The organism is Flavobacterium branchiophilum FL-15, assembly GCF_000253275.1.
GTDB lineage: Bacteria > Bacteroidota > Bacteroidia > Flavobacteriales > Flavobacteriaceae > Flavobacterium > Flavobacterium branchiophilum.
The window spans coordinates 749,727-807,397 of record NC_016001.1; the positions used below are offsets into that span (position 1 = coordinate 749,727).

General features: G+C 32.6%; 53 protein-coding genes and 3 pseudogenes (2 of these 56 cut by a window edge). 38 read left to right on the forward strand and 18 right to left on the reverse strand.

What is annotated here, in order from left to right; translation table 11 throughout:
* Both rplU and rpmA read left to right on the forward strand, forming a co-directional pair.
* On the forward strand, positions 1-465 hold the 3' portion of the coding sequence (gene rplU, locus FBFL15_RS03225; protein ID WP_014083230.1) for a 50S ribosomal protein L21. The gene continues 147 nt to the left of window position 1, outside the view; the window shows 465 of its 612 coding nt (coding positions 148-612); its start codon lies off the left edge, out of view; the stop codon is at positions 463-465.
* Between the two features lie 32 nt (positions 466-497).
* Positions 498-758, forward strand: a complete 261-nt coding sequence (rpmA, locus tag FBFL15_RS03230) for a 50S ribosomal protein L27 (RefSeq protein ID WP_014083231.1) — start codon at positions 498-500, stop codon at positions 756-758.
* Between the two features lie 176 nt (positions 759-934).
* Here rpmA and FBFL15_RS03235 read toward each other — a convergent pair whose 3' ends face one another.
* On the reverse strand, positions 935-2,125 hold the full coding sequence (locus tag FBFL15_RS03235) for a pyridoxal phosphate-dependent aminotransferase (protein WP_014083232.1): 1,191 nt from the start codon (positions 2,123-2,125) through the stop codon (positions 935-937).
* Positions 2,126-2,147: 22 nt separating this feature from the next.
* Entirely contained in the window at positions 2,148-3,242 is a 1,095-nt protein-coding gene (locus FBFL15_RS03240) for a fatty acid desaturase family protein (RefSeq protein ID WP_014083233.1), read from the reverse strand.
* A 110-nt stretch (positions 3,243-3,352) separates the two neighbouring features.
* Between FBFL15_RS03240 and rsmG the strand changes: the two genes are divergently transcribed.
* The gene (rsmG, locus tag FBFL15_RS03245) at positions 3,353-3,982 is read left to right on the forward strand and encodes a 16S rRNA (guanine(527)-N(7))-methyltransferase RsmG (RefSeq protein ID WP_014083234.1); all 630 of its coding nucleotides are present in this window, start codon (positions 3,353-3,355) and stop codon (positions 3,980-3,982) included.
* Positions 3,983-4,405: 423 nt separating this feature from the next.
* Positions 4,406-5,557: an IS110 family RNA-guided transposase gene (locus FBFL15_RS03250; protein ID WP_014082870.1), complete on the forward strand. Its 1,152-nt coding sequence runs from the start codon at positions 4,406-4,408 to the stop codon at positions 5,555-5,557.
* Between the two features lie 521 nt (positions 5,558-6,078).
* Here FBFL15_RS03250 and FBFL15_RS03260 read toward each other — a convergent pair.
* The 6 genes from FBFL15_RS03260 to FBFL15_RS03285 all read right to left on the reverse strand — a co-directional run bounded on the left by FBFL15_RS03260 (position 6,079) and on the right by FBFL15_RS03285 (position 12,419).
* On the reverse strand, positions 6,079-6,477 hold the full coding sequence (locus FBFL15_RS03260; RefSeq protein WP_014083235.1) for a heavy-metal-associated domain-containing protein: 399 nt from the start codon (positions 6,475-6,477) through the stop codon (positions 6,079-6,081).
* Positions 6,478-6,528: 51 nt separating this feature from the next.
* Positions 6,529-7,545 (reverse strand): NAD-dependent epimerase/dehydratase family protein, encoded by a 1,017-nt coding sequence (locus FBFL15_RS03265; RefSeq protein WP_014083236.1) that lies wholly within the window; start codon positions 7,543-7,545, stop codon positions 6,529-6,531.
* Between the two features lie 317 nt (positions 7,546-7,862).
* The gene (gene metK / locus FBFL15_RS03270) at positions 7,863-9,113 is read right to left on the reverse strand and encodes a methionine adenosyltransferase (protein WP_014083237.1); all 1,251 of its coding nucleotides are present in this window, start codon (positions 9,111-9,113) and stop codon (positions 7,863-7,865) included.
* Between the two features lie 186 nt (positions 9,114-9,299).
* Positions 9,300-10,355, reverse strand: coding sequence for an HTTM domain-containing protein (locus tag FBFL15_RS03275; protein WP_148267889.1), 1,056 nt, complete (start codon positions 10,353-10,355; stop codon positions 9,300-9,302).
* A 403-nt stretch (positions 10,356-10,758) separates the two neighbouring features.
* The gene (locus tag FBFL15_RS03280; RefSeq protein WP_014083239.1) at positions 10,759-11,448 is read right to left on the reverse strand and encodes a Bax inhibitor-1/YccA family protein; all 690 of its coding nucleotides are present in this window, start codon (positions 11,446-11,448) and stop codon (positions 10,759-10,761) included.
* 104 nt (positions 11,449-11,552) lie between these two features.
* Entirely contained in the window at positions 11,553-12,419 is an 867-nt protein-coding gene (locus tag FBFL15_RS03285) for a DMT family transporter (protein ID WP_014083240.1), read from the reverse strand.
* Positions 12,420-12,579: 160 nt separating this feature from the next.
* Here FBFL15_RS03285 and kynU point away from each other — a divergent pair, with 160 nt between their 5' ends.
* The 4 genes from kynU (at position 12,580) to FBFL15_RS03305 (ending at position 15,994) form a co-directional block, all read left to right on the forward strand.
* Entirely contained in the window at positions 12,580-13,860 is a 1,281-nt protein-coding gene (gene kynU / locus FBFL15_RS03290) for a kynureninase (RefSeq protein WP_014083241.1), read from the forward strand.
* A 271-nt stretch (positions 13,861-14,131) separates the two neighbouring features.
* A complete protein-coding gene (locus FBFL15_RS03295) occupies positions 14,132-14,914 on the forward strand; it encodes an enoyl-CoA hydratase/isomerase family protein (protein WP_014083242.1) in 783 nt (260 codons plus the stop codon).
* A 112-nt stretch (positions 14,915-15,026) separates the two neighbouring features.
* Positions 15,027-15,440, forward strand: a complete 414-nt coding sequence (locus FBFL15_RS03300; RefSeq protein WP_014083243.1) for a BrxA/BrxB family bacilliredoxin — start codon at positions 15,027-15,029, stop codon at positions 15,438-15,440.
* Between the two features lie 86 nt (positions 15,441-15,526).
* Entirely contained in the window at positions 15,527-15,994 is a 468-nt protein-coding gene (locus FBFL15_RS03305; protein ID WP_014083244.1) for a methylated-DNA--[protein]-cysteine S-methyltransferase, read from the forward strand.
* On the opposite strand, the gene FBFL15_RS03310 is transcribed toward FBFL15_RS03305, so the two are convergent.
* The 3 genes from FBFL15_RS03310 to FBFL15_RS03320 all read right to left on the reverse strand — a co-directional run bounded on the left by FBFL15_RS03310 (position 15,991) and on the right by FBFL15_RS03320 (position 19,317).
* A complete protein-coding gene (locus FBFL15_RS03310; protein WP_014083245.1) occupies positions 15,991-17,463 on the reverse strand; it encodes an ATP-binding protein in 1,473 nt (490 codons plus the stop codon). The two genes, FBFL15_RS03305 and FBFL15_RS03310, sit on opposite strands and share 4 nt — an antisense overlap.
* Positions 17,456-17,995 (reverse strand): CopD family protein, encoded by a 540-nt coding sequence (locus tag FBFL15_RS03315; protein ID WP_014083246.1) that lies wholly within the window; start codon positions 17,993-17,995, stop codon positions 17,456-17,458. Before FBFL15_RS03315 ends, FBFL15_RS03310 begins: the two co-directional genes overlap by 8 nt.
* An 86-nt stretch (positions 17,996-18,081) precedes the next feature.
* Positions 18,082-19,317: an exo-beta-N-acetylmuramidase NamZ family protein gene (locus FBFL15_RS03320; RefSeq protein WP_014083247.1), complete on the reverse strand. Its 1,236-nt coding sequence runs from the start codon at positions 19,315-19,317 to the stop codon at positions 18,082-18,084.
* 79 nt (positions 19,318-19,396) lie between these two features.
* Between FBFL15_RS03320 and FBFL15_RS03325 the strand changes: the two genes are divergently transcribed.
* From FBFL15_RS03325 to FBFL15_RS03340, 5 genes and pseudogenes are all read left to right on the forward strand, one after another.
* Positions 19,397-20,632 (forward strand): ABC transporter permease, encoded by a 1,236-nt coding sequence (locus FBFL15_RS03325; protein ID WP_014083248.1) that lies wholly within the window; start codon positions 19,397-19,399, stop codon positions 20,630-20,632.
* A gap of 307 nt (positions 20,633-20,939) precedes the next feature.
* Positions 20,940-21,083 carry a helix-turn-helix domain-containing protein gene (locus FBFL15_RS16750; protein ID WP_262493584.1) on the forward strand — a complete coding sequence of 48 codons (144 nt, stop codon included), beginning with the start codon at positions 20,940-20,942 and terminating at the stop codon, positions 21,081-21,083.
* 78 nt (positions 21,084-21,161) lie between these two features.
* A complete protein-coding gene (locus tag FBFL15_RS03330; RefSeq protein ID WP_014083249.1) occupies positions 21,162-22,085 on the forward strand; it encodes a hypothetical protein in 924 nt (307 codons plus the stop codon).
* A gap of 68 nt (positions 22,086-22,153) precedes the next feature.
* Positions 22,154-22,579, forward strand: a complete 426-nt coding sequence (locus FBFL15_RS03335; RefSeq protein ID WP_014083250.1) for a DM13 domain-containing protein — start codon at positions 22,154-22,156, stop codon at positions 22,577-22,579.
* A 391-nt stretch (positions 22,580-22,970) separates the two neighbouring features.
* Positions 22,971-24,108, forward strand: a pseudogene (locus FBFL15_RS03340) (acyl-CoA dehydrogenase).
* 97 nt (positions 24,109-24,205) lie between these two features.
* Here the strand turns inward: FBFL15_RS03340 and FBFL15_RS15675 are convergent.
* Positions 24,206-25,237: a T9SS type A sorting domain-containing protein gene (locus tag FBFL15_RS15675; RefSeq protein WP_014083251.1), complete on the reverse strand. Its 1,032-nt coding sequence runs from the start codon at positions 25,235-25,237 to the stop codon at positions 24,206-24,208.
* Positions 25,238-25,462: 225 nt separating this feature from the next.
* Here FBFL15_RS15675 and FBFL15_RS03350 point away from each other — a divergent pair, with 225 nt between their 5' ends.
* The 13 genes and pseudogenes from FBFL15_RS03350 (at position 25,463) to FBFL15_RS03400 (ending at position 35,881) form a co-directional block, all read left to right on the forward strand.
* On the forward strand, positions 25,463-25,792 hold the full coding sequence (locus tag FBFL15_RS03350) for a HesB/IscA family protein (protein WP_014083252.1): 330 nt from the start codon (positions 25,463-25,465) through the stop codon (positions 25,790-25,792).
* 66 nt (positions 25,793-25,858) lie between these two features.
* Positions 25,859-26,263, forward strand: coding sequence for a four helix bundle protein (locus tag FBFL15_RS03355; protein ID WP_014083253.1), 405 nt, complete (start codon positions 25,859-25,861; stop codon positions 26,261-26,263).
* 126 nt (positions 26,264-26,389) lie between these two features.
* On the forward strand, positions 26,390-27,838 hold the full coding sequence (sufB, locus tag FBFL15_RS03360; RefSeq protein ID WP_014083254.1) for a Fe-S cluster assembly protein SufB: 1,449 nt from the start codon (positions 26,390-26,392) through the stop codon (positions 27,836-27,838).
* A 126-nt stretch (positions 27,839-27,964) separates the two neighbouring features.
* On the forward strand, positions 27,965-28,168 hold the full coding sequence (locus tag FBFL15_RS03365) for a DUF2683 family protein (RefSeq protein WP_014083255.1): 204 nt from the start codon (positions 27,965-27,967) through the stop codon (positions 28,166-28,168).
* Positions 28,159-28,299 (forward strand): hypothetical protein, encoded by a 141-nt coding sequence (locus FBFL15_RS17130; RefSeq protein WP_338030126.1) that lies wholly within the window; start codon positions 28,159-28,161, stop codon positions 28,297-28,299. Before FBFL15_RS03365 ends, FBFL15_RS17130 begins: the two co-directional genes overlap by 10 nt.
* A 12-nt stretch (positions 28,300-28,311) precedes the next feature.
* Positions 28,312-28,389: pseudogene (locus tag FBFL15_RS17135) on the forward strand (type II toxin-antitoxin system YoeB family toxin); the annotation flags it as partial.
* Positions 28,390-28,449: 60 nt separating this feature from the next.
* Positions 28,450-28,539 (forward strand): annotated as a pseudogene (gene sufC, locus FBFL15_RS16300) (Fe-S cluster assembly ATPase SufC); the annotation flags it as partial.
* Between the two features lie 75 nt (positions 28,540-28,614).
* Positions 28,615-28,809, forward strand: coding sequence for a DUF2683 family protein (locus tag FBFL15_RS03375; protein ID WP_014083256.1), 195 nt, complete (start codon positions 28,615-28,617; stop codon positions 28,807-28,809).
* The gene (locus FBFL15_RS03380) at positions 28,800-29,072 is read left to right on the forward strand and encodes a Txe/YoeB family addiction module toxin (protein WP_014083257.1); all 273 of its coding nucleotides are present in this window, start codon (positions 28,800-28,802) and stop codon (positions 29,070-29,072) included. The genes FBFL15_RS03375 and FBFL15_RS03380 overlap by 10 nt, the downstream gene beginning before the upstream one ends.
* Positions 29,073-29,085: 13 nt before the next feature.
* Positions 29,086-29,835, forward strand: coding sequence for a Fe-S cluster assembly ATPase SufC (sufC, locus tag FBFL15_RS03385; protein ID WP_014083258.1), 750 nt, complete (start codon positions 29,086-29,088; stop codon positions 29,833-29,835).
* Positions 29,836-29,909: 74 nt separating this feature from the next.
* A complete protein-coding gene (locus FBFL15_RS03390) occupies positions 29,910-30,299 on the forward strand; it encodes a four helix bundle protein (RefSeq protein ID WP_014083259.1) in 390 nt (129 codons plus the stop codon).
* A 36-nt stretch (positions 30,300-30,335) separates the two neighbouring features.
* The gene (gene sufD / locus FBFL15_RS03395) at positions 30,336-31,652 is read left to right on the forward strand and encodes a Fe-S cluster assembly protein SufD (protein WP_014083260.1); all 1,317 of its coding nucleotides are present in this window, start codon (positions 30,336-30,338) and stop codon (positions 31,650-31,652) included.
* Positions 31,653-32,014: 362 nt separating this feature from the next.
* Positions 32,015-35,881, forward strand: a complete 3,867-nt coding sequence (locus tag FBFL15_RS03400) for a DUF7149 domain-containing protein (protein ID WP_014083261.1) — start codon at positions 32,015-32,017, stop codon at positions 35,879-35,881.
* A 588-nt stretch (positions 35,882-36,469) separates the two neighbouring features.
* On the opposite strand, the gene FBFL15_RS03405 is transcribed toward FBFL15_RS03400, so the two are convergent.
* Genes FBFL15_RS03405 through FBFL15_RS03415 form a run of 3 tightly spaced genes read right to left on the reverse strand, consistent with a single transcriptional unit; the run spans position 36,470 to position 38,946 of the window.
* Complete coding sequence (locus FBFL15_RS03405) at positions 36,470-36,817, reverse strand: DUF4296 domain-containing protein (protein WP_014083262.1); 348 nt, start codon at positions 36,815-36,817, stop codon at positions 36,470-36,472.
* 50 nt (positions 36,818-36,867) lie between these two features.
* Entirely contained in the window at positions 36,868-38,211 is a 1,344-nt protein-coding gene (locus FBFL15_RS03410; RefSeq protein WP_014083263.1) for a dihydroorotase, read from the reverse strand.
* Positions 38,212-38,220: 9 nt separating this feature from the next.
* Positions 38,221-38,946 (reverse strand): polyprenol monophosphomannose synthase, encoded by a 726-nt coding sequence (locus FBFL15_RS03415; protein ID WP_014083264.1) that lies wholly within the window; start codon positions 38,944-38,946, stop codon positions 38,221-38,223.
* 104 nt (positions 38,947-39,050) lie between these two features.
* Here FBFL15_RS03415 and FBFL15_RS03420 point away from each other — a divergent pair, with 104 nt between their 5' ends.
* The 10 genes from FBFL15_RS03420 (at position 39,051) to FBFL15_RS03465 (ending at position 50,724) form a co-directional block, all read left to right on the forward strand.
* The gene (locus tag FBFL15_RS03420; protein WP_014083265.1) at positions 39,051-39,716 is read left to right on the forward strand and encodes a DUF4271 domain-containing protein; all 666 of its coding nucleotides are present in this window, start codon (positions 39,051-39,053) and stop codon (positions 39,714-39,716) included.
* Positions 39,717-39,815: 99 nt separating this feature from the next.
* Positions 39,816-40,559, forward strand: coding sequence for a uroporphyrinogen-III synthase (locus FBFL15_RS03425; protein ID WP_014083266.1), 744 nt, complete (start codon positions 39,816-39,818; stop codon positions 40,557-40,559).
* A 131-nt stretch (positions 40,560-40,690) separates the two neighbouring features.
* Positions 40,691-41,992: an AAA family ATPase gene (locus FBFL15_RS03430; protein ID WP_014083267.1), complete on the forward strand. Its 1,302-nt coding sequence runs from the start codon at positions 40,691-40,693 to the stop codon at positions 41,990-41,992.
* A complete protein-coding gene (locus FBFL15_RS03435) occupies positions 41,979-42,470 on the forward strand; it encodes a hypothetical protein (protein WP_014083268.1) in 492 nt (163 codons plus the stop codon). The genes FBFL15_RS03430 and FBFL15_RS03435 overlap by 14 nt, the downstream gene beginning before the upstream one ends.
* Positions 42,471-42,474: 4 nt before the next feature.
* Entirely contained in the window at positions 42,475-43,245 is a 771-nt protein-coding gene (locus FBFL15_RS03440; RefSeq protein WP_014083269.1) for a class I SAM-dependent methyltransferase, read from the forward strand.
* A gap of 15 nt (positions 43,246-43,260) precedes the next feature.
* Complete coding sequence (locus tag FBFL15_RS03445; protein WP_014083270.1) at positions 43,261-46,149, forward strand: DEAD/DEAH box helicase; 2,889 nt, start codon at positions 43,261-43,263, stop codon at positions 46,147-46,149.
* A 116-nt stretch (positions 46,150-46,265) separates the two neighbouring features.
* Positions 46,266-47,513 (forward strand): type IX secretion system plug protein, encoded by a 1,248-nt coding sequence (locus tag FBFL15_RS03450; protein ID WP_014083271.1) that lies wholly within the window; start codon positions 46,266-46,268, stop codon positions 47,511-47,513.
* A 200-nt stretch (positions 47,514-47,713) separates the two neighbouring features.
* The gene (gene apaG / locus FBFL15_RS03455; protein WP_014083272.1) at positions 47,714-48,100 is read left to right on the forward strand and encodes a Co2+/Mg2+ efflux protein ApaG; all 387 of its coding nucleotides are present in this window, start codon (positions 47,714-47,716) and stop codon (positions 48,098-48,100) included.
* 109 nt (positions 48,101-48,209) lie between these two features.
* Entirely contained in the window at positions 48,210-49,613 is a 1,404-nt protein-coding gene (locus FBFL15_RS03460) for an APC family permease (RefSeq protein ID WP_014083273.1), read from the forward strand.
* Between the two features lie 403 nt (positions 49,614-50,016).
* Positions 50,017-50,724, forward strand: a complete 708-nt coding sequence (locus tag FBFL15_RS03465) for a hypothetical protein (RefSeq protein WP_044032132.1) — start codon at positions 50,017-50,019, stop codon at positions 50,722-50,724.
* Positions 50,725-50,758: 34 nt separating this feature from the next.
* On the opposite strand, the gene FBFL15_RS03470 is transcribed toward FBFL15_RS03465, so the two are convergent.
* Positions 50,759-53,170, reverse strand: coding sequence for a DUF5916 domain-containing protein (locus FBFL15_RS03470; protein ID WP_014083275.1), 2,412 nt, complete (start codon positions 53,168-53,170; stop codon positions 50,759-50,761).
* 182 nt (positions 53,171-53,352) lie between these two features.
* Between FBFL15_RS03470 and FBFL15_RS03475 the strand changes: the two genes are divergently transcribed.
* Together FBFL15_RS03475 and FBFL15_RS03480 are read left to right on the forward strand one after the other, a co-directional pair.
* The gene (locus FBFL15_RS03475; RefSeq protein ID WP_014083276.1) at positions 53,353-53,739 is read left to right on the forward strand and encodes an ISAon1 family transposase N-terminal region protein; all 387 of its coding nucleotides are present in this window, start codon (positions 53,353-53,355) and stop codon (positions 53,737-53,739) included.
* A 34-nt stretch (positions 53,740-53,773) separates the two neighbouring features.
* Positions 53,774-54,688: an ISAon1 family transposase gene (locus FBFL15_RS03480; protein WP_014083277.1), complete on the forward strand. Its 915-nt coding sequence runs from the start codon at positions 53,774-53,776 to the stop codon at positions 54,686-54,688.
* A 330-nt stretch (positions 54,689-55,018) separates the two neighbouring features.
* On the opposite strand, the gene FBFL15_RS03485 is transcribed toward FBFL15_RS03480, so the two are convergent.
* Together FBFL15_RS03485 and FBFL15_RS03490 are read right to left on the reverse strand one after the other, a co-directional pair.
* Positions 55,019-57,106 carry a glycoside hydrolase family 9 protein gene (locus tag FBFL15_RS03485; protein WP_014083278.1) on the reverse strand — a complete coding sequence of 696 codons (2,088 nt, stop codon included), beginning with the start codon at positions 57,104-57,106 and terminating at the stop codon, positions 55,019-55,021.
* Positions 57,107-57,168: 62 nt separating this feature from the next.
* Positions 57,169-57,671: the 3' portion of a hypothetical protein gene (locus FBFL15_RS03490; protein WP_014083279.1), read on the reverse strand. It continues 388 nt past the right edge of the window; 503 of the gene's 891 nt are visible here — the last part of the coding sequence; its start codon lies off the right edge, out of view; the stop codon is at positions 57,169-57,171.

Genomic DNA, 57,671 nt, shown 5'->3' on the forward strand with positions numbered 1-57,671 from the left:
GGCGCCCCAGCTATAGAAGGTGCTTCAGTAGAAGCTAAAGTGTTACAACACTTAAAAGGAGATAAAGTAATCGTTTTCAAAAAGAAAAGAAGAAAAGGTTACAAAAAAAGAAATGGTCATAGACAGTATCTTACTCAAATTGTAATTGAAAACATTACAGCTAGTGGTGCAAAGGCAGCGGCTCCAAAAGCAGCAAAAGCTACTAAAAAAGGTGATGATTTAAAATTAATTGAAGGTATTGGACCAAAAGCTGCTGAGGCATTGGTTTTAGCGGGTATTGATACTTTTGCTAAATTAGCTACCACTTCTGCTGAAGATGTAAAAGCTATTTTGGATGCTTCAACTTCAAAATTATCACATTTAGATCCAACCACTTGGGCACAACAATCTCAATTGGCTGCTGATGGAAAAATGGATGAATTAAAAAAATTACAAGATGAATTAAACGGCGGAAAAGCAGTTTAATTTAAGTATTAACAATCTAAAATCATAACATCATGGCTCACAAGAAAGGTGTCGGTAGTTCCAAGAATGGTAGAGAATCAGAATCGAAACGTTTAGGCGTAAAGATTTTTGGTGGACAAGCTGCAATTGCTGGAAACATCATCGTTAGACAAAGAGGCTCAAAACACAATCCAGGCGAAAACGTTTATATGGGTAAAGATCATACTTTGCACGCTAAAGTTGCTGGAATTGTTAAGTTTCAGAAAAAAAGCGACAACAAATCGTTTGTATCTATACTTCCATTTGAAGCATAATACAAGCGTATGTTTTTCATAAAAAAAGCCAGCATCATTTGATGTTGGCTTTTTTTAGTGCTCAAAAAAAACCGTTTCAATGTCATTTGAAACGGTTTTATATTTTGCTATATTTTGATTTTAAAAACAATAAAATCAAACTATTTTGAGGATTATTTATTGCAATATCAAAAAGGTTACAAAGCCAAGGCTTCTTTTATTCTTCGCAAGGCTTCTGTCAATAAGGCTTCGCTTGTTGCGTAAGAAAAACGGATGCAATTCGGATTACCAAAAGCATCGCCTGTTACAGTTGCTACATTTGCCTCGGCTAACAAATACATAGACAAATCATTTGCATCGTTGATTAATGTACCTTTCAATGTTTTACCAAAAAACGAAGACACATCAGGAAATACATAAAATGCCCCTTCTGGAACATTGATTTTTACTCCAGGAATTTCCTTTAGCAAGCCAACAACCAAATCTCTTCGGCTATGAAATGCACGAACCATGTCGTTCAATACTGCTGGGTCTGCATCTACCGCCGTAATAGTGGCACGTTGTGCTATACTGTTGGAGCCACTGGTAACTTGTCCTTGAATTTTTGTACAAGCTTTTGCAATAAATTCTGGAGCTCCAATGTATCCAATTCTCCAACCCGTCATGGCAAAGGCTTTTGCAACCCCATTTACCGTGATGGTTTTATCAAACATTCCAGGAATAGAGGCAATGCTACAAAATGTACCCGAAAAATTGATGTGCTCATATATTTCGTCTGCTACAACATATATGTTTGGGTAGTTTTCTAATACTTTTGCTAGCGCTGTCAATTCTGCTCTGTTATATACAGAGCCACTTGGATTACACGGTGAACTAAACCAAATCATTTTTGTTTTTGGTGTTATGGCTGCCGCTAATTGTTCTGGAGTAATTTTAAAATCAGTATCTACAGATGTAGGCACTTCTACAGGTACACCACCCGATAATTTAACTATTTCAAAATAACTTACCCAATATGGAGCTGGCAAAATTACCTCGTCTCCATCGTTTAACATCACTTGTGCAATGTTGTATAAAGATTGTTTGGCTCCCGTAGAAACTACAATTTGCGAAGGTTTGTAATCTAAATCATTGTCTCTTTTGAATTTTCTGCAAATGGCTTCTTTCAATTCTAAATACCCTTCTACTGGCGAATAAGTGCTGTAATTTTCATCAATAGCTTTTTTGGCAGCTTCTTTTATAAAATCAGGTGTATTAAAATCAGGTTCTCCAAGACTCAAACTAATGATGTCTTTGCCTTGTTGCTTTAACTCTCTTGCTAATGCAGCCATTGCCAATGTTTGCGATGTGGCCAAATTGTTGATTCTGTCCGAAAGAATGTTGTTCATTTTTTAATGTAGTTATGATTATTTAAATTGATATTTCTGGTTGTTGTCCTAAAATTTTTAAGTGCTTAAGGTGTGCTACAACAGCACTTCTCATGCTGTGATATTCAAAATAGGGTAAGTTGCATTCTTCTGCTGTTTGTTTTACAAATTCTGCAATTTTTGTATAATGAACATGACAAATGTTTGGATACAAATGGTGTTCTATTTGATGATTTAAACCTCCCGTATAATAATTGAGTATCCAATTTTTTGGAGCAAAATTAGTAGTTGTATAAAGTTGATGAATAGCCCACGTGTTTTCCATCTCGTTGTTTGCATTTGGAACAGGATTTTCTGTTTCTTCAACAACGTGTGCCAATTGAAAAATCAAACTCAATATCATACCAGCAGTATAGTGCATTACAAAAAAACCAAGTAAAACTTTCCACCACACCATATACATCATGGGTATTACAATCCAAAATGAAAAATAAACAATTTTTGAAATTACCAAACCAAGCCACAAATTTCTTGGGTTTGGAGCTTCGCCATAAGACAAATTTCTTTTCAAATAGCCTCCCATTTGTTTAAAATCTGTTGTCAAACACCAGTTGATTGTTAGTAAACCATACAAAAAAACAGAGTAATATTGTTGGTATTTGTGATAATTACTCCATGGTGCTAGTTTCGAAAATCGAATTATTCTTCCTGCATCTAAATCTTCGTCGTGCCCTACAATGTTAGTATATGTATGATGCAAAACGTTGTGTTGCACTTGCCAATTGTAAACATTTCCAGCCAAAATATAAATACTGCCTCCCATTATATTATTGATCCATTTTTTGTCAGAAAAAGAACCGTGATTACCATCGTGCATCACATTCATCCCAACGCCTGCCATCCCAACTCCCATTACAACACTCAAAAGTAGCCGTACCCAAAAAGGCATTTCGATAAAATAAAATAAAAAATAAGGCACAAACAACAACGAAAACATAATAATTGCCTTTAAATGCAACTGCCAATTGCCAGTTTTTTGTAAGTTGTTTTCTTTAAAATAATGATTTACCCTGCTGTTTAAAGTTCTAAAAAATTTCAACTGATCTTGCTTGGCAAATGTTGGTCCTGTTGGAGTCATATATTGGAATTAAAAATAATTCGTAAAGATATAATTTATTAATTTTGCAATAAAATAAAAAGTCATAAAAATATCAACAGCTTGTTGTATTTTTGTTAAAAATTAAAATTATGGATGAAATCATCAAACATTTTCCAAATTTGAGTTCCAAGCAAATCGAACAATTTCAAAAATTAGAGGCTTTGTACCAAGATTGGAATGCCAAAATAAATGTAATTTCAAGAAAAGACATCAATGAATTGTACACCAAACACGTGCTACATTCGCTTGCCATTGCCAAAATTCAGCCCTTCGAGCCTGGCACATTGATATTAGATGTGGGTACAGGTGGCGGTTTTCCTGGGATTCCGCTAGCCATACTCTTTCCCGAAACCCGTTTTTATCTCATTGATGTCATTCTCAAAAAAATCAATGTTGTAAATGCAGTTGCCCAAGCATTGGAACTACAAAACGTTAAGGCAGAACAAGTTAGAGCCGAACTTGTAAAAGGTGATTTCGATTTTATTGTCAGCAGGGCCGTTACCAATATGCCCGATTTTTATTTATGGATCAAAGATAAAATCAAAAAACAAAACAAACATGTTTTAAAAAATGGCATATTGTATTTAAAAGGAGGCGATTTGACTCAAGAGTTAGCCCCATTTCCAAAAGCTAAAGAATATCCCATTGCTGATTTTTTTGAAAATGAATTTTTTGAAACTAAAAAAGTGGTGCATTTGCCCTTAAAATTTCAAAAATAAGCACACTTACAATCCTATTCAATAACAGTAATTTTTTTCAGAAGCCCATCCAGCTTTCTGTTTCAAGTCCTCACAAAAAAAGGGGTGGTTCTAAGGCAAAAAAAGAGCTTCTTTGGTCGCTTTTTTTTGCCAAGAACCACTCCCTTTTTTTGTTCCGGGCTCATATCTTTGCATCCGATAATAATTTACGAAAAAATTGTATTTTTGAAAATTAAAAATTGATAATAGATAACAAAACAAAGTTGCATAATTGTTTGCGGGCTAAATACATTTAATGATATTCATGTGAAAGGAAAATCCACTTTGTTTTTATTACAAAATAACCACAATTAGTACTTAAGCACTATACTATTTAGTTTAGATGTTGTATAAAAAATGAGCAAAGGTAAATGTAATATTTTGTTATCCTAAAAAGAAATAATTATGAGCATTAAGTATTCAGTAGGATTGGATGTTGCAAGTAAAAAAATTGATATTTGCATGTCTGTAATTGATTGTAATCAAAAGGTAACTGTAGTAGCAAGTACTTCATTTCCAAATACTTTGAAAGGATTTCAGAGCATGGACGAATGGATTGTCAAAAAGAAAAAGTTGCAAGAAATTCCCTTGGTTATGTGCATGGAGGCTACAGGTGTTTATCACGAAAATTGTGCCCTTTATTTTTCAGAAAAAAAATATGCCGTTTCCATTATTTTGCCAAACAAGGCAAAGCATTACTTAATTTCTTTGGGATTAAAATCAAAAAACGACAGCATTGATGCCAAAGGATTGTCAAAAATGGGAGCAGAACAATGTTTGGAACTTTGGCAACCCATGGGTAAGTTGTATTATGAATTGCGACAATACACAAGACAGTATCAAAATTTACAAGATCAAAAAACAGTCATTAACAATCAACTCCATGCTTTAGAAAACAGCATGTATATGAGTGAAATGATGATAAACCAACAAAAGGCAATCATTGAATTGATCGAAGAACAGCTTAAGGAGCTTGAAAAATTAATGAAAAATTTGATTAATTCAGACCAGGTTCTAAAACAAAAAGTGGACAACATTTGCAAAATAAAAGGGATTGCATTGCTTAGTGTATCAACCATTATAGCTGAGACAAATGGCTTTGAATTGTTCAAAAACTACAAGCAATTAGTGTCGTATGCTGGATTTGATGTTGTAGAAAGGGAGTCTGGAACAAGTGTTGGTAAGACAAAAATTTCTAAAAAAGGAAATAGTCGTATTCGTAGGGCTTTGTTTATGCCAGCATTTCTAGCTATAAAATATAAAGAGAAACCATTGGTGGATTTATATGAAAGGACATTTGCAAAACATGGCATAAAGATGAAAAGCTATGTAGCAGTTCAAAAAAAACTATTGGTTTTAATATATCATATTTGGAAGAAAAACGAACTTTATAATCCTGATTATAAAAAAGATAGCCCCGAAATGAATTCCGAGGCTATACAAGATAACAGCTTAAAAAGCGGTTTCTCTGAGTTGCAAAATTATGAAAAAAAAGAAGATAATGAAACAAAAGATAAAAAAAAAGAAAAAATACATAGCCATTGTGAAGTTGCGTAACAACGCTGATGGAACAGCAAAATGTCTAAAATACAGGTTCGATGATTTAATAAAATTCACACTATTTTTAGACACAAATTGGTCAGAGTGGAAGTGGTTTAATTTATATTCAAATAAAGAAGAAAACAAAGGAATGCAGATTGGCAATTATACAAAAAATAACAAACCGACAACAAGAAATGTCTAATTCTTTTTTAAACTTTTATAAAAAAAAACTGCCCAATTAATAAATTAAAGGGGCAGTAAAATGAATTTCATTTTTGCATGGCAAAAGTACAAAAAAATAGAAAGTATGACCTGAAATGATTCAATTAATGACATTCATTTTTGCACCATCCATCAAAAAAACAATATTAAAAACGAATTAAATGAAAATAAAAAAAGTCAATTTTTTATGAAAATTATGGAAAAAAAATTTGGATTTTAAGATAGTACCTTTCCACGTCAATCTGGGCTAGGAACACCCCGATAAATTGGAAATCTTGTCAAAATGAACGGGCAATCATTAAAATAAGTGCCATTTATATTTTTTTCTTAACAATCATTTTTACTTCTACCTTCGATACTTTATACGTTTTTCCATCGGCTTCAGCTTCTATAACTGCAATTAGTTTTTCGGGTGTTTGTACATTTCCGTCAAAATCAATTGAAGCTGTTTTCTTATCAAAATCAACTTTCGCTTTTGATACTCCTTCCGTATGGTTCAGTTTGTCTTCAATTGTTTTAGCACATCCAATTGCACAACTCATACCATCAATTGTCAAATCGGCATGGGATGTTGCAGCGTCTGCCGCAATAGGATTTTGGAAGGTTTCTACTTTTTTTTCAATTGTAACTTCTTTTTTTTCTTCCTCTTTTTTGCAATTAACAAATAATAAAGTGCAAACAGACAAGCTAAATAGTAAGATTGTTTTTTTCATGATTCTTGATGTGATTAGTAATTTATAAATCTACTACAAATTTAATAAATTTTAGTTCAACTTTTTTGATTTTTGTTCTAAAGCTACAATTTTTTCTATACCTGCCATAATGGGTTCAAACTCGTAATGTAGTAATTGACAAACTTTGGTATTGTCATAATATTCTTTAGCATACAAACTCAGCACCCCAAATGTATCTAATTTACGTTTCTTTGAAAATAAAAAACTAATCATGCCGTCTAACTTTGCATACCATAACGTGGTGATATATGGACTTTTAATTTTTGGTCTTGTAACTTGCAAAGCATCGGCAATGGCATCTAATACCGTTTTGTAAGTCAAATTTTCGCCACATATTATAAATCTTTCGCCAACAACGGGGTGTTCCATTAATAAACGAGTGAGGCAAACAACATCTTTTATTGTAACAAATCCTGAACAACCTTCTGAATAAAAACGCAACCCATTCACTACCTGCGAAAAAATATCGCCGCTGCCTTGTCCCCAAAAACCATTACCTAAAATAATGGTTGGATTTACAATAACTACCGGCAATCCTTCTTGATAGCCCCGCCACACTTCGAGTTCGCCACCATATTTAGTTATGGCATAATCACTTTGCAATTTTTCAGGATTCCATTCGTTGTCTTCTGTAAATATCGATTCTCCTTCCGTTAGTGCTCCTAATGCGGCTACAGAACTTACATATAGGAGTTTTTTGATTTGAAAATCCAAGCTCAAATTTACAATATTTGCAGTTCCTTGTATGTTGATTTTTCTTAATAAAGGTTCGTCTATTGAGTTAAACGAAATCATGCCAGCACAATGATAGACATAAGTAATACCTTCAAAAGCTTTTTCTAAAGCGGGTACATCTGTTACATCGGCTTCAAACCACTCGATATAGGAAAACAAATCAATGATTTGATGGGTTGTAAATAAAAGTTTTACACGCTCAATTTTTGCACTATCTCGATACAAACCTCTGATTTTTTGAGGGGTATGTTGTAATAATTCCATGAGCAAATGCCCACCAACCAATCCTGTGGCTCCTGTTATTAATATCATAATAATGTTTTATATTTGATGTCAAATCGTTGTTTTTTCACAACAATGAGGTTATACCAAATATACATATAAAATAGTCCAATCTATTGGTTCTTTTTTGCTAAAATGAGTCAAAAAAAATAGTTCCCTAGCCCAGCTATCCAACGATTTTTTTTGAAATTTTTTCTAAAAAATAACTACGCATCTTTGGACTATTTTATAAATATATTTGGTATAATGTTTTTTTTGTGTTTTGGCAAATTTACAAATAATCTTTTGTTTATATATAAAAAAAAAGCCGCCTAAAAGGCAGCTTTTTAAAATATATGATAAAGTAATTACAAGCCAAAGGCTGATTTTACTTGTGCTACATAGTCTAATTTTTCCCATGTAAACAACTCAACCTCAAGGGTTTTGGTTTCTCCACTTGGCGATTTGAAAGTTTTTGAAACTGTTTCCGATTTGCGGCCCATGTGTCCATAAGCAGCCGTTTCGCTATAAATAGGGTTTCTTAATTTCAATCGTTGCTCAATAAAATAAGGTCTCATGTCAAATATAGCTTCAACTTTTTTGGCTATTTCACCATCTGTCAAATCTACCTTTGAGGTGCCATAAGTTTCAATAAAAATACCCATTGGTTTTGCAACACCAATAGCATAAGACACTTGTACCAAAATTTCATCTGCAACACCAGCAGCTACTAAATTTTTAGCAATGTGTCGGGTTGCATAAGCGGCACTTCTATCTACTTTACTTGGATCTTTTCCAGAGAAAGCACCGCCACCATGTGCACCTTTACCGCCATAGGTATCTACAATAATTTTTCTTCCCGTCAAGCCAGTATCGCCATGTGGGCCACCAATTACAAATTTGCCGGTAGGGTTGATATGGTATTGAATAGCATCATTAAATAAATGAGCATATTGTGGGTTGTTTTTTATAATTCTTGGTATCAATATCGAAATAACATCAGACTTGATTTTGGCTAACATGGTTGCCTCTTCGTCAAAATCGTCGTGTTGTGTAGATATTACAATAGCATCTATTCGAGTAGGCTTGTTGTTGTCATCATACTCTAACGTTACTTGCGATTTTGCATCTGGACGTAAGTATTTTATTTCGTTGTTTTCACGACGCAATGCAGCTAATTCTTGCAATAATTTGTGCGATAAATTAAGTGCTAACGGCATGTAATCTTCCGTTTCGTTGGTTGCATAGCCAAACATCATTCCCTGATCGCCAGCACCTTGCTCTTCTTTGCTTGCTCTATCAACTCCTTGATTAATATCTGCGGATTGTTCGTGTATAGCAGATAATATACCACACGAATTGGCCTCAAACATGTACTCACTTTTTGTGTAACCAATTTTTCTAATTACCTCTCTTGCAATGCTTTGTACATCTAAATAGGTGTTCGATTTTACCTCACCAGCCAAAATTACTTGACCTGTGGTTACCAATGTTTCACAAGCTACTTTTGACTCTGGGTCGAAAGCTAAAAAATTGTCAATTAACGCATCTGAAATTTGATCTGCTACTTTGTCTGGGTGTCCTTCGCTAACAGATTCTGACGTAAATAAATAAGCCATAAAAATAGTATTTTAAATATTAAGCGAGCAAATATTTGTAATGATTTACTTAAAAAGTCTAAAGAAGTAAGCTGCTTTAGCATTTTTTTTATGAGGTTGCAATCAGTTCAAATTTTTCCTCTTGTTTTTTAATGCTGCAAAGGTATTAAATTGATTTTAATTGTTTGCTATTTTGGGGACTTTATTTTACCAAATACATTTATTTTTATTGATTGGCTGAATTTTTCTAAAAAAAACAAATTGATACCACCAATCTGATTTTGAATACTCATGTTTTTTTAAATCGGATATTAAATAAGTTTTGTTTTGATATTGGTATAAAACACTTATTTTTTCATGATTTTGTTTGATCCATTTGCTACTCAGGTACTTGAATTCTATTATTGGCAGCCTTTGATGCTCTAATCCTGTTTTATATTTCAAACCTTTTATGGATAATATTAATATATAATCTTCTTCATATTGAAATAGTTTGGTGTTTTTTGTATCAATTAAAAAATGATTACTTTCATTTTTTAAGGTAATTAAATTGCTAAACATTGTTAAATTAGCACAATTACCAAGGCCTATATATGTTTTTAATGTCCATAAACTAATTATTACAAAGGGTATAAAGGCAATTGTATAATGTTTTTTTGTAAATGTATTTTTTAGTTTTTTAAAATGAACAAAATTGTAGAACACCCATGTTGTCAATCCAATATTATAAATGATGCCAAAAATAAAACATTGATTTGCCAATGTAGTGTTGGCATGAAGTAGCATTGATCTAATAAGGATTGCCAATATGGATATAATGACATAAAGGGACGTTTTTTGGTATTCAGTTTTTTTGTCTTCAAAGTTTGCAACAGATCCAAATAGCAAAAAAACAGCAAGAGCACTAAAATCCGCATAATATATTAAGGATAAATACCCGTGAAAAAAAAGCAATATACATGCAGTGATTTTTCGTGTACTTTGATGAAACAACCCAAATGGGACAATCATTTCAATTATTATAGTAGCCACTTGCAATAGTAATAATACATTTGGATCTAAAATATAATCATGGCCTGTAATGTTTTTAAGGAATTGCACATGAACAAAGTTTGCACAAGAATAACAAGTGCTAAAAAAACCAGAATTGAGCTTGTGAAATCCTGCATAAAAATAAACCCAAACCAAAGTAGTTCTACATAATAGTGTAATGGATTGATTGGATAGTAATGGTTTGTTTTTTAATATATAAAATAGTGCCATGATATAAAAACAACCTAGCACAGCAAGTTCGATATTGCAATGGTTTGCCATCCTTGGAAAATGTGGTAGCAAATAATAAGAAAACAATAAAAAATGCAATAAATAACCTATAAAAAAACGTTTGTAAATGAGCATTATTATGCTTATTGATAATGACAATATTGAAAATAGGTTTTGCCATACAACAAAATTAAAATTCATGATCAATGCTGTATTCAGTAAAATTAATAATACAACCACATGAGGGTTTTGTATTTTTTTATATAATATTGTTTTAAATAATGTCATAATAATACCTAAAAAAAGGTTGTTTAAAAAAAAATTTAAACAACCTTTATATAAATAACGAAGAAACAAATAAAAATTAAACAAGTAAAGTAGCGCTAACTATCAATGTTGAAATTTAGTTTCTACGGCTCATTAAAATTCTCAAAATGTACCAAAATAACATCATGACAGAAGCAAACAATTGAAGTGCAGCACCCACATATTGTGCTGTACCATATTGGTTTTTTATTTGATTTGTTTGATATAAAATACTGCCCGATGCTAATACTACCATAAAAACAGAAAACCAAAGGCCTAAATTAAATCCAAATAAAGCACCAACTATTACTATACCAATTGATAAAAAACCTCCAATAACCAAGGCCGTTCTTAAAAAAGAAAAATCAGCTTTTGTTAAAAAAACCACGGCGGTTAATCCTAAAAACATAAACAAAGTAATCAAGGCTGCTTGCATAATGACATCGCCTCCCGTCATTTGAATGGCAATTGTAATAAGGGGCAAAAATAAAAAGCCTTCTAAAAACACATACAATCCCAGTCCTAAATATTGTTTGTCTCTAGAGGCTGCCATAGTCATATTGGTAGTTAGAACAGAGCCCAACCAGAAAATGCCAATTAAAAACAACCACAAAAATCGTGATGAAATCATAGAAATAACAATGCTTTCTGGAACTACTTTTAATAAAAAAGATTCTACAATAATAAACGATAGTACTGCTAAAGCTACATGTAAATATGTTTTTTTGTAAAAAGTTGCTTGCTCTGTACTACTAGCATGAGCAACTAAAATGTTTTGAGTGTACATAATCTAATTTAGTTTTAAATTTGATATAAAATTAATCATTATTTTTAAACAAACAAATAATTATTGGAATTTTTGTGAAAAAATTATGTTTTGTATGTAAATGTTTATTTCTTACTAGATAAAAAAACACCAATTAATACAATCAATCCACCAAATAATTGAAATAAAGTTAGTTTTTCGCCATCAATAACACCCCAAATCAATGCCACACCCGGAATGATATAGGTAACAGAAGATGCAAAAACGGGTTGTGATATTTGAATTAATTTAAAAAACATCACATTGGCTATTCCTGTACCTAAAACCCCTAAAACTACAATATAAAGCAACGAGGTGCCAACAACTTCTGGATGGTTCTGATACCAAAAACCTGTATTTGTCAATATTATTAGTGCGGGCCCAATCAATACCAAAAAATTTCCTGTCGTTATACTTAATGGATGTAGGTTTGAAAGGTGTTTTTTTATCAGATTGACATTCAAAGCATAGCAAAGTGTAGCAACAATCACCAATAAAGCATAATGATAGGCCTTGTTTGGATGCAAAAAAGTGCCGTTCAAAACCAAAAACATACTGCCTATAAAACCAATTAGTACCCCAATAAATTGTTGTTTTTTGAAAGGTTGATGGAATGCCAATGTGCTAATTATTAAGGTATTAATTGGTGTTAAGGCATTCAAAATAGCAGTAATCGAACTGTCAATTTCTGTTTCGGCCATTGCAAAAAGGTAAGCAGGAAAAAAGGTTCCTACAAATGCCGTTACTACTATATAAAACCATTGTTTTTTGGGTATTGTCATTATTTTTTTAAATCCAACAACCAGCAAAAATAAACTTGCAAATACAATTCGGAACGATCCAAGCTGAAACGCTGTAAGCCCAATCAATCCTTTTTTTATTAAAATAAAAGAACTACCCCAAATCATTGAAAGGAGTCCAAGTAAAATCCACTTGTAGTTTGCTTTTGCCATAATTTTGAGTCATAAAACTTTTAGGCAAAAATAATATTGTTAGCGTTAAATCCTTGATTTTTTGTAAAATAAAAATTATTTTGTGTATTGGCAAATTTTTATGGCACTAAATAGAAACACATATTAAATGTATTTTTTATATTTACCGCAAAAAAACAACATGATTTTTAAAAATACTTTACAATTTGCACAACAATGGGATGCTCAAGATGCACTTCGAGATTATAAAAATCAATTCCATTTTCCCAAACACAACGGTAAAAATGTGATTTATTTTACAGGAAACTCTTTAGGACTTCAGCCCAAACAAACTCAAAAATATATAGATGAAATCATGAACGATTGGGCAAATTTAGCTGTCGAAGGCCACTTTTTTGCTCAAAAACCTTGGTGGGATTATCAAGAACGTTTCAAAGTGCCTTTAAGTAAATTAGTAGGGGCAAAACCATCCGAAGTTACCGTAATGAATACGCTAACTGTAAATTTGCACTTGCTAATGGTGTCATTTTACAATCCAAAACCATCAAAATATAAAATATTGTGCGAAGAAAAAGCATTTCCTTCTGATCAATACATGTTACAAAGTCAGGTTCAATTTCATGGATACGACCCTTCCGATGCCATCATTACCGTCAAACGACGTCCTGGCGAACACCATATTAGAACCTCAGACGTTTTAGACTTATTGGACCAACATGGGCATGAAATAGCCCTGGTTTTGATGGGGGGTGTCAATTATTATACAGGACAAGTATTTGATATTGAACAAATTACCAAAAAAGGGCAAGCCCACGGTGCTCATGTGGGTTGGGATTTGGCACATGCAGCTGGCAATATTCACTTGGATTTGCACCAATGGGGTGTTGATTTTGCAGCATGGTGCAGTTACAAATACATGAATGCTGGGCCTGGTAATGTGTCGGGTTGTTTTATTCACGAAAAACACCATCAATTGCAACTTCCTCGATTTGCGGGTTGGTGGGGACACGATAAAAAAACGAGATTCAAAATGGACGACACCTTTTGCCCTTCAGAGGGGGCAGATGGCTGGCAAATTAGCAATTTGCCCGTTCTTTCGTTAGCTCCATATTGGGCTGCCATCGAAATGTTTGACAAAATAGGTATGCCAACATTAATTCAAAAAAGAAATCAAATAACGGCTTACCTCGATTTTATTTTGCAAACTATCAACCAAGAAGTTGCGGGTCATTTCGAAATCATTACCCCAACAAATCCTAACGAAAGGGCTTGTCAATTGTCTGTTTTTTTGCATGGCGAGGGCCGAGAATTGTTCGACTTTTTAATGGCAAATGGCGTTATTGTCGATTGGCGAGAACCCAATGTGATTAGGCTTGCTCCAGTTCCTTTTTATTGTTCGTTTGAAGATATGTACCATTTTGGACAAATTTTAAAAGCAGGTATTCTTAATAAAAATTTATAAATATAAACAAATGACTAATTTTTATTATAAATACAAATACAAAGAATAACTTTTTGGGCGTTTCCCAAGGGTCGGGCTATCTGTTTCAAACAACGTTCTTTGAACTCCAAATGAAATATAATATTGTGAAATAATCTTTTTTGAGGCCGAAAAAAGCCTCAAAAATGGATTTCCATTGCTATCCCCAACGCAATAGGTACTAAGTTTAATAATACAAAATGAAGATATTAAGAATTCAATATTTTTTTAACTTTTTTAATTTTTTACAACCATGAATTATCAAAATATTACAACTGAAATGGCCGATGGAATAGGTCAAATTACCATCAACAGACCATCAAAACTCAATGCCTTGAATGTAGCAACCATCGAGGAGTTGCATTTGGCCTTTCAAACAATGGTATCTGACCCAAGCATTGGAGCCATTTTACTAACGGGTGCTGGCGAAAAAGCTTTTGTTGCAGGTGCCGATATTGCAGAATTTGCACACTTTTCTGTAGAACAAGGAACGCTTTTAGCCGCAGAAGGACAAAAAAAATTATTTGATTTAATCGAAAATCTTAGCAAACCCGTTATTGCCGCTATCAACGGATTTGCACTTGGCGGAGGTTTAGAATTGGCCATGGCATGTCATTTTCGTATAGCCTCTTCAAATGCCAAAATGGGTTTGCCAGAGGTTTCTCTTGGGGTAATACCAGGCTATGGCGGAACGCAACGTTTGCCACAACTCATAGGCAAGGGTAGGGCTATGGAAATGATCATGACCGCCAGTATGATAGACGCAGCAACGGCACTTAGTTATGGATTGGTCAATCATGTTGTGGAGCAAACTGAATTGATAAATTATTCAAAATCAATAATTTATAAAATATTGAAAAACGCCCCCACAGCCATTACTCAAGCCATTTTAGCCATCAATGCTCCTTTCAAAGTAGGTGTTAATGGCTATCAAACAGAAATTGTTTCTTTTGGAAACTGTTTTGGTACAGCCGATTTTAAAGAAGGCACCACAGCATTTTTAGAGAAGAGAAAGGCTCATTTTACGGGAAATTAATTGATTAAGAGCTTCAAAAAAAATTGCAAATATTGGTGTTTTATATAGCAAGAAAACAAAAAAACGATGTAAATTTGCAGTCTAATAAATAATTAATCTAAATAAAAATATGATGTATCCAGAAGAAATGGTAACCCCAATGCGAGCAGAATTAACGCAAGCGGGCTTTCAAAATTTATTTTCAAAAGAGGCTGTAGATGCCGCAATGAAAACCGAAGGAACTACCCTTGTGGTAGTTAATTCTGTGTGTGGTTGTGCTGCTCGAAACGCACGCCCAGGGGTAACAATGAGTTTAGAAAACGCAAAAAAACCTACAAATTTAGTTACGGTTTTTGCAGGCGTGGACAAAGATGCCGTAGATGCTGCTCGTGGCTATATGTTGCCTTTTCCTCCTTCGTCGCCAAGTATTGCCTTGTTTAAAGATGGCGAATTGGTTCACATGTTGGAACGTTATCATATAGAAGGCCGCCCTGCCGAAATGATTGCCGAAAACTTAAAAGATGCTTTCGACCAGTTTTGTTCCTAACAAAAATGGTCAAATTAAAAATTCAAATTCAAAAAAAGCTACCTGAAAATACTTATAGGTAGCTTTTTTAACACCAAATTGATCTTATGGCTACATGTTTTATCCAAACACCTTTAGGAATTGCTCAAATTGTTGGCGACGACATGGGCGTTTCGTCTATTGTTGTTTTGGATCAAGGAATCGTTAGCAACGAAATACCATTTTGTTTGCAAGCGGTTGTGCAACAACTCAACCAATATTTTGAAGGCACATTGCAACAATTTGATTTGGTTTTGAACCCAAAAGGGACCGATTTTCAAAAAAAAATATGGGACTTATTGTCAGAAATACCTTTTGGAAAAACCCTGTCTTACTTGCAGCTATCCCATCAATTTGGCGACCCAAAAGCCATTAGAGCTGTGGCAGCAGCCAATGGAAAAAACCCACTTTGGATTGTTGTACCGTGTCATCGGGTAATTGGCACCAATGGAAAACTGGTGGGGTATGCTGGCGGATTGCACCGCAAAAAATGGTTGCTCAACCATGAAAACCCTCAACAAACTTCTTTGTTTTAGGAATGATATAATGGTAACGTTACGGTAAATGTAGTTCCGATGCCAATATGGGTGTCAAACGTAATGCTGCCTTTGTAATTTTCTATAATTTTTTTGATAATCCCCAATCCAAGTCCCATACCACTGCTTTTTGTTGTAAATTTTGGCTCAAAAATATGATCAACATCCTTGATTTCTATGCCTGTTCCGTTGTCTTTTACGGCAATCAAAACTGATGATTTTTCTTTTTTTACACTTACAAAAATTGATTTTTCTTCTTGATTTTCGGGTATGGCTTGTATCGCATTTTTTACTAAGTTGTTGATGATACGAACCAATTGGGTCCTGTCCATTTTTGAAACAATACTTTCAAATTCGCTTTCAAAATATATATAGTCTTCATTGAAAATCTCTAAAGACAAACTGACTACTTCCACCACATTTAGGGTTTCATTTTGTTGGGCTGGCATAGATGCAAAGTTTGAAAATGCCGATGCCACAGAGCTCATGGCATCTATTTGTTGGATTAATGTTTCTGAAAAATCATGGAGTTTTTGTTTCAAATAGGGGTCGTTGTTGTCAAACTTTCGCTGAAAGCTTTGCACTGTCAATCGCATGGGCGTTAGCGGATTCTTAATTTCGTGTGCAACTTGTTTGGCCATTTCTCGCCACGCTTCTTCTCGTTCGCTTTGCGCTAGTTTTTGGGCACTTATTTCCAGCTCTTCCACCATGCCATTATAAGCCTTTATGAGCAAATTGATTTCTTTGCTATTGGCTTCCAACATGATTTTTTCATTTTTTTGAGATAAGGAAGTTTCGCTTAATTTGTCAGAAATGGTTTTTAATGATTTTGTAATATAGGAAGATAAAAAATAGGCTACTATAAATGCTACAAATAACATAAATGTATATACTTGTGCAAGTCTTATTAAAAAATTACTTAATTCTTTGTCGTAATAACTGTCATCTTCTACATACGGCAAATTCAATATGCCAATGGGTTTAAATTTGTCGTCTTTTATCAAACTATATGATGAACGGTTTTTGAGTCCATTAATGGTTTTAATGTCCACATACCTTTTTTCGATAGAGGATTGTACAAGTTTTAGTATGTATTTTGGTATGGGTGGAGCAACTGCATCTACAGAAAATGTTGATTTAGAAGATTTTAACAATTTGCCATTCAAGCTATAAATGTTTATTTCTAAATTATGAATGTCAGACAATTCATGAATTTTATCCTTAAAAATCGACTTCAAATTGGAAGCATTCAGTGGATAAGTAGTGTTGGACAGCACATAATTGATGTTTTCTTTGATGGCATCTTCTTTTCTGTCCAACCGTTCTTGATGATAGACCTTGGCCTCATTTTGAAATTGCACAATAGATATAGAAGCTAATAATACCGAGGCCACGATAATCAAAACAATCATTGATAAAAATATCCTAATTTGTAAGGATAGCATTGATATTTTGAAATGACTAAACATTTTTTTCTCTTATTTTTTTATAAAATCGAAAGCCAAGCATGATGATAACCGAAAAAAGGATGATGCCTACAACGCCAAAAATCCAATTGATAGCACTTTTAACGATAATCAAAAATACTACGGCAAACAAAATAATGGTTGCTCCTTCGTTCCACAGCCGCATAAAATTTGACGTGTATTTGAACTCAGACTTTTGCAATTGTTTGTATATTTGATGGCACTTGCCGTGATATATATACAATAAAAAAACAAAAAACAATTTTACTCTAAAAAAATCGGCAAGTAACAAATTGGAGTTTATAAACAACATCCAAAAGGCAAACAAACTGGCCAAAATGGCACTTGGCCATGTGATGATATACCACAACCTAAAGGTCATGATTTTGTATTGATCGAGTAAAATATCCCGTTTGGGTTGTGGCATTTCGTGAGCTTCTATTTGATATACAAACAACCGAACAATATAAAAAAGCCCTGCAAACCAAGTGATTACAAATATTAAATGCAACGATTTGAGATAGTCATACAACATAGAAAGTGTGTTTTTTGGGTTTTAATAAAATTCAAATATAAATTATTTTTTGATATGTAATAATGTGTTTTTTTTAATGTAATGTTTTATGGATACAATAAATAAGGTTGTCTCATTTTTCGAAATTGTGCAATCCCTTTTTTCCAACTATTTCTAATGTCTTTTTCGGATAACCCTGCTTCTATTTGTTTTTGTAACTGATTTGTCCCTGCTATTTTACTGAAAAATGAATTAAAAAAAACAGATTTATTTGCGGTTTCTTTGTAAGCTTTTGTAAGCCATCGTAGTTCTATTTGTTTGATTTTTTTGAGGTTAGATAAATCTTCGCCATAGCAAACAATGTTTTTGTGCAAAGGATCTTGAGCTCCCAAATTTGGCTTTGGCACAAAACTATAAGCACCTTTTGGCAAAAATGGCGAGCCATATATTTGAAATTGTTTATCAGTTCCTCTACCCACACTTACATTGGTTCCTTCAAAAAAACACAAACTGGCATATAAGTTAATTGCCTGGTCGTTGGGCAAATTTGGTGATGGTTTTGCTACAAGCGAATAGGGCAAATTTCGATTGTATTGGTCGCAGGCAATGACTGTCAAAAGGCATTGAATACCGTTTTTTAACCATTTTTCGCCATTAATCATTTGGGCATATTCTCCAATTGTCATGCCATGCAAAACAGGAATTGGGTGCATGCCAACAAAACTTTGATATGCGGGATCTAATATTGGGCCATCTACTATGCTGCCATTAGGATTGGGTCTGTCCAAAACTAGCAACGGAATTTGTTGTTCGGCACAGGCTTCCATCAAGTAGTGCAATGTGGAAATGTAGGTATAAAATCGGGCACCAACATCCTGAATATCAAATACAACAAGGTCGATATTTTTAAAATGTTCAGGTTTGGGTTTTTTATTGTTGCCATACAACGATACAATGGGCAAACCCGTTTTGACATCTTTACCATCTAATATGTGCTCGCCAGCATCGGCAGTGCCTCTAAATCCATGTTCTGGAGCAAATATTTTTTGAATATTTATATTTTTAGTAATTAAAAAATCTACCAAATGACTTCCAGATGTAAGCAAACCTGTTTGATTGGTTACAACTCCTATTTTTTTGTTTGCCAATAGAGGTAAATATACGTCATGTCGATCTGCACCAGTACGAATAGTGGTTGTTTTTTTTGATGTGCTTTCTATGGAAAATGGTTGTTGTGAATTGATTTTTTGGGTATTGCTACAAGAAACCAATACAGAAACCAGTAACATGATTTTGAAACTAAAATAGCCTAATGCACGGTTTTGTTTGTTTATTTTGATCATGATTTATTTTTTAATCTACTTTTTGAATCAAACCAAACATAAATTTTTATATTTGCCCTAACAATCAAAAAACAGTATTTTGAATTTAGAATATTTTATTGCCCAACGACTTGTTTCGTCTAAAGTTCACAAAAATAGTATTTCTAGTCCAATAATAAAAATTGCAGTTGCTGCAATTGCCATTGGTATGGTAATGATGATTGTGTCTATTGCAACGGGTTTTGGTTTGCAAAAAAAAATACAAGAAAAACTAGTTGCTTTTTCGGGGCACATCCAAATTTCAAATTTTGATGACAACCAATCGCAAGTAAGCAAAAAACCCATTTCGACGCATCAACATTTTTATCCACATTTTAAAAATATTCAAGGCATCCAAAATATTCAAGGAGTAGCTACAAAAGCGGGTATTATTAGAACAGATATTGCATTTGAAGGGGTTATTTTAAAGGGAGTTGGCCCTGATTATGATTGGACATTTATGAAAGAATATTTGGTAGCAGGGCATATTCCAGATGTAACAACCCATTTAAATAACGATGTGTTGATTTCGCAACTGTTGGCCGATAAAATGAATTTAAAATTGAACCAGTCGTTTCAAACTTTTTTCATGAAAGAAAATCAAGACGGATTACCTAATATGAGAAATTTTAAAATTGTTGGGATTTATAATTCTGGTTTTCAAGAATTTGACGCTACTTACATCATCGGAAATATCAAACACATTCAGCGTATCAATCATTGGGAAAATGACCAAGTGGGCGCTTTTGAAATTTTTATCAACCACTTTGAAGATATGGAAATCATTGGTAATCAGGTGTATAAAGAAATTCCACCTACATTAGAATCCAAAACAATTAATGAAAAGTATGCCAATATTATCGAATGGCTCAAGTTATTTGATTTTAATATCATCACTATTTTAATCATTATGATTTTAGTAGCTTCCATCAATATGGTAGTAGCTTTATTAGTTTTAATTTTAGAAAAAACTCAAATGATTGGTATTTTGAAGGCATTAGGAGCCAACAATTGGACCATTCGAAAAATATTTCTTTACAATGCTTTTCATTTGATTGTTAGAGGTTTATGTTGGGGCAATGGTGTAGCTATCGGTTTACTATTGTTGCAACAACAATTTGGAATTATCAAACTCAATCCCGAAAATTATTATGTCAATACTGCACCTGTTTATTTACATTGGAATTATTTGATTGCTCTAAACGTGGGAACAATATTTATTTGTTTGTTAGTATTGCTAATCCCTTCTTATATTATTACCAAAATATCACCAGTAAAGGCTATTAGATTTGAATAAAATAATTTTTTTTACGCATGGTAAGCTATGTTTTTTTTAGAAATAGCTGATATTAATTCAATTTTTTGTAATGATTATTTTTTAAATAATTAAAATTTTTTTTATTTTTGAAAATGAATTTTAAGGAAAACAATTTTTGAGTTTCAAACTATATCGATTTAGACTTTATTTTTTAAGGACACCTCTAAAAACTCTATTTGCAGAAAAATTAAAAATCTTATTTTGTTTAAATTTAATATTTTATGTTTTTTTTTAAAATCAAAATATTGAGTTTTTAGAGGTTACCTATAGTCTATTAAATGGAGAAATCCTTGTAAATAATCCTTATTCTCAATCTGAAATAGCAAAACTAATCGGAACATCAAGACCTACATTCAATATTATGATGAAAGAATTAGAAAATGACAATTATTTTTCTTTGCAAAAAGGGAAAATTATATTTAAAAAATAAGTTTTTTGTTAGTAATCTAACACCTTTTAGATTTTATATGTTCGAATTTTGCATCTTAATATAAAAATATATAAAATCATGCTAAAAAATATTTCAAATTTAGGATTATGTGCTTTATTGGCAAGTGCAATTTTTGTGTCGTGTTCAAAAGATGACGACGATACAAAACCAGTAACAGGAAAAGATATTAACACAGCTACAAAAGCAAGTGTAGATAGATTTAGCTCTGCGGCAGGTCATTTAATGGTACGAACTGCTACCAATGGTTTACCTGCAGCCAATGCTGCAATTAATTTTGACAGTGAACCCTTTATTACAACAGGACTTGATAGAACAGGGGCAGTAGTAAAATATTATAATTTTGATGTGCAACCTACTACTCCAGATGATATTTATGTTTTCTTCAAAGCAGATGGAACACAAGTTTCAGGCCAAAATAATATTATACCTACCATTCCAGGCGATGCAGGATATAATGATTTTTGGTTAGTAAATAAAGTAACTGTACCTAGTGGATATGTTGCCAATAGTTTAACGAGTGAATCAGAAGTATTGGCGTCGGGTTATGCTATTACAAAGACTACATCAATTGCAAACTGTCCTGTTGTTCCATTTGGTTCTACAGCATCAAAAAGTTTTACAGCAGGAACAGCAAGTGCATTAACTTTAGGTTGGTACAAAGGACAAGCGGTAGCGTATTTCAATTTTGGCGAAAAAGCAATAGCAACTACAACAGCAGGTTTAGTTCCTGTTTCGCCAATTTATGTTATGTTCAACGATAATGTAGCAGGTCCTGCATCTGGTTTTAAAACAGAAACTGCAAATCCAAACCAAACTCACAATGTTTTAGCTACTATTCCAAGTGATGCAAGTTATAGCCCACTTTGGAGTGTAAGAGTGATTGATAATGTAAATTTCAATGCTGTTACAAATTTAGCAACTGCAACAGGTTTTACAAGCACACCAGCAGGAGCAACTGTAAATTGTCCTATTGTAAAATAAAAAATAAATATTAAACTTAAAAGTCGCGTGAAATTTTAAATTTCGAGCGACTTTTTTATTCAAAAAATATGAAAACATTTAAAAATGCTTTGACAAAGATAATATGCTTAGTACTTATTTCTACATTTTTCGTTTCGTGCTCTAAAGATGACGAAACTGTTACTAATACACCAATTGACAATATGGCTTCCTTTAAGGGAACTTTTGTATCGTCAGCACATCCAACAAGTGGAAATGTAACAATTAACAAAGAAAAAACTAAACTAAACTTTACCAACTTCAAATCAGATTCAGGTCCAAATTTGGATATTTATTTGGTTTCAAATCTATCAAATGTGAATGGAGGATTTATAAATTTAGGAGATATAAAAGGCTTAAATGGAAACTACATATACGACTTACCCGCAAATACCGACTTTACGGTATATAAATATGTAGTAGTTTGGTGTTCGGACTTCAATGTAAACTTTGGTTATACTACATTAACTCCGTAAAAAAAACTGCACACAACAGCTAGGATTTCGTTGCGCCTGAAAGCCGAGCAATGAATTGTAATCAACGAATACCTCTAAAAAATATAGATAATGAGTTAAACCAATGCTATTCATGAGTTTATAAAACGTTTTTAGTTAGCATTTTATAATAATTTGGTTGCTCTTTTTTTGGAGGGATTTTAAGGACACCTCTAAAAACTCGATTTACAGAAAAATTAAAAACCTTATTTTGTTAATATTCAATATTTTATGTTTTTTAAAAAATCAAAATATTGAGTTTTTTAGAGGTTACCTTAATTCACAAAATAAATATTTCAAAAATATATTATTTTCAAAAAATTTGTATCTTTGACATTATTTTTTAAACAAATCGTAAATATCATATCAAATTATGGACTTTAATTTAACCGAAGAGCATTTAATGATTCAACAAGCAGCAAAAGATTTTGCTCAAAATGAATTGTTACCAGGCGTTATTGAAAGAGATGAACAGTCAAAATTTCCGACAGAACAAGTCAAAATGATGGCCGAATTAGGATTTATGGGCATGATGGTAGCGCCACAATATGGCGGGAGCAGGATTAGACAGCGTATCCTATGTATTGGCCATGACTGAAATAGCAAAAGTAGATGCCTCTGCAGCCGTTATTATGTCTGTAAACAATTCATTGGTTTGTGCAGGGCTCGAAAAATATGGCAGCGAAGCACAAAAACAAAAATACCTAACGCCATTGGCCAAAGGTGATGTAATTGGAGCTTTTTGTTTGTCGGAACCAGAAGCGGGAAGCGATGCAACATCTCAAAAAACAACTGCAATAGATAAAGGAGATTATTATTTGTTAAACGGAACAAAAAATTGGATTACAAATGGTTCTTCGGCATCGGTTTATATCGTGATTGCACAAACAGATATAGACAAAGGACACAAAGGCATTAATGCATTTATTGTAGAAAAAGGTTGGGAAGGTTTTGATATTGGTCCTAAAGAAAAGAAAATGGGAATTCGAGGCAGCGATACCCACTCGTTGTTGTTTACAGACGTAAAAATACCTAAAGAAAACCGTATTGGAGCTGATGGTTTTGGTTTTTCTTTTGCCATGAACGTGCTTAATGGAGGCCGCATTGGCATTGCATCTCAAGCTTTGGGCATTGCAACAGGAGCTTATGAATTGGCATTAAAATATGCTCAAGAACGCAAAGCTTTTGGCAAAGAAATTTTCAAACATCAAGCCATTGCATTCAAATTAGCCGACATGGCTACACAAATTGCGGCTGCCCGTTTGTTATGTTTGAAAGCAGCTACCGAAAAAGATGCGGGTAAAGACATTTCGCAATCTGGTGCCATGGCAAAACTATTTGCATCTCAAACCGCCATGGATACCACTATCGAAGCCGTTCAAATTCATGGGGGCAATGGTTATGTGGCCGAATACCATGTTGAACGCATGATGCGTGATGCCAAAATCACTCAAATTTACGAAGGCACTTCCGAAATACAGCGTATTGTAATTTCAAGGAGTTTGATATAAACCATAAAAAATCCCTATTTGTGTTGAAGTAAATAGGGATTTTTAATATAAAATTCTTTTTTTAACAAAATAAGTGCAAGTAATTGTTTGAAAAAAGTTAATTTAATAATAATTTTCTAGTAGCAGACTGACCATTTTCTGATACTTTTATAATATAAATTCCACTTGTCAAATCGGCAACATTTACGGTGTTGTTTTGTGTTGTGGTGTTTTTTACTTGCTTTCCAAGCAAATCATATATGGCTACTTCTTTTTCTGAAAGAGTTGGTGTAGTAACAGTTAAAACACCATTTTTAGAGAAAATATCCAATCCTACAATATTATTTTGGTCTATAGCCAATGGTACAGCCGTTACAGCCGCCCATGTTTCGCCAACTCTGATTTCGTCCAATTCTGCTTTTGGTGTCCCTGAAGCATTTCTAATATACACAGAAGCAAACGCCGAAAGAGAAGCATTACCGCTGTTGTTAGTAGCGTTTGCAGTAGGCTCGGTTCCACCCAATCCAGTAGGATTTACCCATAACGAAGCCGCATTTGGTGTTACTCCCTTGTCAAATTTCACAACCACTAAATAAGTAGTGCCAAAGGTTAAATCTGTAGCGTTTTCTGTAAAAGTAGGAGTACCACCAGAGTTATTTTGAATGCTCAATCTAAAATTGGCACCCGAATTAGATGATTTTATACCTAAACGAGCTCCCAAAGAAGTAACACTTGTTCCTGCAGCTCCACCAATACCAAAAAAGTAAGCATCACTTGCAGCTAATTGTGTGTTATCAACTACTTTTAATAAAAGAGAATAGTAAATAGTTGTGGCTGTAGTAGTCGTTGTAAATGCTCTATTAACGTCTCTAGGGACCGTTGTATTATTTCCAACAATGGTAACTTTGTTCCCAACGGGTGCCATGAGCCCTGTATAAGATAAACTCCCAGAAGCCAAATCAATAGTGCCCGAATTTCCACTTGTATTACTGTGTGTAAGCCAATTGTTTGCCCCAACTGCATCAGAAGATGTTGTAGTATTTCCCCCAATATTGCCTGGAACACTATAGTCAAAACTTTCATACAAAAGAGTTTGTCCAAATGATAAGGAAGCAAATAAAATTAGTGCTAAAGTGTAAATTTTTTTCATAAATATAAATGTTTAAATTTTTTGTAAATATATTAAGTAATTTGCGAAATGCTATTTGGGTATGTAAAATAATTATTAACAAGTTATCATCAATTTTTATTGATAATTTTTATATCAGTATTTGTTATTTATATCTTTAAAAACATTTTAAAAAGCTAAAAATGTTATATATTTGCAACTAATTTAGACAAATTAAAAATAAGGAAAAATCTAAAATCAATTAAAATGATAAAAGTTTCTGATACTGCTAGCAAAAAAATCATTGATATGATGACTGAAGACGGTTTTGATGTTACTAAGGATTATGTTCGAGTAGGCGTAAAAAGCGGAGGTTGCTCTGGCTTGTCTTATGAATTGAAATTTGACAAAGAATTAACTGAAAACGACAAAGTTTTTGAAGATAATAACGTGAAAATTGCCGTTGAAAAGAAATCTTTCCTCTATTTGGCAGGAACGATTTTAGAATTTTCAGGTGGCTTAAACGGTAAAGGATTTGTGTTCAACAATCCGAATGCCCAGAGAACCTGCGGATGTGGGGAGAGTTTTTCTTTATAAATAATCTAAAAAATCTAAAAAATCCAAAGAATCTAAAAAATCCAAAGAATCTAAAAAATTCAAAAAATGGCAAAATACAATTCATTTGAAGAAATGCAAGTTTATCAAAAAGCTTTAGCCTTTGGAGTTAAAGTTTATAAACTAACATTAACTAATGAACAAATAGCCAAAGATTATGGGTTAAAAGATCAACTGCAAAGAGCAGCTTTGTCAATATCAAATAATATTGCAGAGGGTTTTGAAAGAGAAACAAAAAAAGAATTAATACGGTTTTTATATATTTCAAAAGGATCTGCTGGAGAATGTAGAAATATGTTCAATTTTTTGCAATTGCTTGAATATATTAATGAAGAAAACTTCTATAACCATAGAAATGATGTTTTAGAAATATCAAAACAACTAGGTAATTATATAAAGTATTTAAAAAATTTAGAAAAACAGAATAAAATAATAGAAAAACAAAAAAAGTAAAAAAGCAAAAAAATTAAAAAAGATATTTTAATCTAATTTAGATTCTTTTAGATATTTTAGATTCTTTTAGATTTTTTAAATATTTTAGATTTTTTTAGATTTTTTCAATTTTTAAGATAAAAATATATGTCAAAATACACAGAAGACGACTTAAAGGTCGAATTAGAAAATAAAGAATACGAATACGGATTTTATACCGAATTGGACTCGGAGACGTTTCCTATTGGGTTGAATGAAGACATTGTTCGTGCTATTTCAAAGAAAAAAGAAGAGCCCGAATGGATGACCGAATGGCGTTTGGTGGCATTCCGTGCTTGGCTAGAAATGATCGAACCAGAATGGGCAAATGTGCGCTATGAAAAACCTGATTTTCAGGCAATTTCGTATTATTCTGCTCCCAAAAAAGCGGATCCGAACAAGAAACTGGAAGATGTGGATCCCGAATTGTTGGCCATGTATAAAAAACTCGGAATTTCGGTGGACGAACAAAAGAAAATGAACAATGTGGCCATTGATATTGTCGTGGATTCCGTTTCTGTGGCAACGACTTTTAAGAAAACACTAAATGAAAAAGGCATTATTTTTTGCTCTATTTCTGAAGCTATAAAAGAACATCCTGAATTGGTTCGTAAACATTTAGGAACTGTTGTACCCATGAAAGATAATTTTTATGCGGCTTTGAATTCTGCTGTTTTTTCAGATGGTAGTTTTTGTTATATTCCAAAAGGGGTTAAATGTCCGATGGAATTATCAACTTATTTCCGAATCAATCAAGGCGGAACGGGGCAGTTTGAACGCACTTTGTTGATTGCCGATGAAGGAAGTTATGTATCTTATTTAGAAGGATGTACCGCTCCAAGTCGTGATGAAAACCAATTACACGCAGCGGTAGTGGAACTGATTGCAATGGAAGATGCAGAAATTAAATATTCAACCGTTCAAAATTGGTATCCAGGGAACAAAGAAGGAAAAGGTGGCGTTTATAATTTTGTAACCAAAAGAGGTTTGTGCGAGAAAAATGCTAAAATCTCTTGGACGCAAGTAGAAACGGGTTCGGCAATAACATGGAAATATCCATCAGTAGTGTTGAAAGGCGATAACGCCATTGGAGAATTTTATTCGATTGCAGTAACCAATAATTTTCAGCAAGCCGATACAGGTACCAAGATGATTCATTTGGGAAAAAACACCAAATCAACCATTATTTCCAAAGGAATTTCAGCAGGAAAATCACAAAATAGTTATAGAGGATTGGTTCAAATTGGAGCAAGAGCAGAAAATGCACGTAATTTTTCGCAATGCGATTCCCTTTTGATGGGAAATAATTGTGGCGCACACACCTTTCCGTATATCGAAAGTAAAAATGCTTCCGCAAAAGTGGAACACGAAGCCACCACTTCAAAAATTGGAGAGGATCAAGTGTTTTATTGCAACCAACGGGGCATTCCAACAGAAAAAGCCATTGCCTTAATTGTGAATGGATTTAGTAAAGAAGTGTTGAACAAATTGCCAATGGAATTTGCAGTTGAAGCCCAAAAGTTGTTGGAAATCAGTTTAGAAGGAAGTGTGGGGTAAGCCCCCTAACCCCCGAAGGGGGAATTAAAAAAGAATGAAAATTATTTGATAAATTAAATCCAATTAAAATTCAAAAGCAATTAAGAAATGAATGGTAGAATTTTAATTTTTTTAATTTAGAATATCATGGAATTAGTATTAAAAAATGTAAAGAAAAAAGATTTAGCGGTTTTTAAATCCTTGGCAAAATCTTTGGGTTTTGAAATTGAAAAAAAAGAGAAGCCGTACAATCCCGAATTTGTAAAAGAAATTTTGGAGGCAAGTGAGGAATTAAGACAAGGAAAAGGTATCAAAATGACAATTGAAGAAATTGATCAATTATGGAAATAATTTTCTCTTTTAAAGCCAAAAAAGATTTAGAATTTTGGACAAAATCTGGCAATAAATTTATTTTAAAAAAAAAATCAGAATTGTTAAGAGCTATTGAAGAAAATCCATATCAAGGTATTGGAAAACCATAACCTTTAAAACATCATTTATCAGGTGTCTGGTCCAGAAGAATAAATCAAGAACATCGTTTGGTTTATGAAATTATTGATGAAAACACGATAGAAATTTTAAATATTATTTCATTAAAAGGGCATTGCATTACGAATAAAAAAAAGATAAATATGCTACAAATCAAAAACCTGCACGCCTTCATTGGCGACAAAGAAATTTTAAAAGGAATCAACCTTGAAATTAAGGCAGGTGAAGTTCATTTGAAAAAAATTAAAGAAAATAGAAGAAGTAGATGTAATAATTTATGAGGTTTACCAATTTAAACTTTTAGAACTATGGAATTAGTATTAAAAAATGTAAAGAAAAAAGATTTAGCTATTTTTAAATCATTGGCAAAATCATTGGGTTTTGAAATTGAAAAAAAAGAGAAACCGTACAATCCTGAATTTGTAAAAGAAATTTTGGAGGCAGAAAGAAGCATAAAAGAAGGGCGAGGAGTTCGAATTAAAACTGAGGATTTGTGGAAGTAATCTATTCAGAAAAAGCACAAAAAGACCGTGATTTTTGGAAAAAATCTGGAAACAAAGCTGTAATGAAGAAAATTTCAGCCTTAATAGATGACATTCAATTACACCCTTATGAAGGCATTGGAAAACCAGAGCCTTTAAAACACCAACTTTCAGGAAAATGGTCAAGACGAATTAATCAAGAACACCGAATTATATATAAAGTTACAGAAGAAAACACGATTGAAATATTAGATATATTGTCCCTAAAAGGACATTACGAATAAAAAAAAGATAAATATGCTACAAATAAAAAACCTGCACGCCTCCATTGGCGACAAAGAAATCTTAAAAGGAATCAACCTCGAAATTAAGGCTGGAGAAGTTCATGCCATAATGGGACCAAACGGTGCTGGAAAATCTACCTTGTCTTCCATTATTGCTGGAAACGAAAATTATGAGGTTACAGAGGGAGAAATCTTTCTAGATAGCGAAGAAATCTCCGAATTGGCTCCCGAAGAAAGAGCTCATAAAGGGGTGTTTTTATCCTTTCAATATCCAGTAGAAATTCCAGGTGTTTCGGTAACGAATTTCATCAAAACTGCGATTAATGAAAAGCGAAAAGCTCACGGTTTGGAAGACATGCCTGCCAATGAAATGCTAAAACTAATCCGTGAAAAATCGGAATTATTGGAAATGGATCACAAATTCTTGTCACGTTCGTTAAATGAAGGTTTTTCTGGAGGCGAAAAAAAGCGAAATGAAATCTTCCAAATGGCAATGCTCGAACCCAAAATCGCTATTCTCGACGAAACCGATTCAGGACTAGACATCGATGCACTCCGAATAGTTGCCAATGGCGTAAACAAATTAAAAACCGAAAACAATGCGGTTTTAGTTATCACGCACTACCAACGCTTGCTAGACTATATCGTTCCCGATTTTGTTCATGTTTTAATGGATGGAAAAATTGTGAAATCAGGCGGCGCCAACCTTGCTTTAGAATTAGAAGAAAAAGGATATGATTGGATAAAAGAAGAGATGGTTTAAAAAATTGTTTCAAGTTTCAAGTTTCAAGTTCTGTGAATCGAAACTTGAAGCCTGAAACTTGAAACTTGAAAAAAATGGCAACAATAACAAAGTTTGAAGATTTAGAAATTTGGAAAGAAGCAAGAGCCTTAGCAAGTGAAATTTTAATCATTTCAAAAGAAACCGATTTAAAGACGGATTTTAAATTTAAACAACAAATCAAAGCTTCATCTGGATCTGTTATGGATAATATAGCTGAAGGTTTTGAAAGAGATGGAACAATTGAATTTCGTCAATTTTTATCAATAGCAAAAGGTTCAGCAGGAGAAACACGATCACAAATTTATAGATTATTCGATTATGAATATATAACAAAGGAAAAGTTTGAAAACTTAATATATAGGTATGAAAACTTAAGTGGAAAAATAAAGAATTTCATTACTTATTTAAATAAAAAAGATTTCAAAGGTAATAAGTTCCAGTAACTTGAAACCTGAAACTTGAAACAAAAAAACGAATAAATGGAACTAAAAGAAAAATTACTTGCATCGTTTATGGCATTTGAAGAGCGGGTAGATGTGCAAACAGAACTTCACGATTTGCGTACTTCGGCTATCAAAAATTTTGAAAACAAAGGCTTTCCAACAAAAAAAGAAGAAGCCTGGAAATATACCTCGCTTAATGCATTATTGAAAAACGATTTTTCAGTTTTTCCAAAAAAAGAAAATGCAATCGAATTTAAAGATGTCAAAAAGTACTTTTTACACGAAATTGACACCTATAAAATTGTTTTTATTGATGGTATTTTCAGCTCGCATTTGTCGGCAACCACACATGATGGACTCGACGTTTGCTTGATGTCTTCGGCATTGACCAAACCAAAATACAAAATGATTATCGACACTTATTTCAACCAAATTGCTAGTAAAGAAGAAAGTTTAACCTCGCTAAACACTGCATTTTCATTGGAAGGAGCTTACATTAATATCCCAAAAAGTAAAGTAGTTGAAAAACCAATTGAGATCATTTATTTCTCAACCGGAAACGAAGCGGCTTTAATGGTGCAACCCCGAAATTTGGTTATTGTGGGCGAAAATGCTTATGTACAAATCGTTGAAAGACATCAAAGTTTGAATAGCAATCCCGTTTTAACCAATGCTGTTACCGAAATATTTGCACAAAAAAGAGCTATAGTTGATTATTATAAAGTCCAAAACGATTTGCAAACCGCTAGTTTGATTGACAATACCTATATTGCCCAAAAGCAAGAAAGCCATGTTGCGGTACATACGTTTTCATTTGGAGGCAACATCACTCGAAACAATTTGAATTTTTACCATCAAGGCGAACGAATTGATTCTACGCTAAAAGGAATTACCATTATTGGCGACAAGCAACATGTGGATCATTACACCTTGGTACAGCATGCCACACCCAATTGCGAAAGCCATCAAAACTACAAAACCATTCTTAATGATAGTGCAACAGGTGTTTTCAATGGTAAAATTTTTGTAGAAAAAGAAGCTCAAAAAACCGATGCTTTTCAGCAAAATAATAACATATTAATTGGCGACAAAGCCACCATTAATGCCAAGCCTCAATTGGAAATATTTGCCGATGACGTAAAATGCTCCCACGGATGCACCATTGGTCAACTCGACGAAAGTGCCCTGTTTTATATGCAACAACGCGGCATTCCTAAAAAAGAAGCCAAAGCCTTATTGATGTATGCCTTTACCAGCGAAGTAACCAATAGCGTTAAAATTCCAGAATTAAAAGCCAAAATCGCAAGAATTATTGCAGATAAACTCAATGTAAACATGGGCTTTGATTTGTAAATTTTGAAAACAAAAACAAAAAACGTTTCTATACAACAATGGAAACGTTTTTTAATTTTGGGCGTTCCCCTACGGGTCGGGATTTCCGTTGCAATCTTTTTTGGTAAAGCTCCCCTCTGAAAGGGGGGCTTTACCAAAAAAGGATTTCCACTACAATCCCTAACGCAACCCCAACTTCAAAAGAAATATAGCATTAAAATAGGAAAACATTCTTTCTATAAACTTTCTTGAACCCTTCAATTTCAAGAAAACACTTTTTTCATCATAAAAATAAAATCATAATGCTGCTAAATCATTATTTTTTAATAGTTCATTTGCTTTGAATATTTTAGTACTTTTGAAGCTAAAATTTCTTCTAAAAAATGATACCAAAACTACGCAAAACCCTCAACAAAGCCTTTCTTAAAATAAAACCCAATCGTTCTGATATTGAGAAGTTTAAAATCAATTTGATTCAACTTTTGGACAGTATCAAAGAAAAAGAATCGGAAGAGTTTCACAAAAATTTGATTTCGGATTTTTTGAAAAACACCTATTATTCGCCCAATCATTTTATCAATACCAAAGGCCGAAACGACTTAGTAATTCATACTGGCAAGGATGCCAAAACCAATGTTGGGGTAATTCTTGAAGCCAAAAGTCCGAGTAATAAAGCCGAAATGTTGGCAGAAAACAAACTCAACAACAAGGCTTTTCAGGAGCTGGTTTTGTATTTTTTGCGGGAACGCATTACCCACAAAAATCTTGAAATCAAAAATCTTGTGGTTACCAACGTTTATGAATGGTACCTATTTGACGCTCAAATTTTTGACAAGCTTTTTGCCCAAAACAAAAATTTTGTCAAACAATTTCAAGATTTTGAAGAAGGCAAACTTTCGGGTACTAACACCGATTTTTTCTACAAAGAAATTGCCAAACCTTATATCGACACAGTTTTAGACAAAATAGAATGTACCTATTTTGATTTAAAAACCTACGACACCATTTTGCGCAATAGCGATAAAGAGGATGATGCCAAATTGATTGTTTTATACAAACTGCTTTCGCCTGAGCATTTATTAAAATTGTCGTTTGCCAATGATAGCAATACTTTAGACAAAAACTTCTACAATGAATTACTGCACCTTATCGGCTTGACCGAAACCAAAGCTGGCGGCAAAAAACTCATAGAACGTCCTAAAGCGGGGCATCGATTTGCAGGTTCGTTGCTAGAAAATGCTATCAATCAACTCGAAAGTTTAGATAAAATTTCTCGGTTGCCCAATGCCAAACAATATGGCGAAACCCACCAAGAACGCTTGTTCCACGTTGGACTAGAATTGTGCATCACTTGGGTCAACCGCATTTTGTTTCTAAAACTTTTGGAAGCCCAATTAATTAGCTATCACAATAATGACAAAAGTTATGCCTTTCTAAACAAAGAATTGCTCAACGATTATGACAATTTGAATGCTTTGTTTTTTATGGTTTTGGCAAAGCAACCCGAAGAACGCAACGACCGTGTGAAAAAACTATTTGAAAAAGTGCCTTATTTAAACAGTTCACTCTTTGAACCCACCGAATTGGAACACCAAACCTTGTTTATCGCAGGTTTAGAAAATGACATTTTATTGCCCTATTTATCAAGTACTGTTATCAAAGATACCCAGGGCAAAAAACGCACTGGCGAAACCGACGGGATTAGTTATTTCTTTGATTTTCTTGATGCTTATGACTTTGCAAGTGAAGGCAGCGAAGCCATTCAGGAAGACAACAAAACCCTAATAAACGCCTCGGTTTTGGGCTTGATTTTTGAGAAGATAAACGGTTACAAAGACGGTTCGTTTTATACACCCAGTTTCATCACGATGTATATGTGCAAAGAAACGATTCGAAGAGCTGTGGTGCAAAAATTCAATGAAACCAAAGGCTGGAACTGTACCGAATTTGAGGAATTATACAACAAAATTGACGATACCAAAGAGGCCAACACCATTATCAACAGCTTGAAAATTTGCGATCCTGCGGTGGGATCGGGGCACTTTTTGGTTTCAGCACTCAACGAAATCATTGCCATCAAGCACGATTTACGAATACTTTACGATAGAAATGGAAAACGATTGAAAGAATACCAAATCGACATTGTAAACGACGAGTTGATTGTTACCGATGAAGACGGAATGCCATTTGTGTATAACCCCAAAAACCCAGAAAGTCAACGTATTCAAGAAACCTTGTTTCATGAAAAGCAAACTATCATTGAAAATTGTTTGTTTGGCGTGGACATCAACCCCAATTCGGTTAAAATTTGCCGTTTGCGATTGTGGATTGAATTGCTGAAAAATGCTTATTATAAATCCTCCCCGAACCCATCCAAAGTGGGAATTGCCAATTTTGCGAATAGTGAAGCTGTTTTCCCTTCGGGAGCAAGAGGGCTTGAAACCCTACCCAATATTGACATCAACATCAAATGTGGCAATTCCTTGATTTCCCGATTTGGATTAGATGCCGATTTGAAAAAGGCATTGCAACAAAGCAAATGGACAATTGACACCTATAAAAACGCAGTAAACACCTACCGCAATGCCGAGAGCAAAGAGCAAAAAAGAGAAATGGAACGTTTGATTGCCGATATAAAAAGCAATTTTAGGAGTGAGATAACCTTAAACGACCCCAAGAAACTGAAATTGGAAAAGCAAAAAGGCGAGTTGTATAACTACACCCAGCAAGTAGGACTTTTTGAACGCAACAAGAAAGAGCAAGCCGAGTGGAACAAAATGGTTAACCAATTGACAGCCATCATCAAAACACTTGAAAATGAGATAGAAGACATCAAAAACAACAAAATATATGACATTGCTTTTGAATGGCGCTTTGAGTTTCCTGAAGTTTTGAATAATGACGGAGACTTTGTGGGTTTTGATGTGGTGATTGGGAATCCGCCTTATTTTTCAATGGGGCAATTATTAAATAAAGAACTGGATTTTTTTGAAAAATCTGTTTTTTCAACATTTACAAGAACAACAGATATTTATTGTATGTTTATTGAATTGTCAAATAAAATTGGAAGAAAAAAAGCAACTAATCATTTTATAATTTCTAACAAATGGCTTACATCAAATTATGGTTTAAAAACTAGAAATTTTTTACTTGATTCAGCATCTCAAATAAATATAATTGATTTTAATAGTTTTCAAATTTTTGATGATGCTGCTGTTGATACCTGTTTACTTTCATTTTACAATAATAAATGTATTTCTGTTAAAATAATAAAGTTTGATGTTAAAAATAAAGAAACGAGCATTGATGATTTCTTAAATAATATTGAAAAGAAAGAAAAATTCATAGTTAATAATGACGCTTGGAAATTAACAGGATTTAATTATGAATCTATTAAAAATAAAATAGAATCAAAAGGATTAAAATTAGAAAAATGGAATTTAAAAATAAATAGAGGAATAACAACAGGATACAATGATGCTTTTATTATTCAAACAGATTTAAAAAACCAATTAATAGCAAAGGATTCAAAAAACATAAATCTAATAAAACCATTAGTAAGAGGTAGAGATATAAATAAGTATTACTGTGAAGAAAATACACAATGGATTATTTATATACCAAAGGGATTTACTATCAAGAGTCAAATAAATTATTCGGATATTGTTTCTGAGCCACCACCACGTTATGGAGATATGCCAGATTTGAGTGCTTTATTTTGGTTTGAAAAAGAATATAATTCATTATATCTACATTTAGTCAATTACAAAAGTAGTTTGATAAAAAGAATGGATAAAGGTGATTTTTGGTGGGAATTACGAGCTTGTGCCTATTTAGATGATTTTGAAAAAGAAAAAATTATTTTTACAAAAGCATCAAAAGTAAAATCATTTGCTTTGGATTATTCAGGCAATTATCTTCAAAACACAAGTTACTTTATTTCAGGTGATAATTTAAGATATTTAACAGCTGTTTTAAATTCCCGATTCATACATTTTTCATTTCTAAATTTTTATCAAAGTGGCGGTATAGAAGGAGAGATAACCATTCAATCTATTAATAATATTCCGATTCCTAAAATAAACGAACTAAACCAACAGCCCTTCATCAACAAGGTTGATCAAATCCTTTCATTGAAAAAAGACAATCCTGTTGCAGATACTTCGGCATTGGAGCGTGAGATTGATTTGATGGTTTATGAGTTATATGGGTTGAGTGAAGAGGAGATAGGGATTGTGGAAAAAAGTTAGTTTTCAAATTAATCAGATTCTAATAGCACTTTTCATTCCGTCGTAATGAGAAACAGTAGTTCATCTAAGCAATCTTTTTGCTAACGATTAGTCAGTTATGAAATGCTGATATCAAAGTTTCAACGTAGTTAACCCAACTTGTAGCCTAATATGTATAAAATGTCAATTAAAAGTTAAATTTTGATTTTTTCCTAATTTTTAGTTGTCGTTTTGTATAGAGGGCTACAGTGTTTTTAATTTATTTGATTTATTTGATTTATAATGAGGTTATTTGTTTGTAGTGCACAAATCGGAACTGTATAAGATATAAATTATTGTATATCAACTACTTAACAAGAATAAGCTGCAACTTGGGTTAATTGATTTTAATTCATATCAATCTTCAGAAAAACACCTTATTTACGCTGTGTTTTGCGTTAGGGATTGTAATGGAAATCCTTTTTTGCCCCTTTTTTTGGGGCAAAAAAGATTATTTCACGATATTATATATCTTTTGGAGTTCAATGAACCTTGTTTGAATCTGATAGCCCGACCCTTGGGGAACGCCCAAATAATAGATTAGCCTTTTTTTATAAATTAACTAAATAATTATTTTTTAAGAATTTTGTATGTTAATAGCGAGTCTTTTTCAGCTAGTTTGGCATTCACTTTATTGTACATTCTTCTGTATTTTGCAATATTACTCGCATAATATTGGTGACTTTTGGCAAATTGTACACTGTCTATTTTATATTTTTCATAGATCAATTTATTGGTGGTTGTTTTTAGTTTACTAGCATATACCGTGTTGTTTCTTACGGCATCTAACAAAGCCAAATCATATAGTATTTCGACCATAACGTCGTCATCTATAAGGTTTTTTGGTTTTTCAACAACCGTTTCTTTACAACTCAATAAAAAACCAAAAACTATTAGTACAATTAATGCTTTTTTCATTTTTTTGAAAAATTAAAAATATAAAAATTAAAATGTATTGTAAAATTTTATTAATGAGCTTCAAATAGCAATCTTTGCCCAGCTCTGGTATCTTTTATTTTGAAATTTTGATAAACTAATTGTCCGTTTACAAAAGTGTGTGTAACCCTTGATTTGAATGTGAATTTTTCAAAAGGCGACCAACCACATTGGTACAAAATATTATCTTTATTAACGCTCCAAGGCATTCCGGTATTTACAATTACCAAATCGGCATGATAGCCCACTTTGACAAACCCCCTTTTTTCAATTTTAAAGATTTTTGCGGGGTTATGGCACATTTTTTCGACTATTTTTTCTAATGAAATAATGCCTTTGTGGTAAAATTCTAAAATAGCAACTAATGAATGTTGTACTAATGGGCCACCTGAAGGGGCGTTTAGGTACGATTGATTTTTCTCTTCTAAGGTGTGCGGTGCATGATCTGTAGCAATTACATCTATTGTGTCGTTGAGCAATGCTGTCCAAAGGGCCTCTTGGTCGGCAGCCGTTTTTACGGCAGGATTCCATTTTATCAAATGGCCTTTTGTAGCATAATCATCGTTTGTAAACCAAAGGTGGTGAACACATACTTCTGCAGTAATTTTTTTTTGTTCCAATGGAATTTTGTTGCTAAAAAGGGCCATTTCTTTTGCTGTTGACAAATGAAAAACATGGAGTCGGGCTCCCGTTTTTTGTGCCAATGCAATTGCTTTTGACGACGAAAGGTAGCAAGCCTCTTCGCTACGAATTAAATGATGAACCGTTATAGGAACCTCCTCTCCATACTGTGCTTTATAGGTAGCTAAATTTTGTTTAATGGTAGCTTCGTCTTCGCAATGAACGGCAATAAGCATTGGAGTGGACGAAAATATTTTTTCTAAAACCTTTTCGTCATCCACAAGCATATTTCCTGTAGATGAACCTAAAAATAGTTTGATTCCAGCTACATTTCGAGGGTTGGTTTTTAATATTTCGTCTAAATTGTCGTTTGTACCGCCCATCATAAAAGAATAATTAGCATAAGAATTGTTTTTGGCCAATTCGTATTTTTGTTCTAAAAGTTCTTGTGTAACGGCATTTGGCACCGTGTTGGGTTGTTCTATAAACGATGTAATACCACCAGCCACAGCAGCTTTAGACTCTGATGCAATGGTGCCTTTGTGTGTAAGTCCTGGTTCTCTAAAATGGACTTGATCGTCTATAATTCCGGGCAATAAATAGTTGCCTTGTGCATCAACAATTTTACAATCGGGGTGTTTGGCACTTATAGTGGTGTCAATTTCTACAATGAAGTCATTTTCTATTAATACATCTCCTTCAAAAATAGATCCTTCATTTACAATTTTGGCGTTTTTTATCAGTATTCTGTTCATGGCTTGAAATTATAATTTATTAATTAAATGTCTGATTCGTAATGAAATAACTCCTAATATTGCCTCTTTAAAAATAGCACTACTCATTTTTGATTGGCCTTTTGTTCGGTCTGTAAAAATAATAGGAACTTCGGTAATGTTTAAGTTTTTGGTAAAAACCCGATACTTCATTTCAATTTGAAACGCATATCCAACAAATTTTATTGCCTTAATATTTATAGTTTGTAAAGTTTTTCGAGTATAACAAATAAAACCAGCGGTAGCATCATGGATGTTCATTCTCATAATCCATTGTACATAAACAGATGCAAAGTAAGACATTAAAACCCTGATCAAAGGCCAGTTTACCACATTGACTCCTGTTACATATCTGGAACCAATAGCCAAATCTGCACCACCAAAATGACAAGCTTCATAGAGTTTTTCTAAATCATTAGGGTTGTGCGAAAAATCAGCGTCCATTTCAAAAATATAGTCGTAATGCCTTGCCAAAGCCCATTCAAAACCATGTACATAAGCCGTTCCTAATCCCGATTTTTTTTGACGAACTTCTAAAAATAAAGTATCATAAAATTCACTTTGAAGCCCTATTACTTTGTCTGCCGTTTTATCGGGCGAATTGTCATCAACAATTAATATATGAAAGGATTTGTGTAACGAAAAAACAGCCCTAATAATAGACTCAATGTTTTCAATTTCGTTATAAGTTGGAATTATAACAATGCAATTTGACATTTATTTGGTAAATTTTTGGGCAAAAATAAACATTTTAAATAACATCAAATCATAATAAAAACATAATAAATACAAATGATATAAAAATTTATTAATTTTGCACCATGATAGATTACGAATTACATAACAGAGCTATTGAAAACAAGGATTGGATAACCATTTTGCTGGTATTTTGCCTTATTTTGATTGTGTTTACCAAAACTGTTTTCGAGAATAGATTCAATGATTTTGTTAAATTATTGATTACAGACAAATACATTCGTATATACAAAGAGAACAGTAATTTTACAAACTGGTTCACGATGCTCATATTTTTATTTCAAATTCTTACATTGGGACTTTTTTTTCAATATTTGTTAAACTACTTTAAAATAACAGAAAAAACAGATTATATTGTTTACATTCAAATCATCACCTTTTTAAGCTTTTTTATTTTATCTAAATATTTAATAGAAAAAATTATAGCCACAGCCTTCAAAATAGAATCATTTATGGAACAATTCAACATGATTAAGCTTCATTATAGAGCCTATACGGTCATGTTTTTGATGCCAATTACGACGGTTTTATTTTATAATGCTGCACCTATTCCTGTGCTAATGTACGTATTATCAGGTATTTTGATAGCAATTAATGTTGTTATTTATTTAAAAAGTATAAAGATTTTTCAAAAATTAATATTTGGCAAATTATTTTATTTTATTTTGTATCTTTGCACCCTCGAAATAGCACCATATTATTTTATATATTATTGGTTTAAATCAAGATAAAAAAATAAAATACATAAATAAAGTGATATCTTTTTTGTTGATAAAAATTTTATGAAGTATTTTATGAAAAAGCAAAAAAATTATTAGCATTCCCTAAATATGAAAGTGAAAACAATTTTGGTATCGCAACCTGAACAAAAAATCGAAAATTCACCGTACTTTGACATTCAACAGAAACACAAAGTAAAAATTGACTTCAGACCTTTTATTCATGTTGAGGGTGCAACCGCAAAAGACGTAAGGGCACAAAAAATAGATTTGAACCATTTCTCAGCTATCATTCTAACCAGTAAAAATGCTGTGGACCATTTTTTTAGAGTTGCAGAAGAGATGCGTTATAAAATACCTGAAGATTTAAAATATTTTTGTCAGTCAGAAGCCATCGCTTTTTATCTGCAAAAATATGTGGTTTATCGAAAAAGAAAAATTTATGTCGGTTCAAAAGACTTTTCTGATATGTCTGCTTTAATAAAAAAGCATAAAGAAGAAAAATTTTTATTACCCGCATCAGACCAGCTCAATGCTGATGTCCCAGTAACTTTAAACAATCTAAAAGTAGCATGGTCTCACGCCGTTTTTTATAAAACAGTAATGAGCGATTTAAGCGATTTGGCCGATGTTTACTATGATGTATTGGCATTTTTTAGCCCAACAGGTATCAAATCGTTGTTTAAGAATTTCCCTAATTTTGAACAAAAAGAAACCAAAATTGCTGTTTTTGGTAGTTCCACACAAAAAGAAGCCATCGAGCACGGCCTTCGAGTAGATATTATGGCCCCGTCGCCAGAAAGCCCTTCCATGACAATGGCTCTCGAAAAATATCTCGCCAAAGCCAACAAATAAAATATCAAAACGCCTTTTTTTAAAGGCGTTTTTTATCATAAAAACAAGCGACTTATTGGTTGTTTAACTTACAATTTTGACGTATATTTGTTTTTTATAAAACATAAAAATAAATTTTTTTATAACAATAAATGAAACTAAAACTTCAAAACATAGGAATAATTGAAGAAGCCGATGTTACTATTGACGGCATCACTTTGATTGCAGGACAAAATGATTCTGGTAAAAGTACGGTTGGGAAGGTTTTGTATGCATTGATTAGAGGAGTAAATATTGATGAAGAGCGATTTTATTCTTCAAAAAATGATTTTATTAGAAAAAGAATAAGAGATGTTAGAAATTTGCTTTTAAGAACCAAATCTTCTAATGAAAACGACGACATTATAAAAGAAAAATTTGTATCACTTTTTTTAGATAGTGATCAATCCGTTTTTACTAGTCGTAATTCAATAATTAGAGCAGATGAAATAGAGTTTGTAAAAATTATAATTGATGAACTAAATAAAATTAAAGAATTATTTCAAGATTTCTCGAATGAATCAACAAAAAATCAACTCGAAATTTTAATTGAAGATATTAAAAACAGAATTGAAATTACAATTGATTCAAAAGATGTTTTGCATTATGAATTGGAAGAGTTTTTTGAAAAAGAATTTGGGAATCAAATCCAAAGTAAATTCAAATCGGGAGATTCATTTGTACAAATAGGAGATGATAAAAAGATAGCGTTTGAAGATACCATTCATTTTGAAGGTTTTAACACCTTTTCAACTTTTCATTATGATGATGTAATTTATATAGAGTCGCCATTGAAATTACACGAAAATAGTTTTGTGTTGTTTGATAAAATACTTAGAAATAAAAGCAACTATTTGAATCACAAAATATACCAACCCAAGAAAGAACAAGATATTTTTTCTGATACAAGTGATAAAACCAAAAAGCTCAATCAATTAATTTTTGAAATTATAAATGGAGGTTTTAACATTAATTCAAATGGTGAATTAAAATTCAAAAAACAAGAAATAGATTTTGATTTAAGCAATGTGGCAACGGGGATAAAAAGTTTTGGAATATTACAAATGCTAATTGAAAATGATAGCTTGAATTCAAACACATTACTTTTTCTCGACGAACCTGAAGTGCATTTGCATCCAACATGGCAAGTAAAATATGCTGAAATTTTAGTACTTTTATCAAAAGAACTTGCAATTCCAATAGTTTTAACTTCCCACAGCCCTTATTTTATTGAGGCTCTGGAAGCTTATTCAAAAAAATACAATTATGAAAGTTCGACCAATTTTTATTTTGCAGAGAAAAATGAAGATGGACTCTCAGCAAAAATTACCGATGTTACCAAAAATATTTCACCTATTTTAAGTTCTATTTCTGAAGCTTTTTATACAATTCAAGATATTAATGATGAGGATTAGAGAAATAGAAACGCATTTTGAAGAAAATTTTCCAAAAAAAAGTTTAACTATACTTTCATTAGATGAAAAAAATGAAATTACACTTGTAAAATCGGAAAAATTAAGTTTTGATTTTGATAGCGTTGTTAAAAAGAACGATAAAATCATTAAAACTGCTGATACCCTATTTTTTAAAAATAATAAAATCATTTTTGTTGAATTCAAATCTGGAAAAATAGGTAATCTCGATTTCAGATTAAAATCAACTGAAAGTATCATTTCTTTTTATAATTACATTTTTAAAAATAATTTTCAAGAACCATTAACAATTCCAAATGCTATTTTTGAAATTTATTTTGTTTACAATAAAAGAGCCAGTTCAGCTACTTTAAATACTTTTTCACAGATTGAAAGAGAATTAAAATTGGAGTATAAGCATTTATTTTCTAAATTTAAAATGCTTGATAATGAACAATTTACAAAACTATTCAGAATATAATCTAATGAAAAAACTATTCAAATTCATCCTCAACACCATTCCACGTCCTATCTTGATAAGATTGAGCATTGTGGTGCGTCCCGTTTTGGCATTTTTGTTAAAAGGAAATACATTTACCGACCCGATAGACGGGAAATCCTTCCGAATGTTTTTGCCGTATGGCTATGGCAATCAACGCAATAATGTGTTGTCGCCCAGTACATTATCTTTAGAAAGACACCGCTTGCTATGGTTGTATCTTCAAAACGAAACCGAATTTTTCACCGCAACAACCAAAAAGAAAGTACTGCATTTTGCACCAGAGCAAGAGTTTTATAAACGCTTCAAAAAACAACAAAATATCGATTATACCACCACGGATTTGCTTTCGCCTTTAGCTGATGTAAAAGCCGATATTTGCAATTTGCCTTTTGAAGACAATCATTATGACGTTATTTTTTGCAACCATGTTTTGGAGCATATTCCAGATGATACCAAAGCCATGCAAGAATTGTATCGGGTGTTGAAACCTGGCGGCATGGCTATTCTTCAAATTCCACAAGATTTGAACCGAGCCACCACTTTTGCAGACGACTCCATTACTGACGAAAAAGAAAGAGCAAAAATTTTCGGACAATATGACCATGTTCGGGTTTATGGAAGGGATTATTTTGACAAGCTGCGAAGTATTGGTTTTCAGGTGGTTGAGGTTGATTATACCGCACAAATGAATGCAGAAATGGTTCGTAAATACTGTTTGGCACAGGGAGAAATTTTGCCTATTTGTTTTAAATAAATTCTTTACATTTTGATGAATTATACGTTTTGTTTTAATTTGCATTTTGAAACCACGTTGGGATTTTACGTGCCAATACCTTATGTGGTTAATAATCAGCAAGAGATAGATTATGTAGATAAAAAACCGTCGCCAGAGGTATTAGCCGATTTGGGAATTTCCGAAAAAAATATAGAACAAGACCAAAAAACCCTACTCAAGATTTGCAAATCATTAGAAGTGCCTAGTATATTGAAAAAATATTCGGCAAAAAAAAAATTCAAAACTTATACTGAGTTGATGTTGGATCCAAGCATGGAAGATGGTGTTTTGAGATTCCTTCATTTTCAATTGGATAACTTTTATTCCATTGTCCAAAAAAACAATTATCCGCTAGCCATCAATATGGATTTGGACAAAAATTTTGCAAAACACCGTATTGCCACTTCAAATGAATCGATGAAGGCCTTTTTGAAGTTTGACAAAACGGAGAATGATATCAAATATTCATTGTTTTTGAAATCGCAAGACCAACTATTAATTCCAGAAAAACAATCAATAACTTTGCTTTTGAATAAATCTAAATGGATGGTTTTGAATAAAAAATTGGTTGGATTGGAAGGCATCAACACCAAAAATATAGAACCATTTTTAAAGAAAAATGCGATAGAAATTTCTTTAAAATTAGCCCCACAGTATTTTGAAAATTTTATAAAAAGCATTGTCAAAAAAGTTGATTTTGAAGCTGCTGGTTTTGAATCGATTGTTAAAAACCAGCCCATAAAAGTAGGTTTGAACCTTCAAAATGATTTTTTTACCAATCAATATTTAATTAGTTTGCATTTGGATTATGCGGGTTATGTTTTTGATTTTGAAAAAAATAAAAATATCCATTCTGAATTGGATTTAGAGGATTTGACCAACATCAAAATTACCCGTTTCGTTCGAAATCCAGAGGCAGAACAACAATACATTGCTGCCTTGCAAGAACTGGGTTTGAATATAATCAATAATGCTTTTTTTGGATTGAAAGCACATGAAAAAGATAGGTATCAAAACGTTGAGTGGTTGATAGAAAATAAGCAAAATATTGAAAATAAGGGGTTTGTATTGGATTATATTGGTATCGAAAATAAAAAATTACATGTAGCAATTCCACAAATTAAAAGTTCAAATACCTTAAAAAACGATTGGTTTGATATTGAAATGACCATTATTTGTGGTAGCCTATCGTTTCATTTTTATGAAATTTTACCTCATTTGAAAGAAGGCCAACGGTTGTTTTTGTTGCCAAACGACAGCTATTTTTTGATACCTTCGGCTTGGTTTACTACTTATAGCTCGTTGGCTAGAATGGCAAAAGTACAAGATGGAATGATGCGATTGCCTAAAAGTAATTTTACTATTATAGACGGATTGCCAGAATTAGATCATCAATTGATGACTTCTAGCGAAGTAGCCTTTTCGCCATCGACTGCTGTAAAAGCCCATTTGAGACCCTATCAAATAGAAGGAGCTAAATGGCTTTTTGAACATTTTTGTAACGGATTGGGAGCTTGTTTGGCAGACGACATGGGATTGGGAAAAACCTTGCAAACCTTGACAACCTTGACCGCAGTAAAAGAGCAAATTCAAACCAAAGAGGCCACGGTGCCCATGTATGATTTGTTTGGTAATGTAGTGTCAAATTCTCAAACCTTTTTGAAAGCATTGATTATTTTGCCATCATCGTTAATATTTAATTGGTACAACGAAGCTAAAAAATTTACCCCACATTTTAGTGTGATTCAATATTCGGGTGCAGATAGAAAAAAGTTAGTCAAAAAATTAGATAAATATGATTTGATTTTTACAAGTTATGCTATTGCACAACGGGATAGCGCCATTTTTGCAAAGTATCATTTTAATTATTTAATTTTAGACGAAAGCCAATATATTAAAAACAAAAATTCCGAAACATTTAAAAGAATTAATGAAATTCAAGCCGTAAACAAAATTTCTTTGAGCGGTACACCTATTGAAAATTCTTTGAACGATTTGTGGTCGCAAATGCAGTTTATCAATCCAAATTTGCTTGGAACATTTGATTTTTTTGTTAAAAATTATAAAGTGCCAATCGAGAAAAACCAAGATGAGCAAGCTTTACTTGAATTGAAGAGTTTAATAAAACCATTTGTATTAAGACGTACAAAAGAACAAGTATTGGATGATTTGCCAGATAAAATGGAGCAAATTTATTATTGTGATATGGAACCCGATCAGGCCAAAATGTATGAAGAAGAGAAGTCTAAAGCTCGAAATTATTTGTTGAATTTGACTGATGAAAAAGCGGGTAAGTTGCAAATTATCAATACTTTAATGCGATTAAGACAGCTCAGTAACCATCCAAAAATGATTGATGCCAATTCTGAATTGGATTCTGGCAAGTTTTTAGCGGTTACACAGTACATTGCATCGTTACTCAAAGCCAATCAAAAAACCATTGTGTTCAGTTCCTTTGTGTCCAATTTGGCTTTTTATGAACAATGGTGTTTAGACCATGATGTCTTATATTGCAAATTGACTGGGCAAACCAAACCTAAAGAGCGTGAAGCCGCATTAAAACGATTTCAAGAACAAGAAGAAATTAAATTGTTTTTTATATCGCTCAAAGCCGGTGGCGTAGGGCTCAATATTACAAAAGCATCGTATGTGCTTTTTTTAGACCCATGGTGGAATCCGTTTGCCGAAGCACAAGGCATTGGCAGAGCACACCGAATTGGACAAGAAAATAAAGTAAATGTCGTTCGGTTTATTTCAAAAAATACAGTTGAAGAAAAAATCATTAGTTTACAAGAATCCAAAAAAATACTTTCAAACTCGCTTTTAGATGATGATTTTGTTAGTGCCGAAATCGAACAAAATTTAGATTATATTTTAACTTAATTTTTTTAAAATAATATACAATTAATTTAAAAAAATTAACGTTATTTGTATAATCGTTCATTTTAAAATAGAAATTATTATAAAATGATATTTTGTTTTTGCTTAATGCTAACGTTATGATAAAAATTGTATCTTTATTTTTTTTGTTAATAATTTTCAATTTGAATGCCCAAATTGAAAAAGAAATACCACCGCCCTATAATATTAAAACTGTTACTTTTGTTCAAAACGGTCAAAATGTTACGCCTTTTTTTCAATTGGGCGACAATTTTAGCTTAGAATTTGACGACTTATTTGGCAATGAGGCCAATTATTATTACTCGATAACCATGTGTGATTATGATTGGAAAGTAGCAGAAATGTCAAAAAATGAATATATTCTAGGTTTTGACGACATGAGAATACAGGATTATACAAACTCATTCAATACCTTGCAAATATATTCGCATTATAAAATAAGTTTTCCAAACAAAAACACACAAATAAAATTGAGTGGCAACTATATGTTGAAAATATTAAACGAAGATAAAGAAGTTATTTTTGCAAAAAAAATGGTTTTGTATGAAAATATAGCTCAAGTGGCGTTGCAAGTTCGTAGAACGAGGCAAACATTGGAATTGAATTACAAGCACAATTTAGATTTTACAATTAATTCTAATGTTCTTAATTTTCAAAACCCATTATCTAATGTCAAGGTTGTATTGATGCAAAATGGACAGTGGCAAAACGCTATTTCAAATATCAAACCACAATATACAATTGGCAACGATTTGATTTATAGATACGACAAAGAAACCCAGTTTTGGGCTGGAAATGAATTTTTGTATTTTGATTCAAAAGACATAAGAATACCTACAAATGTAATTTCGTTTGTTGATTCAAATAGTGGCGTTTATAATACTCATTTGTATGCTAATACGTATCGTTCGAGGTTTCCTTATACATTTTACCCTGATATAAACGGTAACTTTGTCATAAGAAGATTAAATGCAGAAAATAGCTCGATTGAGGCAGACTATTCTTGGGTGTTTTTTACATTAAAAGCACCAAATTATTCGGGTGTAAAAGATATTTATATCAACGGAATGTTTAACAACTATGCGTTTTCGCCCGAGAATAAAATGGACTACAATGCTGATACAGGATATTACGAAAAAGCCATAATGATTAAGCAAGGTTTTGTTAATTATCAATATGTATTAAAAAACACTGATGGCACTATTGATGAAGATCACGCTGTTGATGGCAATTTTTATCAAACAGAAAATAATTATGCTGTTTTGGTATATTATAGAGAAAATGGCGGGAGGTATGATAGAGTAATAGCTAAAGGCGATGCCAATTCAACACAAATAATAAATTAGTTATAAAAAAAGCGTATAAATATTATTTGTTTTTTTTATAATTTAGTTCCACTAAAAATTTATGATACTGAAATCAGATGATTTTTTATTATTTGACATGATTTCAAACGATTTTACGATTAAAAAAAATAGAAAACTTGTTTTTGAATTGATTTTTTTTATAATTTTGAAAAAATAAAAGCAACTCCAATTCGATCATCATGGTAACCCAAATTACTCAAGGCATCAAAATATCTGTATTAACCAGTTTTGAAGGAACTTACTTTAAAAACTGTCGTTTGCATTTTGCGTTTACCTACCAAGTAACCATCGAAAATTTCAGTAAAGATTCTGTGCAACTCATTTCTAGGCATTGGAAAATATACGATTCGTTAAACGATTTGGAAATGGTAGATGGCGAAGGCGTAGTGGGCGAAAAACCGATTATAAAACCAGGCGAAACTTTTATGTACCATTCGGGTTGTTTACTAACCTCTACTTTTGGGGCTATGACTGGTTTTTTTAATATGATCAATTTTACAACCACCAAAAAATTTAGAGTTACCATTCCTGGATTTCGATTAAGTGCTCCTTTTGCATTAAACTAATTTTTTTGTTCAAATAAAACCCTAGTATTTTTTTAAAAATCAAATTAAAACTATCTTTTTTTGGCAATTCAAAAAAGTTGAGTACCTTTCAGCCAAAATTTAAAAAAATATGCAAGTAGAGAATCAAGATAATTTCAAACGAGAATTGGGACTTTTAGATGGTACCATGCTCGTTGTAGGATCCATGATCGGCTCAGGGATTTTTATAGTTAGTGCCGATATTGCCCGTCAGGTTGGCTCAGCGGGTTGGCTCATTATGATATGGTTAATATCCAGTGTTATCACTATGGTTGCAGCTGTGAGTTATGGCGAGTTGAGTGCCATGTTTCCCAATGCAGGCGGACAATATGTATATTTGAAAGAGTCTTATAATCAATTAGTTGGGTTTTTATATGGATGGAGCTTTTTTGCAGTGATTCAAACTGGGACAATTGCAGCTGTTGGTGTGGCTTTTTCAAAATTTGCGGCCTATTTATACGAGCCATTTAGCGATGAAAATATCCTTTTTACTTTAGGTAATTTTCAACTTAATGCGGCTCAAATCGTTTCTATCATTACCATTATTTTCTTGACATATTTGAATAGTAGGGGAGTAAAAGATGGTAAAATACTTCAAACTGTTTTAACAATTGTAAAAATAGTATCTATATTTGGATTGATTGTTTTTGGTTTTATAGCTGCTAAATCTACCATTTGGCAACAAAATTGGGACAATGCATGGATAACACAATCGTATAGCAAAGAGTCGGCTACATGGTTACCTATATCTGGTTTTGACTTAGTAGGTGCAGTTGCTGCAGCCATGGTTGGTTCACTTTTTTCGAGTGTGGCTTGGGAAGGTGTTACTTTTATAGCTGCGGAAATTAAAAATCCCAAAAAAAATGTAGGTTTAAGTTTGTTTTTAGGAACATTTATTGTAGGGTTGATTTATGTTGTTGCAAATTTAATGTATTTGGCGGTTGTACCGCTACAAGATATTGCAACCGCCCAATCAGATCGGGTGGCTGTGGTGGCTTCGCAAAATATTTTTGGCGATATTGGTACCATTATTATAGCAGTGATGATCATGATTTCAACTTTTGCTTGTAATAATGGATTGATTATGGCAGGAGCTCGAGTATATTATACCATGGCACAAGACGGTTTGTTTTTGAAAAAAGCCGCACATTTAAACCCAGCAGGTGTGCCAGAATGGGCATTGTGGGCACAATGTATTTGGGCTTCGGCTTTATGCCTGACAGGAAAATATGGAGATTTACTGGATTTTGTTGTCATAATAGTGCTAATATTTTATATACTTACTATTTTAGGAATTTTTATACTTCGCCATAAAATGCCAAATGCCGACAGACCATATAAAGCATTCCTATATCCCTACTTGCCAGCTATTTACATTATAATTGCTTCGGCAGTGTGCTTGGTATTATTGCTAACAAAGTTTGACACTTGTGGATGGGGTGTTTTAATCATGCTTTCGGGAATTCCTATTTATTATCTTTCGAAAAATAAGTAATACCAAACACAGCTCAATTCTAAATAAACAATAAATAAAAGTTATGTAATTGGGCGTTCCCACTTGGGTAGGGCTATCCGTTTCAAACAACGTTTATTGAACTCCAAAAGAAATATATTTGGTATAATATTGTGAAATAGTCTTTTTTGACAACCACATTCAGAAACTATATTCGTGCAATATAACATCCCCTTTTGGGGGATGGGGGCTTCTAAAAGGATTTCCACTGTATCCCTAACGCAAAAGCTGCAATCTATGAGCATATAAACTCAAAACACTAATTCAATATTTTATCATTATTTTAAGATATTTGAATTAGTGTTTTTTTAATTTTACAACATCAAATTTTGGGACAGCACAATATGTCCTACACTTGATAATAAAAATTAAATCGATACAACACATGAAATATTTAATGGTACTCGTTTGTAATGTTGCTTTTGTTTGGTTTGCAAACGCCCAAAAAGAAATAGCAACAAAATCAAAATCGTTTCCAATAGCAGGAGCCAAATTTAAAGCACCAGAAGCTCCAAAACCACAGGTACCAGCTAAAGCATCACCTTTTGAACCTTCGTCCAAAGTAGATCTTTCGTCGCCTTTGTTTACACCCAGTACTTCATTTTCTAACGAAAAAAAATCAAATGTGATGCAAATTGGACAGCCTTCTCAGTTAGATATGTCGGCAGGACAGCATTTTGCCAATCCAAACGAAGGGTTAATAGACAAATTGAATGGCAAAAATGCAAATGAAGTTTCCAAAAATTTCAAACTCATTCGTGGCAATCAAGATTTGGGCACTTTCAATACCAATTCAGGTCATGTAAATGTCAAATACCGAGATTTTGGAGAGGTCGATGGCGATCAGATTCGAGTATATGTCAATGGTGAAATGATTGAAAGTCAGATTTTGTTAGATTCCTATTACAAAGGATTTCAAATCAATTTGAAAACGGGTTTCAATAAAATAGAATTTGAAGCACTCAATCAAGGGCTTTATGGGCCAAACACCGCAGAACTCAAGGTATATGACGACAAAGGAAGTGTGGTTTCGTCAAATTATTGGAATTTAGCCACAGGATTTAGAGCTACCATTATGGTCATGAAAAATTAATTGTTGTTTTATTTTGAGGGCACATTTATAAATTTTAAAGCCAATTTTTTGCCACATTATAATCAATAAAATACTTTACACTAATTGAAAACACATGACTAAGGGCATTGTTGTTGAGTAATTGGTTGATGTTTTGACTGTAGTTTTTGTTGATTTCATTTTGAAATACAGCCGCATTATTGCGATACAAAACGGATACTTGGCTACCTGGAGCAAACCACCAATTGTAAGACAAATCCATGTTCCAAGAACTGAAATCTTGATTTTGTGGATTGTTAAAATAATCCAATGGTTCTAATCGTCCAAAGTCATTCAAAGTCAGGTAATTTTTATTTTCTACAAACGACCAATAATGTCTAAAAGAAGCATTTAAAGTCATTTTGCTGTTCAACGAGTATTTAATCCAAGCAGCGGTATTCAAAGAAGTTACATTTCTATTCCCAAACACAATCACATCAGCAGTAGTAGCATTGCTGTCTGCATCTCCAAAAAATTGATAGCCTTTGATATTGGTATCTTTGATGTAATCAAGTTGTATTTGAAATGAAAATTTATCAGAAAATCGATACCTAGGAGTAACGTGTATCCCAAATGTTGTTTGCTTGTCTGTATCAAAAAACACCAAATAGGGATTGAAATCTATGGCAAATTTGTAGTTGTAATTTGTAGAAAGATAAAACCAGTTTTCAATACTTCTTGGCTGGATAACATATCTGTTGGCCACACGGGGTTCGTAGTAATTGTATTTTTCAAAAGGTTTTATTTCCATTCCATACTCATAAAAATTATTGTTTTTGGAGTTAAAATCATTAACAATGTCAATCACATTTTCTTGTATTTTGTTGGTTTCTTTGTGCCAACGGGCATTTGCAAAAAGGCTGGTTCTGAATGAGTTAAGGTGTTTTGTTGGTTTCAAAGTTCGATAATTAAAACCGCCATTTAAGGTATAATAATTGGTTTCATAATTGATTCCTAAATCGTTAATGTCATACTCTTTAGTAACCACACCAATTCTGGCATTGTATCTGTATTTGCCACCATTATCTGCAAAACCTATATTGGTCGACACTCCGTCTTTGCGGTTGTCATCATTTACAAAGCTGTATTTTAGATCTCCCGAAATTTTGAATGTATTTGATTTTGAGTTCAAATCCCAAATTAAGCCCGAAACATTGGCATCTCTAAAATTACCATTTCGCATAACATTTGTATTGATAATAGAAAAAGATGAATTTTTTCTAAACCTTTGGTCCAAAACAAATATGTTGTAATTGGTTAATGGTTCCACCGTTTTGGATGTAGTTTGATTGGTATCGGCATTATAAATTGTGGCAAAAGTTTGTTCTGTAACCGCATTTAAAAAACCAATTCCTAAACCGTCTTTTGTTCGTCCTGATATTTTTGTAGCATTGATAAGGGCAACACTCGAAGGGTTTTCAATATACGATTCATTATCAGCCAGTGTATAACTTGGACTGCCTCCAATACGTCGTGAATAAAACAGCCCACCTTTTGAAAACAAGTCGGTACCTTCTGTAAAAAAAGCCCTATTTTCATCAAATTGTTGTTCAAAAGGAGTTAAGTTTAATATTTTATTATCATATTTTGTTTGTCCAAAATCAGGTATTAAAATGGCATCTAATGTAAAGGCATCGTTGATACCATATTTAATATCCAAACCTCCTTTTGGAGTGCCTTTGGTTTTTAAATCTTTGCTGGCATTCAAATAAAATGACGAATAAGGCAGTAAAAATAATCGAGTAGGGGTTTTTATGTCTGCAATACCTGTCAAAATACCACTTTGTTGTGTAAAAGTACCTATTTTGTTATCTACTGGGTTCCAAACATATTTTTGATTGGCTCGTTTAATCATTCTAAAAAAGTTGAAACCCCATGTTTGTGTTTTTTCGCTCGAAAACCGCAATGCAGCATAAGGAATTTTCATTTCTACAACCCAACCTTTGTCTGTAATCACAGCTTTGCTATCCCAAACGGCATCCCAAGAATAATCTTCTCCTTGACTATCTGAAGCCACACAATCTGATTGGGTGTCGGCTGCAGAAACAAAAAATCTAAAATCTTGTTGCCCATCATTAAAACCATTAATAAAAACGCCAAAAATGTCGGCAGTTCCAAAATCATCCCGAGGAGTAAGTTCTTTTAAAATTTTTTGTGGCTCGTCATCAAGCAATAAAGCTGCAATATATATAGCGTCGTTGTCATATAAAACTTTCACATCAGTGCGTTTTTCTGGCAAAATATGCTTGCCATTGTCGGGCTCAAACATAATAAAATCTGTTCCAGCTGTGGCACTTTCCCAAGATTTCTCAGAAAGCTTTCCGTCAATCACTATTTTTTCGGATATGAATTGGGTTTTTAGTTCTTTCTTTTGTGCCAAAACTGAAAATGTACTACAAAATAATAATGTATAAAAAATAAACTTCATTTGATTTGAGTTGTAATATTATATGTTGAATTTGAGAAAAACGTTAATTCCTTTTTTCTAGTATATAATAGACACTTTTTTATCTTTTTTGTTACAATTAAATTGATAATATTCCAATTTGAATTAAGGATGGCTCATATAAAATAATTGGGGAGAATTTGTAAATTTGCAATAAAAAAGCAATGGATTTTTCATTTTTTTCACACTTTCTACCTGATGGTTTATTAGATCATTTTGATGTTTTGGATTTTAAAGAATTAGGGGATATAGCAACCAAAAAGGATTGTTTTTATATTTATTTAGATGAGAAGAATATACTTCCAAATGGCTATGAAAGTGAACAATATGAATCAAAAGGATTTTATAATCGAACCATAATTCAAGATTTTCCTATTCGAGGAAAAGCCGTTTATTTAGGTATTCGTCGTAGGCGATGGCGGAGTAAAACAGATAAATCTGTTGAAATTAAAAGCGATTATTCGTTCATCACTGAAGGTTCAAAACTAACTATTGAATTGGCAGCTTTTTTAAAATCTACAGGTTTCGACCCGAGAAGATACGATAAGTAATATTGCTAGTTATTATGGTGTTAAGGCGGATTTAGTGAGAAGACATTATAAAAAGACAAGTGGTTTTAAAATTTGGAATCAATACTCTCATGCTGAAGATTATTTGATATACCAAGAAAACATAGGTGAAAATTTAAGTATTGATGAAGTAAGTTTGTCAAAAGGAGAGCTTTACACATTTGTTACTAATAAATCAGGAAAAGGTAAAAAACGAACATTAGTTGCTAGTATAAAAGGCACTAAAAGTCAGGATATTATTGATGTTTTACAAAAAATACCGTTAGAAAAACGCAAATTAGTTAAGACAATTACTCAAGACATGGCAAACAACATGCAACTAGCATCAAAGATGTGTTTTCCAGAGAGTTATTTGATTACGGATCGTTTTCACGTTGTAAAAATGGTTATGGAATGTTTGCAACATCTTCGAATAAAATATCGTTGGGAGGAAATTGAAAAAGAAAATCAAGCCATAAAATTAGCCAAAGATCAAGGCATAAAATATATTCCGATTATTTTTGAAAATGATGATTCTCCAAAACAATTACTTGCTCGAAGCAGATACATTATCGCTAAAAAACAAAATGAATGGACAGAAAATCAAAAACAAAGAGCCGAAATTTTATTTAAAAATTATCCGCTTTTACACGATGCTTATAAACATACAATGGAATTTAGAAATATTTATGAAGAACAATCAAAAGAGTTGGCTAGAGAAAAAATTTTGAATTGGATTGAAAAAACAAAATTGTTAAAAATGAACACTTTTAATACCGCAGCAAATAGTCTAAAATATCATTTAGAAACAATATTAAATTTCTTTACTCAAAGGCTCACAAATGCAAATGCAGAATCTTTTAATTCCAAAATAAAACTATTTAGAGCTAACCAAAGAGGTGTTATAGATGTGAAGTTCTTTCTGTTCAGAATGGAAAAATTATTTGCTTAATCCCCATAAAATTCATGTGAACCTTAAGGATTTTGAAAATGTCAATTTGAAACTATTATTTTTTTTTAAAGTAAATATTATTTATTTTAAAAAAAATGTAAACTAAAGAGTTGTATTTTCTAGTTTTTTTATATGAGTTTCATTTTTTGAATTGTAAACAGTTTTTAATACTAAAAGCACATCAATAGTATTGAAAATTTTAAGTAAAAAAACAATTATCCCCAAAAGGAGCTAATTTTGATCCAATAGCGGTGCTTTTCAATAAAACTCATCAACCCAAACGCTCAAATTGCAATAAGAGGTAAATAAATGAAAAATAAGCTTGATTCGTTATTTAATAATAATCCTTTTATGTACTATTTTTCCATTATTTAATTCGATTTTTAAAATATAAATTCCAGATTTATTTATGAAAAATTGATTATTCGATATCGTATTTACTTTTACTTCTTTTCCTAAAATATCAAAAGCTTTTACATTTTTCAAGGTAGCATTTGAGTGGATTTCCCATTCACCATTTGAAGGATTGGGATAAATTGCTACTTGAAAATCCGTATTGTTTTCAAAAGAAATAGTTAATAAGTTCGTATCAAAATTTGAAATAACACCTGCAAGTAATCTGATATAGGCCGCTTGATTATTTATAGCCGGTTCCGAAACTTCCCAGCTATTGTTTGGATACCCATCATTAAAATCCAAATAGGATTTTGTTGCAGGCTGACCATAAGGAGGCGAAAGACTTGTAACCGAGAAATCTTTATTGGGCCCACCAACTAAATAGCCTGGAGCTGGACCTTTGCTAGAAGTTATGGCATTGTCATATACCGAACCGTTGGCAAACCATTGATGATACAACTCGTTTATAGAATAGTCGGCTCCAAATTCATACATATTTGATAATTGAACAATACCAAGCGGATTTACTCCATGAAAACTGTGCATCAATTCTTTAGCCCTATTTTTTAGGTTGCTAGCATTACCAATTCCATATTTTGCATATAACAAATTTAGGTTTCCATATTTGGCTTTTATTCGATTGCTTCCCCAATAATACGCCCATTGTGGCATATAATCCCTATAAAGCCCCAAATTACTAATTCCATAAAAATTATTCCAATTGTTTGTTACATCATTTTGAGCAGCATTTGTTATGGAATTCACAAGGGTTGTTGTGGCATTAGGTAGCGTCGTATAATACAGTAAAGCATCTTGAATGGGTGTATAATCGGCTCCCCAATTGGAATCTGACAACGGAGTGATTATGGGTGCATTCGTTGTTATGAAAGTGTTGTATGTAGCTAAATTAGTAAGTTTGTAAAGATAAATTGCAGCACTAACCATCATTGTTTTTTGCTCGGTACTACTTACATCCGCATCACCAGAAACAATTTCGCCATTATCACAATTGGTTTGTAAGGTATTGGAAGTGTAAAAAGGTAAAGTATAATTGTAACAAGCTATGGCACGATTTTGTAATTGCGAAGCATAAGCTGTATTTCCAATAGCATTAAAAATAATAGCGGCATGTGAAAAAGTACTAGCTATTGTTGCTGAAGCAGCAGTACATAAATTGCCATAATAGCGAGGATCTGTGTTGGCACTAGGTGGATAACTACTGTTTTGAGAGTAATTTTTGCTCCCCATTTTGATATAGACAGAACCATCAGAATTTGACATTTTGTAGAGCCAATCTAATTCATATTTTAATTCGTCCAGAATGTCAGGTACATTGTTTCCGCTTTCAGGAATATTCCAATCGTCTCCAAAAATAGCGGGATTGCTTTCATAAGCCATCAATAAATCATGAATTACAGAATAGGTAAAGGTAACATATTTATTATAATCGCCAGCATCAAACCAACCTCCAGACAGCTCTTTTTCTGTAGCAGCATTGTTTTGTGCAAAAACCGAACGGGCATTATAATCTTGAAGATTGTTGTTAAAATTTAAGCCATCCGTCCATTTTGCATTGGCATAAGGAACTGCTTTTGTAAAGTTACATCTATTGTAATAAAACATTTTTGTAGCCGCTTTTAATACTTCCGTATATGGATTTGTCGCAATTTGAAAAGTAGCCGAACTCTTAGCATTGGTAGCATCATAAATATAATAAGTTCCAGGAACCGTTACCGAAGAAAAATCGAACCACCACCCTTTATCTCCAGAAAAAGAATCGGTAACTCCAGCATTCCAAATGGAAACAGTACCCGTATAAACAACGCTATTGGAACTGTTTTTTACTTGTAAAGTGGCCGGAGCGGTATAACTTTCGGCGGCATTGAAACCTGTTTGTGGATTTCGGAGCACCGCAACTTTTGTTCCTGTAGTGAAATATCCAAATTGATCTACTTCGATAAATGGATTTTGGGCAAAAGAAATACTGCTAATTAAGAGTATAAAAAATGTTTTCAATTTCATTTTTTTTGGTGTTAAAATTATAAATTTATCTGTGCAAATTTTTATTTATTGCTAATTAAAGTTTACGGATTTACCCATACCGCTACTTTTATACTTTTATTTTTGATAATTTCTTTGCAATTTCCAGTAGAAAACGCTCCTGCACCGCTCCTTCCGCTACAGGTATTGCCATCTACATCTGTAATAGTATATGGTACATTGCAAGACAAAGCTATCTTTGGTTTTTGTGGTTTTTGCCTAATGTAAAGTTTTTCATTGTACCAATAGCCTTTGTATTCTAAAATTTCAGTAACCCTACTATGACTATTATTAGGTTTATATGCCGCATCTACTATTGAAAGCCATTTTGGAATACCCTCATCTCGAACAGAAAATGAGATAATGGTATCATTTTTCACTTTTGAAGCTTTGTTAATTGTATTGATTGTAGCTTTTTTTTGTTCGACATTTAAAAAAACATTAGAACTAGAAAAGACTAAGTTTCTTGCTTCTTTTGTCATTTTTTGTAATGTAATAACCTCCACAGCATAATCGCTTTTTAAGTCAAATTGCTGCGGAAGTTCAT

What these genes read in the sequence shown, in the direction of transcription:
- rpmA (WP_014083231.1), top strand. Translation starts at nt 498, where the DNA reads ATGGCTCACAAGAAAGGTGTCGGTAGTTCCAAGAATGGTAGAGAATCA.
- FBFL15_RS03460 (WP_014083273.1), top strand. Translation starts at nt 48,210, where the DNA reads ATGCAAGTAGAGAATCAAGATAATTTCAAACGAGAATTGGGACTTTTA.
- FBFL15_RS03420 (WP_014083265.1), top strand. Translation starts at nt 39,051, where the DNA reads ATGATAGATTACGAATTACATAACAGAGCTATTGAAAACAAGGATTGG.
- FBFL15_RS03330 (WP_014083249.1), top strand. Translation starts at nt 21,162, where the DNA reads ATGCTAAAAAATATTTCAAATTTAGGATTATGTGCTTTATTGGCAAGT.
- FBFL15_RS03405 (WP_014083262.1), bottom strand. Translation starts at nt 36,817, where the DNA reads ATGAAAAAAGCATTAATTGTACTAATAGTTTTTGGTTTTTTATTGAGT.
- FBFL15_RS03315 (WP_014083246.1), bottom strand. Translation starts at nt 17,995, where the DNA reads ATGTTGTATGACTATCTCAAATCGTTGCATTTAATATTTGTAATCACT.
- FBFL15_RS15675 (WP_014083251.1), bottom strand. Translation starts at nt 25,237, where the DNA reads ATGAAAAAAATTTACACTTTAGCACTAATTTTATTTGCTTCCTTATCA.
- FBFL15_RS03390 (WP_014083259.1), top strand. Translation starts at nt 29,910, where the DNA reads ATGGCAACAATAACAAAGTTTGAAGATTTAGAAATTTGGAAAGAAGCA.
- FBFL15_RS03400 (WP_014083261.1), top strand. Translation starts at nt 32,015, where the DNA reads ATGATACCAAAACTACGCAAAACCCTCAACAAAGCCTTTCTTAAAATA.
- FBFL15_RS03355 (WP_014083253.1), top strand. Translation starts at nt 25,859, where the DNA reads ATGGCAAAATACAATTCATTTGAAGAAATGCAAGTTTATCAAAAAGCT.
- FBFL15_RS03410 (WP_014083263.1), bottom strand. Translation starts at nt 38,211, where the DNA reads ATGAACAGAATACTGATAAAAAACGCCAAAATTGTAAATGAAGGATCT.
- FBFL15_RS03465 (WP_044032132.1), top strand. Translation starts at nt 50,017, where the DNA reads ATGAAATATTTAATGGTACTCGTTTGTAATGTTGCTTTTGTTTGGTTT.
- FBFL15_RS03445 (WP_014083270.1), top strand. Translation starts at nt 43,261, where the DNA reads ATGAATTATACGTTTTGTTTTAATTTGCATTTTGAAACCACGTTGGGA.
- FBFL15_RS03305 (WP_014083244.1), top strand. Translation starts at nt 15,527, where the DNA reads ATGGCTACATGTTTTATCCAAACACCTTTAGGAATTGCTCAAATTGTT.
- FBFL15_RS03260 (WP_014083235.1), bottom strand. Translation starts at nt 6,477, where the DNA reads ATGAAAAAAACAATCTTACTATTTAGCTTGTCTGTTTGCACTTTATTA.
- FBFL15_RS17130 (WP_338030126.1), top strand. Translation starts at nt 28,159, where the DNA reads ATGGAAATAATTTTCTCTTTTAAAGCCAAAAAAGATTTAGAATTTTGG.
- FBFL15_RS03310 (WP_014083245.1), bottom strand. Translation starts at nt 17,463, where the DNA reads ATGTTTAGTCATTTCAAAATATCAATGCTATCCTTACAAATTAGGATA.
- FBFL15_RS03485 (WP_014083278.1), bottom strand. Translation starts at nt 57,106, where the DNA reads ATGAAATTGAAAACATTTTTTATACTCTTAATTAGCAGTATTTCTTTT.
- metK (WP_014083237.1), bottom strand. Translation starts at nt 9,113, where the DNA reads ATGGCTTATTTATTTACGTCAGAATCTGTTAGCGAAGGACACCCAGAC.
- FBFL15_RS03435 (WP_014083268.1), top strand. Translation starts at nt 41,979, where the DNA reads ATGATGAGGATTAGAGAAATAGAAACGCATTTTGAAGAAAATTTTCCA.
- FBFL15_RS03265 (WP_014083236.1), bottom strand. Translation starts at nt 7,545, where the DNA reads ATGATATTAATAACAGGAGCCACAGGATTGGTTGGTGGGCATTTGCTC.
- rsmG (WP_014083234.1), top strand. Translation starts at nt 3,353, where the DNA reads ATGGATGAAATCATCAAACATTTTCCAAATTTGAGTTCCAAGCAAATC.
- FBFL15_RS03240 (WP_014083233.1), bottom strand. Translation starts at nt 3,242, where the DNA reads ATGACTCCAACAGGACCAACATTTGCCAAGCAAGATCAGTTGAAATTT.
- FBFL15_RS03425 (WP_014083266.1), top strand. Translation starts at nt 39,816, where the DNA reads ATGAAAGTGAAAACAATTTTGGTATCGCAACCTGAACAAAAAATCGAA.
- FBFL15_RS03430 (WP_014083267.1), top strand. Translation starts at nt 40,691, where the DNA reads ATGAAACTAAAACTTCAAAACATAGGAATAATTGAAGAAGCCGATGTT.
- FBFL15_RS03440 (WP_014083269.1), top strand. Translation starts at nt 42,475, where the DNA reads ATGAAAAAACTATTCAAATTCATCCTCAACACCATTCCACGTCCTATC.
- FBFL15_RS03275 (WP_148267889.1), bottom strand. Translation starts at nt 10,355, where the DNA reads ATGGCACTATTTTATATATTAAAAAACAAACCATTACTATCCAATCAA.
- FBFL15_RS03470 (WP_014083275.1), bottom strand. Translation starts at nt 53,170, where the DNA reads ATGAAGTTTATTTTTTATACATTATTATTTTGTAGTACATTTTCAGTT.
- FBFL15_RS03335 (WP_014083250.1), top strand. Translation starts at nt 22,154, where the DNA reads ATGAAAACATTTAAAAATGCTTTGACAAAGATAATATGCTTAGTACTT.
- sufC (WP_014083258.1), top strand. Translation starts at nt 29,086, where the DNA reads ATGCTACAAATAAAAAACCTGCACGCCTCCATTGGCGACAAAGAAATC.
- apaG (WP_014083272.1), top strand. Translation starts at nt 47,714, where the DNA reads ATGGTAACCCAAATTACTCAAGGCATCAAAATATCTGTATTAACCAGT.
- FBFL15_RS03475 (WP_014083276.1), top strand. Translation starts at nt 53,353, where the DNA reads ATGGATTTTTCATTTTTTTCACACTTTCTACCTGATGGTTTATTAGAT.
- FBFL15_RS03280 (WP_014083239.1), bottom strand. Translation starts at nt 11,448, where the DNA reads ATGTACACTCAAAACATTTTAGTTGCTCATGCTAGTAGTACAGAGCAA.
- FBFL15_RS03235 (WP_014083232.1), bottom strand. Translation starts at nt 2,125, where the DNA reads ATGAACAACATTCTTTCGGACAGAATCAACAATTTGGCCACATCGCAA.
- FBFL15_RS03365 (WP_014083255.1), top strand. Translation starts at nt 27,965, where the DNA reads ATGGAATTAGTATTAAAAAATGTAAAGAAAAAAGATTTAGCGGTTTTT.
- FBFL15_RS03285 (WP_014083240.1), bottom strand. Translation starts at nt 12,419, where the DNA reads ATGGCAAAAGCAAACTACAAGTGGATTTTACTTGGACTCCTTTCAATG.
- FBFL15_RS03300 (WP_014083243.1), top strand. Translation starts at nt 15,027, where the DNA reads ATGTATCCAGAAGAAATGGTAACCCCAATGCGAGCAGAATTAACGCAA.
- FBFL15_RS03450 (WP_014083271.1), top strand. Translation starts at nt 46,266, where the DNA reads ATGATAAAAATTGTATCTTTATTTTTTTTGTTAATAATTTTCAATTTG.
- FBFL15_RS03350 (WP_014083252.1), top strand. Translation starts at nt 25,463, where the DNA reads ATGATAAAAGTTTCTGATACTGCTAGCAAAAAAATCATTGATATGATG.
- sufD (WP_014083260.1), top strand. Translation starts at nt 30,336, where the DNA reads ATGGAACTAAAAGAAAAATTACTTGCATCGTTTATGGCATTTGAAGAG.
- FBFL15_RS03250 (WP_014082870.1), top strand. Translation starts at nt 4,406, where the DNA reads ATGAGCATTAAGTATTCAGTAGGATTGGATGTTGCAAGTAAAAAAATT.
- FBFL15_RS03295 (WP_014083242.1), top strand. Translation starts at nt 14,132, where the DNA reads ATGAATTATCAAAATATTACAACTGAAATGGCCGATGGAATAGGTCAA.
- FBFL15_RS03375 (WP_014083256.1), top strand. Translation starts at nt 28,615, where the DNA reads ATGGAATTAGTATTAAAAAATGTAAAGAAAAAAGATTTAGCTATTTTT.
- kynU (WP_014083241.1), top strand. Translation starts at nt 12,580, where the DNA reads ATGATTTTTAAAAATACTTTACAATTTGCACAACAATGGGATGCTCAA.
- FBFL15_RS03415 (WP_014083264.1), bottom strand. Translation starts at nt 38,946, where the DNA reads ATGTCAAATTGCATTGTTATAATTCCAACTTATAACGAAATTGAAAAC.
- FBFL15_RS03320 (WP_014083247.1), bottom strand. Translation starts at nt 19,317, where the DNA reads ATGATCAAAATAAACAAACAAAACCGTGCATTAGGCTATTTTAGTTTC.
- sufB (WP_014083254.1), top strand. Translation starts at nt 26,390, where the DNA reads ATGTCAAAATACACAGAAGACGACTTAAAGGTCGAATTAGAAAATAAA.